59 protein-coding genes (2 of these 59 only partly in view) are annotated in these 55,841 nt (G+C 59.6%); 37 read left to right on the top strand and 22 right to left on the bottom strand.

What is annotated here, in order from left to right; translation table 11 throughout:
- Window positions 1–484 carry the 3' portion of a chromate efflux transporter gene (chrA, locus tag BW974_RS18870; RefSeq protein WP_076431846.1) on the top strand. The gene continues 878 nt to the left of window position 1, outside the view, so the window shows 484 of its 1,362 coding nt (coding positions 879–1,362); its start codon lies beyond the left edge, outside the window; its stop codon occupies window positions 482–484.
- 262 nt (window positions 485–746) lie between these two features.
- On the top strand, window positions 747–1,739 hold the full coding sequence (locus BW974_RS18865) for a glutathione S-transferase family protein (protein WP_076431844.1): 993 nt from the start codon (window positions 747–749) through the stop codon (window positions 1,737–1,739).
- A gap of 39 nt (window positions 1,740–1,778) precedes the next feature.
- Here BW974_RS18865 and BW974_RS18860 read toward each other — a convergent pair whose 3' ends face one another.
- Window positions 1,779–3,560, bottom strand: a complete 1,782-nt coding sequence (locus BW974_RS18860; RefSeq protein ID WP_076431842.1) for an acetate--CoA ligase — start codon at window positions 3,558–3,560, stop codon at window positions 1,779–1,781.
- Between the two features lie 98 nt (window positions 3,561–3,658).
- On the opposite strand from BW974_RS18860, the gene BW974_RS18855 reads away from it, so the two are divergent.
- From BW974_RS18855 to BW974_RS18845, 3 genes are all read left to right on the top strand, one after another.
- Complete coding sequence (locus tag BW974_RS18855; RefSeq protein ID WP_076431840.1) at window positions 3,659–4,111, top strand: DUF4112 domain-containing protein; 453 nt, start codon at window positions 3,659–3,661, stop codon at window positions 4,109–4,111.
- A gap of 79 nt (window positions 4,112–4,190) precedes the next feature.
- A complete protein-coding gene (locus BW974_RS18850; RefSeq protein WP_076432259.1) occupies window positions 4,191–4,793 on the top strand; it encodes a thioredoxin family protein in 603 nt (200 codons plus the stop codon).
- Between the two features lie 106 nt (window positions 4,794–4,899).
- The gene (locus tag BW974_RS18845; RefSeq protein WP_076431838.1) at window positions 4,900–5,313 is read left to right on the top strand and encodes a DoxX family protein; all 414 of its coding nucleotides are present in this window, start codon (window positions 4,900–4,902) and stop codon (window positions 5,311–5,313) included.
- Window positions 5,314–5,376: 63 nt separating this feature from the next.
- Here the strand turns inward: BW974_RS18845 and BW974_RS18840 are convergent, their stop codons facing one another.
- Window positions 5,377–5,607 (bottom strand): hypothetical protein, encoded by a 231-nt coding sequence (locus BW974_RS18840; protein WP_076431836.1) that lies wholly within the window; start codon window positions 5,605–5,607, stop codon window positions 5,377–5,379.
- Window positions 5,608–5,700: 93 nt separating this feature from the next.
- Here BW974_RS18840 and BW974_RS18835 point away from each other — a divergent pair, with 93 nt between their 5' ends.
- From BW974_RS18835 to ptsP, 7 genes are all read left to right on the top strand, one after another.
- The gene (locus tag BW974_RS18835; protein ID WP_245800195.1) at window positions 5,701–6,687 is read left to right on the top strand and encodes a lamin tail domain-containing protein; all 987 of its coding nucleotides are present in this window, start codon (window positions 5,701–5,703) and stop codon (window positions 6,685–6,687) included.
- A gap of 86 nt (window positions 6,688–6,773) precedes the next feature.
- Complete coding sequence (locus BW974_RS18830) at window positions 6,774–7,739, top strand: aldo/keto reductase (RefSeq protein WP_076431832.1); 966 nt, start codon at window positions 6,774–6,776, stop codon at window positions 7,737–7,739.
- 98 nt (window positions 7,740–7,837) lie between these two features.
- Window positions 7,838–9,376 (top strand): glycerol kinase GlpK, encoded by a 1,539-nt coding sequence (gene glpK, locus BW974_RS18825; protein WP_076432256.1) that lies wholly within the window; start codon window positions 7,838–7,840, stop codon window positions 9,374–9,376.
- A 1-nt stretch (window position 9,377) separates the two neighbouring features.
- On the top strand, window positions 9,378–10,292 hold the full coding sequence (locus tag BW974_RS18820) for an MIP/aquaporin family protein (protein WP_245800194.1): 915 nt from the start codon (window positions 9,378–9,380) through the stop codon (window positions 10,290–10,292).
- Complete coding sequence (locus BW974_RS18815) at window positions 10,293–10,547, top strand: hypothetical protein (protein WP_245800193.1); 255 nt, start codon at window positions 10,293–10,295, stop codon at window positions 10,545–10,547.
- A 66-nt stretch (window positions 10,548–10,613) separates the two neighbouring features.
- Complete coding sequence (locus BW974_RS18810) at window positions 10,614–10,880, top strand: HPr family phosphocarrier protein (RefSeq protein ID WP_076431828.1); 267 nt, start codon at window positions 10,614–10,616, stop codon at window positions 10,878–10,880.
- Window positions 10,877–12,583, top strand: a complete 1,707-nt coding sequence (gene ptsP / locus BW974_RS18805; protein ID WP_076431826.1) for a phosphoenolpyruvate--protein phosphotransferase — start codon at window positions 10,877–10,879, stop codon at window positions 12,581–12,583. The genes BW974_RS18810 and ptsP overlap by 4 nt, the downstream gene beginning before the upstream one ends.
- Window positions 12,584–12,594: 11 nt before the next feature.
- Here ptsP and BW974_RS18800 read toward each other — a convergent pair whose 3' ends face one another.
- The 6 genes from BW974_RS18800 to dhaK form a co-directional block, all read right to left on the bottom strand.
- Window positions 12,595–13,386 (bottom strand): alpha/beta fold hydrolase, encoded by a 792-nt coding sequence (locus tag BW974_RS18800; protein ID WP_076431824.1) that lies wholly within the window; start codon window positions 13,384–13,386, stop codon window positions 12,595–12,597.
- Window positions 13,387–13,446: 60 nt separating this feature from the next.
- Window positions 13,447–13,824 (bottom strand): dihydroxyacetone kinase phosphoryl donor subunit DhaM, encoded by a 378-nt coding sequence (gene dhaM / locus BW974_RS18795; RefSeq protein WP_076431822.1) that lies wholly within the window; start codon window positions 13,822–13,824, stop codon window positions 13,447–13,449.
- Window positions 13,825–14,586: a dihydroxyacetone kinase subunit DhaL gene (gene dhaL / locus BW974_RS18790; RefSeq protein ID WP_076431820.1), complete on the bottom strand. Its 762-nt coding sequence runs from the start codon at window positions 14,584–14,586 to the stop codon at window positions 13,825–13,827.
- A gap of 100 nt (window positions 14,587–14,686) precedes the next feature.
- Window positions 14,687–15,874: an MFS transporter gene (locus tag BW974_RS18785; protein ID WP_076431818.1), complete on the bottom strand. Its 1,188-nt coding sequence runs from the start codon at window positions 15,872–15,874 to the stop codon at window positions 14,687–14,689.
- Window positions 15,875–16,005: 131 nt separating this feature from the next.
- Window positions 16,006–16,362 carry a hypothetical protein gene (locus tag BW974_RS18780; RefSeq protein WP_076432252.1) on the bottom strand — a complete coding sequence of 119 codons (357 nt, stop codon included), beginning with the start codon at window positions 16,360–16,362 and terminating at the stop codon, window positions 16,006–16,008.
- Between the two features lie 107 nt (window positions 16,363–16,469).
- Entirely contained in the window at window positions 16,470–17,474 is a 1,005-nt protein-coding gene (gene dhaK, locus BW974_RS18775; protein ID WP_076431817.1) for a dihydroxyacetone kinase subunit DhaK, read from the bottom strand.
- 50 nt (window positions 17,475–17,524) lie between these two features.
- Here dhaK and BW974_RS18770 point away from each other — a divergent pair, with 50 nt between their 5' ends.
- On the top strand, window positions 17,525–17,770 hold the full coding sequence (locus BW974_RS18770) for a hypothetical protein (protein WP_245800192.1): 246 nt from the start codon (window positions 17,525–17,527) through the stop codon (window positions 17,768–17,770).
- Window positions 17,771–17,819: 49 nt separating this feature from the next.
- Here BW974_RS18770 and BW974_RS18765 read toward each other — a convergent pair whose 3' ends face one another.
- Both BW974_RS18765 and BW974_RS18760 read right to left on the bottom strand, forming a co-directional pair.
- Window positions 17,820–18,110 carry a hypothetical protein gene (locus BW974_RS18765; protein WP_076431815.1) on the bottom strand — a complete coding sequence of 97 codons (291 nt, stop codon included), beginning with the start codon at window positions 18,108–18,110 and terminating at the stop codon, window positions 17,820–17,822.
- Window positions 18,111–18,470: 360 nt separating this feature from the next.
- Window positions 18,471–18,764 carry a hypothetical protein gene (locus BW974_RS18760; protein ID WP_076431814.1) on the bottom strand — a complete coding sequence of 98 codons (294 nt, stop codon included), beginning with the start codon at window positions 18,762–18,764 and terminating at the stop codon, window positions 18,471–18,473.
- 202 nt (window positions 18,765–18,966) lie between these two features.
- Between BW974_RS18760 and BW974_RS18755 the strand changes: the two genes are divergently transcribed.
- The gene (locus tag BW974_RS18755; RefSeq protein WP_076431812.1) at window positions 18,967–19,533 is read left to right on the top strand and encodes a HalX domain-containing protein; all 567 of its coding nucleotides are present in this window, start codon (window positions 18,967–18,969) and stop codon (window positions 19,531–19,533) included.
- A 70-nt stretch (window positions 19,534–19,603) separates the two neighbouring features.
- Window positions 19,604–19,972, top strand: coding sequence for a hypothetical protein (locus BW974_RS18750; RefSeq protein WP_076431811.1), 369 nt, complete (start codon window positions 19,604–19,606; stop codon window positions 19,970–19,972).
- Between the two features lie 135 nt (window positions 19,973–20,107).
- Here the strand turns inward: BW974_RS18750 and BW974_RS18745 are convergent, their stop codons facing one another.
- The 3 genes from BW974_RS18745 to BW974_RS18735 form a co-directional block, all read right to left on the bottom strand.
- Window positions 20,108–20,593, bottom strand: coding sequence for a GNAT family N-acetyltransferase (locus BW974_RS18745; protein WP_076431809.1), 486 nt, complete (start codon window positions 20,591–20,593; stop codon window positions 20,108–20,110).
- Between the two features lie 105 nt (window positions 20,594–20,698).
- Complete coding sequence (locus BW974_RS18740) at window positions 20,699–21,262, bottom strand: DUF192 domain-containing protein (RefSeq protein WP_076431808.1); 564 nt, start codon at window positions 21,260–21,262, stop codon at window positions 20,699–20,701.
- A gap of 54 nt (window positions 21,263–21,316) precedes the next feature.
- Window positions 21,317–21,796 carry a DUF456 domain-containing protein gene (locus tag BW974_RS18735; protein ID WP_076431806.1) on the bottom strand — a complete coding sequence of 160 codons (480 nt, stop codon included), beginning with the start codon at window positions 21,794–21,796 and terminating at the stop codon, window positions 21,317–21,319.
- 79 nt (window positions 21,797–21,875) lie between these two features.
- Here BW974_RS18735 and BW974_RS18730 point away from each other — a divergent pair, with 79 nt between their 5' ends.
- The 4 genes from BW974_RS18730 to BW974_RS18715 are packed head-to-tail and all read left to right on the top strand — an operon-like array spanning window position 21,876 to window position 24,616.
- Window positions 21,876–22,754 carry an NAD(P)H-binding protein gene (locus BW974_RS18730; protein ID WP_076431805.1) on the top strand — a complete coding sequence of 293 codons (879 nt, stop codon included), beginning with the start codon at window positions 21,876–21,878 and terminating at the stop codon, window positions 22,752–22,754.
- Between the two features lie 41 nt (window positions 22,755–22,795).
- Window positions 22,796–23,494, top strand: coding sequence for a DUF7530 family protein (locus tag BW974_RS18725; protein ID WP_076432250.1), 699 nt, complete (start codon window positions 22,796–22,798; stop codon window positions 23,492–23,494).
- A 33-nt stretch (window positions 23,495–23,527) separates the two neighbouring features.
- A complete protein-coding gene (locus BW974_RS18720; RefSeq protein WP_076432247.1) occupies window positions 23,528–23,917 on the top strand; it encodes a hypothetical protein in 390 nt (129 codons plus the stop codon).
- 51 nt (window positions 23,918–23,968) lie between these two features.
- On the top strand, window positions 23,969–24,616 hold the full coding sequence (locus BW974_RS18715; RefSeq protein WP_245800191.1) for a hypothetical protein: 648 nt from the start codon (window positions 23,969–23,971) through the stop codon (window positions 24,614–24,616).
- Here the strand turns inward: BW974_RS18715 and BW974_RS18710 are convergent.
- Window positions 24,613–24,912, bottom strand: coding sequence for a PadR family transcriptional regulator (locus tag BW974_RS18710; protein ID WP_049972199.1), 300 nt, complete (start codon window positions 24,910–24,912; stop codon window positions 24,613–24,615). The two genes, BW974_RS18715 and BW974_RS18710, sit on opposite strands and share 4 nt — an antisense overlap.
- 371 nt (window positions 24,913–25,283) lie before the next feature.
- On the opposite strand from BW974_RS18710, the gene BW974_RS18705 reads away from it, so the two are divergent.
- The 6 genes from BW974_RS18705 to BW974_RS18680 all read left to right on the top strand — a co-directional run bounded on the left by BW974_RS18705 (window position 25,284) and on the right by BW974_RS18680 (window position 33,468).
- Window positions 25,284–28,250, top strand: a complete 2,967-nt coding sequence (locus tag BW974_RS18705) for an FAD-binding and (Fe-S)-binding domain-containing protein (protein WP_076431803.1) — start codon at window positions 25,284–25,286, stop codon at window positions 28,248–28,250.
- Between the two features lie 48 nt (window positions 28,251–28,298).
- Window positions 28,299–28,814 carry an LUD domain-containing protein gene (locus BW974_RS18700; protein WP_076431801.1) on the top strand — a complete coding sequence of 172 codons (516 nt, stop codon included), beginning with the start codon at window positions 28,299–28,301 and terminating at the stop codon, window positions 28,812–28,814.
- Window positions 28,811–31,003 carry an LUD domain-containing protein gene (locus BW974_RS18695; protein WP_076431799.1) on the top strand — a complete coding sequence of 731 codons (2,193 nt, stop codon included), beginning with the start codon at window positions 28,811–28,813 and terminating at the stop codon, window positions 31,001–31,003. Before BW974_RS18700 ends, BW974_RS18695 begins: the two co-directional genes overlap by 4 nt.
- Before the next feature lie 54 nt (window positions 31,004–31,057).
- Window positions 31,058–31,339 (top strand): DUF7521 family protein, encoded by a 282-nt coding sequence (locus BW974_RS18690; RefSeq protein WP_076431798.1) that lies wholly within the window; start codon window positions 31,058–31,060, stop codon window positions 31,337–31,339.
- A 63-nt stretch (window positions 31,340–31,402) separates the two neighbouring features.
- Complete coding sequence (locus BW974_RS18685) at window positions 31,403–32,164, top strand: HpcH/HpaI aldolase family protein (RefSeq protein WP_076431796.1); 762 nt, start codon at window positions 31,403–31,405, stop codon at window positions 32,162–32,164.
- Complete coding sequence (locus BW974_RS18680) at window positions 32,161–33,468, top strand: threonine synthase (RefSeq protein ID WP_084186386.1); 1,308 nt, start codon at window positions 32,161–32,163, stop codon at window positions 33,466–33,468. Before BW974_RS18685 ends, BW974_RS18680 begins: the two co-directional genes overlap by 4 nt.
- A 414-nt stretch (window positions 33,469–33,882) precedes the next feature.
- Here BW974_RS18680 and BW974_RS18675 read toward each other — a convergent pair whose 3' ends face one another.
- From BW974_RS18675 to BW974_RS18665, 3 genes are read right to left on the bottom strand one after another with little or no spacing between them, the layout of a single operon-like run.
- Entirely contained in the window at window positions 33,883–34,164 is a 282-nt protein-coding gene (locus BW974_RS18675) for a CDGSH iron-sulfur domain-containing protein (protein WP_076431795.1), read from the bottom strand.
- A 57-nt stretch (window positions 34,165–34,221) separates the two neighbouring features.
- A complete protein-coding gene (locus tag BW974_RS18670) occupies window positions 34,222–36,057 on the bottom strand; it encodes a DEAD/DEAH box helicase (RefSeq protein WP_076431793.1) in 1,836 nt (611 codons plus the stop codon).
- 45 nt (window positions 36,058–36,102) lie between these two features.
- Entirely contained in the window at window positions 36,103–37,494 is a 1,392-nt protein-coding gene (locus BW974_RS18665) for an oxidoreductase (RefSeq protein ID WP_076432240.1), read from the bottom strand.
- Between the two features lie 148 nt (window positions 37,495–37,642).
- On the opposite strand from BW974_RS18665, the gene BW974_RS18660 reads away from it, so the two are divergent.
- On the top strand, window positions 37,643–38,104 hold the full coding sequence (locus BW974_RS18660) for an SHOCT domain-containing protein (protein ID WP_076431792.1): 462 nt from the start codon (window positions 37,643–37,645) through the stop codon (window positions 38,102–38,104).
- 19 nt (window positions 38,105–38,123) lie between these two features.
- Here the strand turns inward: BW974_RS18660 and BW974_RS18655 are convergent, their stop codons facing one another.
- Complete coding sequence (locus BW974_RS18655) at window positions 38,124–39,854, bottom strand: MutS-related protein (RefSeq protein ID WP_076431790.1); 1,731 nt, start codon at window positions 39,852–39,854, stop codon at window positions 38,124–38,126.
- 79 nt (window positions 39,855–39,933) lie between these two features.
- Here BW974_RS18655 and BW974_RS18650 point away from each other — a divergent pair, with 79 nt between their 5' ends.
- Together BW974_RS18650 and BW974_RS18645 are read left to right on the top strand one after the other, a co-directional pair.
- Window positions 39,934–42,720: a PAS domain S-box protein gene (locus BW974_RS18650; RefSeq protein ID WP_076431789.1), complete on the top strand. Its 2,787-nt coding sequence runs from the start codon at window positions 39,934–39,936 to the stop codon at window positions 42,718–42,720.
- Between the two features lie 30 nt (window positions 42,721–42,750).
- On the top strand, window positions 42,751–44,028 hold the full coding sequence (locus tag BW974_RS18645; RefSeq protein ID WP_076431787.1) for a TIGR00341 family protein: 1,278 nt from the start codon (window positions 42,751–42,753) through the stop codon (window positions 44,026–44,028).
- Here the strand turns inward: BW974_RS18645 and BW974_RS18640 are convergent.
- Window positions 43,994–45,139: a hypothetical protein gene (locus BW974_RS18640; RefSeq protein WP_076432238.1), complete on the bottom strand. Its 1,146-nt coding sequence runs from the start codon at window positions 45,137–45,139 to the stop codon at window positions 43,994–43,996. The genes BW974_RS18645 and BW974_RS18640 overlap by 35 nt on opposite strands.
- A 165-nt stretch (window positions 45,140–45,304) precedes the next feature.
- Between BW974_RS18640 and BW974_RS18635 the strand changes: the two genes are divergently transcribed.
- The 6 genes from BW974_RS18635 to BW974_RS18605 all read left to right on the top strand — a co-directional run bounded on the left by BW974_RS18635 (window position 45,305) and on the right by BW974_RS18605 (window position 51,364).
- Window positions 45,305–46,498: an ABC transporter substrate-binding protein gene (locus tag BW974_RS18635; RefSeq protein WP_076431785.1), complete on the top strand. Its 1,194-nt coding sequence runs from the start codon at window positions 45,305–45,307 to the stop codon at window positions 46,496–46,498.
- 382 nt (window positions 46,499–46,880) lie between these two features.
- Complete coding sequence (locus tag BW974_RS18630) at window positions 46,881–47,972, top strand: FecCD family ABC transporter permease (RefSeq protein WP_076431783.1); 1,092 nt, start codon at window positions 46,881–46,883, stop codon at window positions 47,970–47,972.
- A complete protein-coding gene (locus tag BW974_RS18625) occupies window positions 47,972–48,787 on the top strand; it encodes an NAD(P)/FAD-dependent oxidoreductase (protein WP_076431781.1) in 816 nt (271 codons plus the stop codon). The genes BW974_RS18630 and BW974_RS18625 overlap by 1 nt, the downstream gene beginning before the upstream one ends.
- Window positions 48,784–49,665: an ABC transporter ATP-binding protein gene (locus BW974_RS18620; RefSeq protein WP_076431779.1), complete on the top strand. Its 882-nt coding sequence runs from the start codon at window positions 48,784–48,786 to the stop codon at window positions 49,663–49,665. The genes BW974_RS18625 and BW974_RS18620 overlap by 4 nt, the downstream gene beginning before the upstream one ends.
- Before the next feature lie 262 nt (window positions 49,666–49,927).
- A complete protein-coding gene (locus BW974_RS24355; protein ID WP_084186384.1) occupies window positions 49,928–50,515 on the top strand; it encodes a lamin tail domain-containing protein in 588 nt (195 codons plus the stop codon).
- Between the two features lie 180 nt (window positions 50,516–50,695).
- Entirely contained in the window at window positions 50,696–51,364 is a 669-nt protein-coding gene (locus tag BW974_RS18605) for a lamin tail domain-containing protein (protein ID WP_076431777.1), read from the top strand.
- A 68-nt stretch (window positions 51,365–51,432) separates the two neighbouring features.
- Here BW974_RS18605 and BW974_RS18600 read toward each other — a convergent pair whose 3' ends face one another.
- Window positions 51,433–52,542: a M24 family metallopeptidase gene (locus BW974_RS18600; protein WP_076432236.1), complete on the bottom strand. Its 1,110-nt coding sequence runs from the start codon at window positions 52,540–52,542 to the stop codon at window positions 51,433–51,435.
- Window positions 52,543–52,665: 123 nt separating this feature from the next.
- Here BW974_RS18600 and BW974_RS18595 point away from each other — a divergent pair, with 123 nt between their 5' ends.
- The gene (locus BW974_RS18595; RefSeq protein ID WP_076431775.1) at window positions 52,666–53,907 is read left to right on the top strand and encodes an AI-2E family transporter; all 1,242 of its coding nucleotides are present in this window, start codon (window positions 52,666–52,668) and stop codon (window positions 53,905–53,907) included.
- Between the two features lie 129 nt (window positions 53,908–54,036).
- Entirely contained in the window at window positions 54,037–54,717 is a 681-nt protein-coding gene (locus BW974_RS18590; RefSeq protein WP_076431773.1) for a DUF7504 family protein, read from the top strand.
- 12 nt (window positions 54,718–54,729) lie between these two features.
- Here the strand turns inward: BW974_RS18590 and BW974_RS18585 are convergent, their stop codons facing one another.
- The gene (locus BW974_RS18585) at window positions 54,730–55,008 is read right to left on the bottom strand and encodes a hypothetical protein (RefSeq protein WP_076431771.1); all 279 of its coding nucleotides are present in this window, start codon (window positions 55,006–55,008) and stop codon (window positions 54,730–54,732) included.
- Between the two features lie 29 nt (window positions 55,009–55,037).
- On the opposite strand from BW974_RS18585, the gene BW974_RS18580 reads away from it, so the two are divergent.
- Window positions 55,038–55,319: a WNWW family protein gene (locus BW974_RS18580; protein ID WP_076431769.1), complete on the top strand. Its 282-nt coding sequence runs from the start codon at window positions 55,038–55,040 to the stop codon at window positions 55,317–55,319.
- Window positions 55,320–55,336: 17 nt separating this feature from the next.
- Here the strand turns inward: BW974_RS18580 and BW974_RS18575 are convergent, their stop codons facing one another.
- A protein-coding gene (locus BW974_RS18575; RefSeq protein WP_084186383.1) for a CPBP family intramembrane glutamic endopeptidase crosses the window boundary here: on the bottom strand, window positions 55,337–55,841 show its 3' portion. 236 nt of this gene lie beyond the right edge of the window; 505 of the gene's 741 nt are visible here — the last part of the coding sequence; its start codon lies off the right edge, out of view; the stop codon is at window positions 55,337–55,339.

The following is a 55,841-nucleotide window of genomic DNA, read 5'->3' as shown; positions in this document are numbered from 1 at the left end:
CGGGCTGGTGCTCATTCCCTTCATCGAGAAGTACGTCGTCACGGAGTTCGGGTGGATGACCACCGCGACGTTCGTGGACGGCATTGCGCTCGGCCAACTGACGCCCGGCCCGGTTGTGATGACGACTGCGTTCGTCGGCTACGAACTACTCCTTCCACAGGGCGTTCCGATGGCGGTTCTCGGCGCGTTCGTCGCCGCACTTGCGGCGTTCGCACCCTCATTCGTCTTCATCGTGGCGATGTTTCCTTACGTGGCGAGAGTGCGCGACAATCCACAGGTCAGAACCGCACTCGTCGGTATCAACGCCGCAGTCGTCGGGGCGATTTTGGGTGCAACCGTCTCGCTGGCACAGGAAGCGATTATCGACCCCCTCACCGCCGCACTCGCAGTCGTGACGTTCGCGCTGTTCGTCCGCGGAGTACAAGCAGTGACGCTCATTCTCGGTGGCGGAGTCGTGGGTATTGCAGCATTCTATCTGCTCTGAAATTCAAGAGACAGTGAACGCCGGGGTCGGACGAAATCGGTGCAGTCTTTTGGATTTCTAGAGATATATACAGAAAGGTAACCAAGAACAAATATAGAAAGCTATCCAGATATATAAAAAATATCCAGACGGGAATACATCGAGAGTACCATTCCGATAGCTACTCTGAAGCCGGTTCTAGCTCCTCACAGTTCAACCAGCAAACCCGGAAGGAACGTGGGGGAACCGCAGGGCTAAGTCGAAAACGACCCTATCTCGTACCATGAGAATGCTCGTGGACGGCGAGTGGCAGACGGATGCCTACGAGACGACGAACGAGGAAGGCGAGTTCGAGCGCCAAACAACGACGTTTCGGGACTGGGTCGAAGCGGACGAAGACGCCGAATTTCCGGCGGAGTCGGGACGCTATCACCTCTACGTCTCCTCCGCTTGTCCGTGGGCGCATCGGACACTGGTCACGAGGGCGCTGAAAGGACTAGAAGACGCGATTTCGGTGTCGGTCGTTGACCCCTACAGACAGGACGATGGCTGGGAGTTCTCGCCCGACAGGTTGGGCTGCACCGCCGATACAGTGAACCGAGCGGAATATCTGCGCGACGTGTACACCGAAGCAGACCCGGAATTTACCGGGCGCGTGACGGTGCCGGTGCTGTGGGACAAAAAGAAAGGGACCATCGTCAACAACGAATCGGAGGAAATCATGCGGATGCTCGACACCGCGTTCGACGACGTTGCAGAACGAGACGTGACGTTCTATCCCGACGAGTACCGCGACGAGGTTGACGAAACCATCGACGCAATTTACGAACCAATCAACAACGGCGTCTATCGGTCGGGATTCGCCGACACCCAATCCGCATACGAGAAGGCGGTAACCGAGTTGTTCGGCGCGTTAGACCACTGGGAGGACGTGCTCGCCGACCAGCGGTATCTGGTCGGCGACGAACTGACGGAGGCCGACTTCGCCATGTTCACGACGCTCGTGCGATTCGATGCGGTGTACGCGACGCATTTCAAATGCAACATCCGGCGAATCGTGGACTACCCGAACCTGTGGAACTACCTGAAGGAGTTGTATCAACTGCCGGGAGTTTCGAAGACGGTGCGGATGGACCACATCAAAGAACACTACTACCGAAGTCACACAGACATCAATCCGAAAGGAATCGTTCCGAAGGGGCCGGAACTCGACTTCGAAGAGTCACACGACAGAGAACGGTTGGCTGGCGGGCCGCCGGAAGCACTTCGACAGTAGCGTCTCCGAAACGTGGTTTTCTGACGTGAAGTCTACACACTACTCGTCGGACTCCCGGAGTTTGCGCCGCTGAATCTTGCCGGTCGTCGTTTGCGGGAGTTCGGCGACGAACTCGATTTTTCGGGGATACTCGTATTTGGCCAGTTTGTCGCGCACTAGCGTTCGGATTTCCTCCCGGAAGGCGTCGTCCCCGTCTCGGGTCGAAGCGGGTTGCACGAACGCTGCGACGATTTCGCCGCGGGTGTCGTCCGGAACGCCGACGACGCCGACCTGTTCCACGTCCGGATGTTCCAGAATTGCGCTTTCGACTTCGCCCGGCCCGACTCGGTACCCGCTCGTGATGATTACGTCGTCGTCACGTGATTTGAACCAGAAGTAGCCGTCCGAATCGCGGGAGCCGAGGTCGCCGGTGAGATGCCAGCCATCGAGGGTCACCGCCCCCGTTTTTTCGGCTTGATTCCAGTACTCCTCGAAAACGATTGGGTCGTCTTCGCGCTTGACAGCAATCATCCCCACGTCGCCGATGGCCTTCTCCTCGCCGGAAATCGGGTCGATGATGGCGATTTCGTGGCCCGGAACGGGCTTTCCCATGCTTCCGGCGCGAACCGGGAACCAATCACCACAGTTGGCGACGAGGAGGTTCGCCTCGGTTTGGCCGTACAGTTCGTTGACCGAGACGCCGTCTAGTTCCGTTGCGGCCCAGTCGATGATTTCGGGAGTGAGCGGTTCGCCGCCCGAACAGATGTTTCGGAGCGACAACTCGTACGTTTCCGTGGGATTCTCGACGCCCATCATCATTCGAATCGCAGTGGGCGGGAGGAACGTGTCGGTGACCGAAAACTGCTCCAGCAGTTCGTAGGCGGTTTCGGCGTCGAAGCCGCCCATCGGACAGCCGACGACGGTTTCGCCGTAGTGCCACGCCGGAAACAGCACATCGCCCAGCGCCCCAATCCACGCCCAATCCGCGGGCGTCCAGTACACCGAATCGGCGGGCGAACCCGACGATTCAGCCAATTCTGCCGATTCCGCCGATTCAACAGAGTCGCCAGATTCCACGGTTTTACCAGTTCGCTCGAAGTACATATGAAACGCCGGACAGTGGCCAAGCCAGAGGTCGTGAGTGTGCAGGACGCCTTTCGGCGGGCCGGTCGAACCGCTGGTGTAGATGATGATGGCGGGCGTGTCGGGGGTCGTTTCCGCGATGCCGAACGATTCTGACCGGTCTGTGCAAAACTCATCGAAATCGTAGCTGTCGTTGCTATCGTTGTTGTGGTTGCTATCGTTGCTGTGGTTTTCATCCCCGCCCTCGGGAGCGATTCCGTCGGCAACGGAATCGCTCCTATCGACTTCGATGACGTGTTCCAAGTCCGGGCAGTCCTCCCGAACCGTATCGAGCGTTGCTCGGACGGACGAATCCACGACGACGACTTTAGCCCCGCTGTCGTTCAGTCGATAGCGTAGGGAATCCTCGCCGAACAGAATCGAAAGCGGGAGCGAAATTGCACCGAGTTTCCAGCAGGCGAGATGGGTCAGGGGATTCGCCGGTTTCTGTGGAACCACGACGGCAACTCTGTCGCCTCGTCCCACGCCGAGGTCGGACAGACCGTTGGCCAGTCGATTCGAGCGAACGTCCAAATCGCGAAAGGAGTAGGTTTCGTGCCGACCGTCGAGATAATACTGTTCCAGCGCGGTGGCGTCCAAATCGTCGTGTTTCCGAAGCAAGTCGTAAGCGATGTTGTAGTCGTCGGGGATAGTGTCCCACGAGAACTCGTTTTTGGCGTCCTCGTAGGAGAGAAAATCGGGTGCGAGATGCCAAGTCATGCCACTATGTTTCGGAGCATCTCGTATAAGTTCGTGTGTCGTGAGATTCGAAACGTATCCGCCACCGGATTTATTGTATCTCGGAAACAGTAACCAGCATGAACACCGACAGAGACGATTTAGCGGACGAGTTCGACTTCGACGGCGAACTGCCGGAGACGGTCAACCGGGCCGCAATCGAGCGGATGCGAACCGTCGCGAGAGTGTTCGACGACCTCGTTCGCGTCCCCGGAACCGACTTCCGCGTCGGAATCGACCCGATTCTCGGCGCGCTTCCGGGGGTCGGCGACGTCATCAGCGCCGGACTCTCGCTGTACATCGTCGTCGAAGCGGCGTGGTTGGGCGTCTCGTTCACCACGTTGCTACGAATGATTGCGAACATCGCAATCGACGTGGTCGGCGGGACGATTCCGATAGTTGGCGGCATCGTGGACGCGGTGTGGAAGGCGAACAAGCGCAACCTCGAACTGGTGCTTTCCGACCTCGCCGAGGAACCGTGGGGCGACGGGTTCGAAAACAGGGACGACGTCGTCGAAATCGAAGTCGAATAATCGCGTTCGAAGTCGGTGAAAAAGGCCGAACCGGGGAAAACGTATTTTTAGGCTCGGTGAGCAATCCCTTGACATGGTGATGAAAGAGTCCGAGGCCGAAATCGAGCGCGACGACCCGGTGCCGAACTTCGAACTTCGCGGCACCGACGAGGAAACCTACACCCTCGGCGATTTTGCGGAGTACGAGGCAGTCCTGCTGGTGTTCACCTGCAATCACTGTCCCTACGCGCAGGCAAAGTTCGACCTGCTGAACGACATCGCGGCGGAGTACGGCGATGTGGCCGTCGTCGGCGTGAATTCGAACGACGCCGAGGAGTATCCGGACGACTCCTTCGAAGCCATGCAGGAGTGGGTCGAGGACGGTGAAATTCAGTACGACGCCTACCTTCACGACGAGACGCAGGAAGTGGCCAAGGCCTACGGCGCGGTCTGTACGCCCGACCCGTTCCTCCTTCGTAACGAAGGGCACGAGGCGCAACGCGCCTCGGAACGGTCGAGCGGTGACGAGCCGCGAGACGACGAGTTCACCCTCGCCTATCACGGACGATTGGACGACGCACTCAATCCGGACGACGAACCCACCGAGTTCCACATCCACGACGCAATCGAGTCCGTGCTGGCGGGCGAGGACGTGGCGTTGGAGTTCCTGCCCTCGCGCGGCTGTTCCATCAAGTGGAAGTAATCTCTCACGGGGAAAATCGCGGTAACACCTGTGTCTGCAAGGGACACGAGCGTAACCGAATCATGCAGCCATCGTTTATAACTGGGTTTGTGTACTCCGTGTGAGTATGTGCGAAGCAACTGACGACACATCCGAGAATGACGTTTCAAAATCGACCGCGTTCAGGGTCGCCAGACTGCTGTACGGCGGCGTTATCGTGTTCACTGCAATCTCCGGGCTTCGGAATATCGAAGCCCAAACTGCGTACGCCGAATCGAAGGGAATCCCGATGCCGGAAGAGTCGGTCGTCTCCTCGCACGGACTGCTACTTCTCGGCGGGGTCGGTATCAGCATCTGGCGCTTCCCCGCCCTCGCGGCCAGTTCTATCGTCGCGTTCTTCGCGGGCGTCACCCCGACGATACACGACTTCTGGAGCCACGACGGCCAAGAGCGCCAGAACGAGAAAAATCACTTCCTGAAAAACGTCGCGCTCGCGGGTGCGGCACTCGCGTTCCTCGGTATCGGCGAGAAAAAGAACTGAATTTTCGACTCTCAGAGCCTCTAACGGCGTCTTTCAGCAACCTTGCCCACCGAGTTCGGCGGTCTACCGCCGAACTCGTTCGACGCGCTGTTGCCCTCGTTCTTTGGCGATTTCGAATTTGGCGCGTGCGACCGGACGTTTCTCCCCGATTACTGCGCCGACGAACGCGCCGATGGCACCGCCGGTGCTCGCCGCTCTGCTGTTGATTAGTCCGCCGAGTCCACCACCGATTGCCCCGCCGATTGCGGCGTGACGAGCGCGACTGATGGCGCGCTCGATGCGAATGGAACGCATAGAAGCAGTAACGCCGTGCAATCAGATAAATGATTCTCGGGGAAAAACGCACGAAGACATAGATTTAATCGGGAACAGCACCGTTTCAACATCGTGTCTGTCAAGTCGTCGCTTCTGGTCTTGGTAGTCGTCTCGGCAGTCGTCCTCGCAGGCTGTTCGTCTGTACCGTCTCCGACGACGCAGACGAACACTCCCGCAGACGAAACGGACGAAGCGGGCGCCGGAGAAACGATTGCCGGAGAAACAACAGGCGAAGCGTGGACTGTCACAATCACGAGAATCGTAGACGGCGACACGGTGGAGTTCGAATACCGAAACGGAACACAGGAGACGGCCCGACTGCTCGGCGTGGACACGCCCGAGGTGCACACCGCAAACGACCCCGAAGAGTTCGAAGGCGTCTCGAACGACGAATCCGGAGCGACATGCCTGCGCGATTGGGGCCACAAAGCGAGTGAGTTCGCTCGAAGCGAACTCGCGGACGAACAGGTGACGATTTCTTTCGACCCGAACGAAGGCCCGCGTGATAGGTACGACCGACTGCTGGTGTACATCCACGACGACGGGAAGTCGTTCAACTATCAGTTGGTAAAGCAGGGCTACGCCCGCGTCTACGACAGCGAGTTCGAACAGCGCGAGCGATTCTACTCTGCTGAATCGGAGGCTCAGCAGGGAAACGTCGGGTTGTGGGAGTGCCGAGATGGTTCTGGTAGTTCTCGAACTACGGAAAACACGGGTGGCAAAACCGACTTCACCATCGCCCAGATTCACGCCGATGCCGAGGGGAACGACCACGAGAATCTGAACGACGAGTACATCGTCCTGCGAAACGGCGGAACCGACGCACTCGACATTTCCGGGTGGTCGATTTCGGACGACTCCGGCCACACCTACCGCGTTCCGTCCGGCATTTCGCTGGAATCGGGCGCGACCGTCACGCTCTACACCGGGAGTGGGTCGGATTCGGCGGCGGAACTGTACTGGGGGTCTGATAGTGCGGTTTGGAACAACGGCGGGGATACGATTATCGTCCGGAATGAGAGTGGTGACGTGGTGCTTCGGGAGGAATATTCAGGGTAAACGCGACAGTCAAAAAGCCGGAGAACGCAGACTCCGCATCTCACCGCTTTCCCGACTTTTACCTCCCTTCCCGACGACTCCCGTGCATGGAGTACAGAACACTCGGTGCAACCGGTACGAAAGTCTCGGAACTCTGTTTCGGTACGTGGCGATTCGCCAAGGAATCCAACGGCACGGTCGAAACCGACCGCAAGACAGCCCACGATTTGCTCGATACGGCGTGGGAGAACGGCATTAATTTCATCGACACGGCAAATGTCTACGGCGACCCGAACGGAACCAGCGAGGAGTGGATAGGCGATTGGCTCGCGGACTACGACCGCGAGGACTTCGTCATCGCCTCGAAAGTCTACTTCTCGTTCGACAGCGACAACCCGAACGGACGCGGCCTCTCGCGCAAACACATTCGAAAGCAGATTCAAGAAACGCTCGACCGACTCGGAACCGACTATCTCGATTTGTACTACATCCACCGCTGGGACGAGGAAACGCCAATCGAGGAGACGCTTTCGACCCTGAACGGCCTCGTGGAGGACGGAAAGGTGAACTATTTGGGCGCCAGTTCGATGGCGGCGTGGCAGTTGACCAAGGCGCTCTGGGAGAGCGACGTGAACGATGTGGCGCGGTTCGACGTTACCCAACCGATGTACCACGCCGCAGCGGGTGGTGACGTACAGGACTATCTCGATGTCTGTGCCGACCAAGACATCGCGGTCTGCCCGTATTCTCCACTGGCGGGCGGGTTCCTGACCGGAAAATACGAGCGCGACGGCGAGGTTCCGGAAGGCTCTCGTGGCGACCTAACCGACCGATTCGAGGATTATTACATGTCGGAAGACGGCTGGCAGGTGTTGGACGAAATTCAATCCATCGCGGACGACCTCGATGCGACACCCGCACAGGTTTCACTTCGATGGCTCATTCAACAGCGCGACTTTTCCTGCATTCCAATCGTCGGGGCACGAACGACGGAGCAGTTGGAAGAAAACGTCGGTGCCGCCGATATTGAGCTTTCGGCGGAACAGTACGACCGAATCGCCGACGCGAGCTAATCCGGCGAAATCGGTGGGAAAACTAATTATTCTTCGTGCCGTGTGTTTGACGAGGTGTGCGGGGTGGGGGAGAAACCGGCACACTGAATGGGGGAACAATGACGGACACATACGTCGGCGCGATAGACCAAGGAACGACCGGCACGCGGTTCATGCTGTTCGACCACGACGGTCGGGTCGTCGCCAGCGCCTACGAGAAGCACGAACAGAACTATCCGGAACCGGGATGGGTCGAACACGACCCGCTCGAAATCTGGGAGAACACACAAAATGTAGTCACGACTGCGCTTTCCGACGCCACCGTTTCCGCTGACCAGTTGGAGGCAATCGGCATCACGAACCAGCGTGAGACGACGCTGTTGTGGGACAAAGATTCGGGGAGACCGGTACACAATGCCATCGTTTGGCAAGACCGCCGAACCACGGACCGAGTGGAGCAAATCGAGGACGAGGACAAAGTCGAGATGGTTCGGTCGAAAACCGGCCTCGAACCGGACGCCTACTTCTCGGCGACGAAAGCCGAGTGGTTGCTGGACAACGCCGACCCGATAAAACTCCAGCGCGCCCGGCCGCAGGACATCCGTGAACGGGCGGAGGAGGGCGAAATCCTGTTCGGCACCATCGACTCGTGGCTGATTTACAACCTGACGGGCGAACACATCACGGACGTGACGAACGCCTCGCGGACGATGCTGTTCGACATCCACGAGATGGACTGGGACGCCGAACTCTGCGAGGAGTTCGACGTTCCGAGAGAGATGCTTCCGGAGGTTCGGCCATCCAGCGACGACGAGACGTATGGTTCGACCGATTCGGAGGGATTCCTCGGTGCGGAAGTGCCCGTCGCGGGTGCCTTCGGCGACCAGCAGGCCGCCCTGTTCGGGCAGACCTGCTTCGATGAAGGGGACGCGAAAAACACCTACGGGACGGGCAGTTTCTTCCTGCTCAACACGGGCGAGGAAGCAGTCGAGAGCGAGCACGGCTTGCTCACGACGGTCGGCTTCCAGCGTTCCGGACAACCGGTACAGTACGCGCTCGAAGGCTCGATTTTCGTCACGGGCGCGGCAATCGAATGGCTGGTCGATGTCGGATTCATCGACGACGCGGCGGAAACCGAGTCGATGGCTAGAAGCGTCGATTCGACGGATGGGGTGTACATGGTGCCCGCATTCACTGGACTGGGCGCACCACACTGGAACCAGCGCGCTCGCGGAATCGTCGTCGGGATGACTCGCGGAACCCGGAAAGAACACATCGTTCGGGCCACGCTCGAAAGCATCGCGTACCAGACGCGCGACGTGGCCGACGCGATGGAGGCCGACAGCGGTATCGAAGTCGAATCGCTGAAAGTCGATGGCGGCGCGGTGAAGAACAACTTCCTCTGTCAACTCCAAGCCGACATTTTGGGGGCGGACATCGTTCGCCCGGTCGTAGACGAGACGACGGCGCTCGGGTCGGCCTACGCCGCCGGACTCGCGGTTGGCTACTGGGATTCGGTGGACGACCTTCGGGACAACTGGCAGGTTGACCGCGAGTTCGAAGCCTCGATGGCGAGCGAGGAAGCGGACAGGAAACACGAGCGCTGGGTCGATGCCGTGGAGCGTTCTCTCGACTGGGCGCAGGAAGGAGGTGGATGAGATGGCAGAAGAGTACTGGCGAGCGAAATACATCAACGAACTCGTCGGAACCTTCATTCTCATTCTGCTCGGCGACGGTGCAGTCGTCGTCTCAGTACTGACGGGCGGGTTCGACCTGTTCGGCGTCGCCGTGCTGTGGGGATTCGCGGTGATGTTCGCGGTCTACTGGGTCGGCGGCGTTTCGGAGGGTCACATCAACCCGGCGGTGACGATTGCGAACGCCGTCTGGCGCGACTTTCCGTGGAAACACGTTCCGGGCTACGTCGCCTCGCAAATCGTCGGGGCGTTTTTAGCCGCAGCGACGTTGTTCGTGACGTGGTCTGGCTACTACCAGCAGTTCAGTCAGGCGAACAACGTGGTTCGTGGCGAACCGGGCAGTTCCATCACGGGCATGACGCTTTGGACGTTCTTCCCGAACCCGGCATTTGCGGGCGTGAAAATCGGCGATTTCCAGACGCTTGAGGAAGCGGCGTTTCTCGTCTCATTCCCGCAAGCGTTCTTCAGCGAAGTGGTCATCACGGCTATTCTGGTTGGCGTTATCTTCGCGCTCGTGGACGACTGGAACCCGATGGGAACGCGAGCGACACCCGGTATCGCGGCGGCCCTCATCGGATTGCTCGTCGCAGCGCTGGTGCAGTACGAAGCGCCAGTCAGCATGGCCGCGTTGAATCCCGCCCGCGACCTCGGCCCGCGAATTTTCGGCTATCTCGCCGGATGGGGTGAAATCGCCTTCCCCGGCCCGCGCGGCGGGTGGTGGCTCCCGGCCACGTCTACGACCGTCGGCGGCATCATCGGCGGTGGTCTGTACGACCTGCTGACACGGCGGTACGTCAAGCAACTCGAAGAACAGGACATCGAGCCCGAAGAACCGGCAGTTCACGACGAAGAACAAGAACGACCGGCGGGAGGGAGTTAGGTGTCAACCGTGTCCGATTCCGACAAGTCGAAAGGGTCTACCGGCGACTACCTTCGACTGGTGTTTTTCGACCCGATAACGCTTACCGGACTTATCGTCCTCATAACCGGAATGGTGCTGGTTGCCATCTCCGACCCGAGTGCGCCGGTTCAAAGCCCGATGCTGGGCGGGTCGCTCATGCTGGTCGGAACGGTGCTGTTCGCGCTCGGCTACACGCGAGCACAGTGGGGACTGAAACGCTGGAAAGGTGAGTAGTCGAAGCCGGAATATCGAACCGGCGATAACCTGAAGCGGGTTCCCGTTCAACCCACAGCAGACCACATGGAGCGAACAGTAACCATCGTCCCAGAAGACGGACTCCACGCTCGACCCGCGGCGAAGTTCGTCACCACCGCGAACGAGTTCGACGCCGAGATTACGGTCGCCACCGAGGAAAACGGCCCGGTAAACGCAGGGAGCATGATTTCCGTCACGACCCTCGACGCTCGGCAGGGCGACGAGGTGAACCTCGTCGCCGAGGGAGAGGACGCGGAATCGGCTCTCGACGCACTGGAAGACGTTCTCACGACGCCGGAGGGCGAGTCGTGAGCGCCGAGTCCGTCGAACTATCGGGGGTCGGCGTGACGCCCCGAACCGGATTCGGACACGTGATTTGGTATCGCGGAAAGGTGGATTTGTCCGACCTCCCAGACCCGAAAACCGTCGATACTGACGCCGAACTGGAACGGTTCGAATCGGCGTGCGAACGCGCCCACGAGGAACTAGACGCCGAGCGCGAGCGAGCGCGCGAGCGCGTCGGCGACGACGAAGCAGAAATTTTCGACGCGCACAAGGCGTTTCTCGACGACCCCGCGATTAGCGGAGGCGTCGAAACCGCCATCGAAAACGGGATTCCGGCACCCCACGCTGTTCGACAGGCGTTCGAAGACCCTATCGCGAAATTTGAAGGGTTGGAGGGTCGAACAGCCGAACGAGCGGACGACCTTCGAGACGTTCGCGACCGACTCTTGCGGATTCTAACCGACCGAGACCGCACCGACCTCAGCGACCTGCCCGACGACACAATCCTCCTCGCGGAACGACTCGGGCCGAGCGATACGGCGCAACTCGACCCCGAAACAGTCGCCGGATTCGCTACGGTTTTCGGCGGACGAACCTCGCACGCCGCGATTTTCGCCCGGTCGCTCGGGATTCCCGCCGTGGTCGGCGTCGGCGACGAACTGGCACAGGTCGCCGAGGGGCGACCTGTGCTGGTCGATGGAACGGACGGCCTCGTCGTCATCGACCCGGACGACTCCGCCCGAGAGCGCGCGACCGAGGAAGAGTCCGAAATCATCACAGACCACGTAACGACCCAAGACGGGAGCGAAATCGAAGTCGCGTCGAACGTCGGAACCCTCGCCGAACTCGACCCGGCGGACGAAGCGGGCGCAGACGGCATCGGTCTCTTTCGAACCGAATTTCTGTTCCTCGACCGCGAATCACCTCCGGACGAAGACGAACAGTACGAGGCCTACGTCGAGGCATTGTCCACCTTCCCGGACGAACGGGTCATCGTCCGAACCCTCGACATCGGGGGCGACAAACCGATTCCGTACCTCGACACGCCAAACGAGGACAACCCGTTTTTGGGCGAGCGGGGGATTCGGCGCTCGCTCGGAACCGACGCCGACCTGTTCGAAACGCAACTCCGTGCCCTGCTCCGCGCCGGGACAGAGGGAAACCTCGCCGTGATGTTCCCGCTCGTCTCCCACGTCGAAGAACTCGATTCAGCGCTCGCCCGCGTCGAGCAGGTCGCAGAAGCGTTGGACGAGGATGGAATCGATTACGAAATTCCGGAACTCGGCGTGATGATAGAGACGCCGGGGTCGGTGTTCATGGCAGCGTCGCTCGCCGAGAGGGTCGATTTCCTCAGCATCGGAACCAACGACCTCACACAGTACGTGATGGCAGTGTCCCGCGAAAACGAACAGGTCGCAGACCTGCACGACCCGCTTCATCCGCCGGTTTTGCGGGCGATTCGCCGGACTGTTTCCGCGGGGCACGACGGCGGCGCGTGGGTCGGTATGTGCGGCGAGATGGCTGGTGATCCGGATTTGACGGAACTGCTCGTCGGCCTTGGATTGGACGAGTTGAGTATGAGCGCCGTGACGATTCCGGAGGTGAAATCGAACGTTGAGAAAACCGACAGCGAGGACGCGCGAGAACGTTCGGAGCGCGTTCTCGAAGCTGAAACGAGAACCGAAATCCGTCGCCTGCTATCGGGAGACACGAACGAATCGGGAGAATAGTCCGAATAACGCTATATTCGCTGAAGAAACGTGCGTAATTCTCTGTATGCGGCATCGTACCGGTCACGAAAGACACAGTGACCGGCACCAGCAACGTGAACGAGTCGGCCATCGGCCAACTCGTCGGCAGTGTCGAGATCCGCCACCCGTTTTTCGGGGTCTACATCACCTCTCAACACCAGCGTCGGACACCCGATTTTCTCGAATGCCGCCGTCGAACGTGGATACCCTTCGCGAGGAATTTTAGCTATCTGCGGACTACATTCGTTCCGTGCGACTGCGATACGTCGTGCCAACTTCGGTCGTTCGTCAGCGTACTCGTCCGTCAACTCGGCCACAGACTTGTTGCCCCATCTTTCGAGGTTGTCGTGGACGACGGTTTCCCACTCGTCGGGCGTTCGGTCGGGAATTTCGAGCATTCCGACGGGGTCTTCGAGGACGATAGCACGGGGGAAGTCAGGGTGGGTTGCGGCCGTCCACGCTACGGTCGAACCTCCCATTGAATGTCCCAACAGCAGTGGATTTTCGAGCGAGAGTCCTTCCACGACGCCCACGAGGTCAGCGACGCGGTCTTCGATGGCATAGCCCGATTCAGGAGCGTCCGACCGACCGTGACCGCGGGCATCGTACATCACCAGTTCGTAGTCATTCGACAGGTCTTCTGCGAGCGGTTCCCAGCATCGTCCGTTGTCGTAAAACCCGTGTGCCATGACCAGCGGCGGGCCGTCGCCGGTTCGGTAGTACTGCAACTCGACTCCATTCGCACGAACGGTGTCCGCCGTCCAGTCCTCCGGAATATTCATACGGACTCAATTATACTACGTGAAATAAAACATAGAGGATGTCAGTTCGGCGTCGGATGGTTACACCTTCGAAATCTCCCCCGCTTCCTCCGCAGATTCCAACACCGAATCGAGCGTCGCTTTCGGACTGGTCGCGGAAACGGCGGCGTTTACCGCGCCCTCCAAAACCGGCGCATCCGCGATTTTCGCGTCGCTGTCCGACATCTCGATGGCGAGTTCGGCGTTCATCACTGCGCTTCCGAGGTCGACCAGCACGACTGCTTCCCCGTCCGAAACCGAGTCGAGGGCGTCCTGAATGTCCGTCGCGCTGGTTCCGATTCCGCCGTCTCCGTCGCCACCGACTGCTTCGATTTGTGTGTCGCCAGCCATTTCAGCGGCGATTTCTCGGATTCCCTCGGCGGCGCGCTCGCTGTGTGAAACGACGACGAGTCCGACCATCTATGAGTCCTCCTGTGTTTCGTTTTTCTCCTCCGCTCCTCTCGCTTCCTCATCGTCCTTCGCTTCCGCGGGCGCTTCGTCCGGCACGGTCGGCGAGGTGGCGTCCGGTTCGAGGTCGCCGTCGCCCAGATACTCGACCGCAGTTTCCCGAATCGCCTCGACGATGAACAGAGTGCTCGTCGCCCCGGGGTCTTGGTGACCGACGGAGCGCCAACCCAAATAGGAAGCTCTCCCTTTCGTCGCCCGAATCGGCGTCGTGAAGTTCACACCGCGTTCGCAGGCGTCAACCGCTTTCATCAGCGCTTCCACCGGTTCGAGGTCGTCTTCCTCGATAGATTTCTTGTAGGTGTGAACCGCGGGCGTAATTGCATCGACCATCGTTTTCGCGCCGACCGGAGCGTCACCTCGGTCTTTCACTTTCTCCAGAAACGCCTCGGCGAACGCCACGCTCGATTCAGCCGTGACTCCGTCTTCGAGTTCCGCACTGGCAGTCATGAACGACCCGCCGTACAGCGGCCCCGCGGCCCCGCCGACTTCGGAGACGAGCGTTATCCCGACCGTCTTGACGAGTTCGGCCGGCGGCGCGTCGTTCATCCCCTCGACTTTTTCGTGAACCGCCCGAAAGCCGCGGTTCATGTTCGCTCCGTGGTCTGCGTCGCCGATGGCCGAATCGAGGTCGGTCAGGTACTCCTTTTCATCGGCCATCCGGTCTGCGACGCGTTCGACTGCCGCGCGGACTGCTTCTTGCTCGGTGGTTCCCATCTATGATGTGGTAGCACGCGGCGGGAGGGGTAAAGATTTCTCCCCCATTCCGTCAGCGACTTCCCGACGGCTGACTGATACTGACGGTGTCGTCGCGGACTCACGTCTGCCGTCGAACTTCCACGAACAACACGGTCGCCACGAGCGTCATGCCGACGAGCAACCCCCAGCCGAAGCCGTAGCCACTCGTCTCGACCAGTAGGCCGAACAGTGGCGGCGCGACCAGTCCACCGATATTGATTGCCGTCTGCCCGCCAGCAGTCGCGCCGCCGATGTCGTCGGCATCGACGAGTTCCGAAAGACACGAGTAAAACACGCCAGTCGACCCGTGAATCGAGATGCCCAGACCAATGAAGAGGAGAATGGTGACTGGGAGCGACCAGTCACCGACAGCGAGAACCGCGAAGAGAACGACTGCAAGTAGTATCTGCCCGAGAGCGACGGTGGCCGCACCCTTCGCGCCGCCCAGACGGTCTGCAATATTTCCCGCACCGACTCGGCCGACGCTCCCCGCCACTTGCGTCACTGCGAGCACGATACCGCCAGCGGCGGCACTCGCACCGACGGCATCTTGCACATAGAGGACGGTGTAGCCTAACATCGAAAAAATCGACGCACCGACGAAGAGACCAGCCACGACGAGAACTTTATAAGCCCGGTTTCTACGGAGCCGAGAGAGATTTGGCAACGAGAACTCACCACTCCCCTGCGACCCATCGTACAGGGCGACGAAGACGAGCACATACCCTCCCGCCAGAGCCGCGACAACCCAGAATCCGACCTGCCACGCGGCGATGGTAGCGACGCCCGTAACGACGAGCGACGCTGCCCCGCTACCCGCAGTGACCCCGACCTGTTTCAACCCCATCGCGAGACCTCGTCGTCCGTCGGGTGAACTGGCGACGATGGCGCGATTTGAGGCCGGCATCGCCGTCGAATAGGCGACACCCAGTATTCCGCCAGCGCCCAGGAGGAGACCATAGGACGGTGCGAGCGAGACGCCAACGGCTGCGATAGCGAGGGCGAGGAGTCCGACTACCATCGTGTATTTTTCGCCGAACCCGTCGACGGCGGCGCCGCTCGGAAACAGCATGAGCGTATATCCGAGCAACGCCGCTGTGAGGAAGACGCCGACGAGTGTTTCCGAGAGCGAAAACGCATCGCGGAGAAAGCCGGTCGCGGCGAAAATGGTGTAGTAACAGAAACTCGCGGCTGTCTGCCACCCCACGACTGTCGCGACCGATTGCCAACTTTTCGAGGCACGTACCGACTGTGACTCGGTTCCCATCGTTTAAACGTCGGTAACTGCACGTGGTAAGAATACCGAGTCCGGTTGGTTGTTCCGGTATCGGTTCTCCGATTTGAGCACTACGAGCGTACTCTGGTTCGGGCGGCCGACCAGTTCATTCGCCGTATGGGTCACCGACGGAATACGCGACGAAGGCGTTCTAGCAGGTTCTCGTTTATTCGAAGTTCACGGGCGATTTCATCGAGTTCTGCGTCGGAGAAATGCGAGTCGTGACGGGCCTCCTGCAACCACTGTCGCCACTCACTGCTCGTCAGGGTGCCTCGCGAGTCGGCTTCCCACTGGTCAACGAGGGCTTCTCGGTCGGTGAATGGGATGTCCATCCCACCGTTTCCCCAGTACAGCGGCGACAGTTCGAACTCGTACTCGTCCCCGTCCACGAATTTGACGCGGTATGGGTATCCGTTGTAAAGGATGATGTCGCCCTCGGCGACATCGTCCCCGTTCGGAAGCGTTAGCGTCCGTGTCATCTCGTTCGACTCGACTACGTGCAGTGCGCTTGTCAGGGTTTGCCTCGAATGAGCGGGAATTGACATCTGGTGACTGGAGAACCGATACTGAAAAATCGCGTCGGAAGCTACTGCTGAACCGTCAACGCTGGCGTTTCCGCCGGATGTGACAACAGTTCCTTCAGTTCGTCATCCAACACCAGCACGGTCACGGAACAGCCCTGCATATCGAGGGAGGTCATGTAGTCGCCGACCCACGCATCCCACGTCGTCAGGTCGTGGTCGTCCATCAGCGACTGTAGTTTGCGGTTCACGATGTACAGTTCCGAAAGCGGCGTGCCGCCCATTCCGTTGACGATGGTGAGGACTTCCGCTCCGGAATCGGGGGATAGGTCGTCCAACACCTGTTCGGTCAGTCGTTCCGTAATCTCGTCCGCGGACATCATTTCGACGCGCTCGACGCCGGGTTCGCCGTGGATGCCGATGCCCAGTTCGATTTCGTTCTCCCCGAGGTCGAAGGTCGGTTCACCTTTTTCGGGCGTGATACAGGAAGTCAGGGCAGTTCCCATCGTCGCCACGTTGTCGATTACTTTCTCCGCGACGCGCCGTACCTCGTCCAAATCCTCGCCGCTGTCGGCCATCGCGCCCGCGACTTTGTGAACCAGAATCGTGCCGCAGACGCCGCGCCGTCCCGAGGTGTACAGCGAATCTTCGACCGCCACGTCGTCGTTGACGACGACTTCGGCGACCTCCACGTCGGATTCCATCTCGGCCAACTCGCCCGCGGTTTCGAAGTTCATCACGTCGCCTTCGTAGTTTTTCACGACGTTCAGGACGCCTTTCCCGGAATCGCAGGCCTGAATCATCTCGCTGATTTCGTCGGCGGTCGGCGAGGTGAACATCTCGCCTGCCGCCGCCCCGTCCAGCATTCCCGGCCCGAGGTATCCGGCGTGGGTCGGTTCGTGGCCGCTTCCGCCGCCGCTGACCACCGCGACCTTGTCCGAAACGGGAGCATCCTTTCGGACGAGGACGTTCGTGTCCGGCAGTCGCCGAAGTTCGTCCGGGTGCGCGGAAAGCATTCCGTCCAGCATCTCGTCAACCACGGCGGATGGATCGTTGATGAGTTTTTTCATGTCTCATGCTAGCAACCACCTGTTGGCGCATAACGGTTTCCTCAAATTTGATGAGAAGTCCGCCGTTCGAGTCAGTAGTTCGAAAAATTTCGGGCGATACGTTCCGCAGACATCTGCTTCCGGTGCTCGTCTGCTCCGGGCTGCTCGGCCTCACGGATTTGGGCGTTCTTCTCGGAGTGGAGTCGTTCGTGATTCGGAGCATCGAAAGCGTCTTCGTCGTGATGATCGGTGCATTCTTGCTGACGGCGACGATTCGACTCCAACAGAACGTCAGCGGTCTTTCTGGGACGCGATAGGAATCCCTCTGTTGCGCGGCGAACTCCCACCGTCGGCGGGAGTTCACGCTTATACTTGATGAAGCGTTCCGTGCTCACAGTACGGACAGAGTGCTCTCGGTCCCGGGCGGGTGCTGACGCGCCCGCACATCGAACACGCCCTGACGAGTCGTTCTCGACGTTCACACTCCGCTTCGAGCGATGCCAATCTGGCCTCCGTTTCGGCGAGACGCTGTCGAAGCGTTTCCAGTTCAGCCTGCAGTTGAGCGCACTGGCTCGACTGGTCGTGTTCCGTCCGATGGGCCGATGGGTCGATGCGCGGTCGTCGCTTTCGCAACCACGGTTGTTCGTCCGACGGCATTGTGCTAGTCACAGTACACGCGACGACTGATTATGAAGCGGTCGGCGGAACCGATGCTCGTCATAGATAAATCACTTGCACAGTAAAGCCGAATGACGAATAGTGGTAGTTGTGTACACTTTTCGGTGGGTGGCGGTTGGCGCGAGTCACCGAGGCCCAGTCAGGTTGCGCACCGACACGGTGCGTTTTCGTTTCTCGCGCGAAGTCGACGTGGAACGGCAGTTGTTACGATACTGTTTCCGGTCGCTGTTTTGTGCGATTACAGGAAATATGAACAGTCACCGTTCGAGAACGCTGAACCGCACGACAAGCGAGGTGTAACACTCTGCTTGAGCGGTTTGCTTCGAACGAAGCAAATCGCTACTCAGTCGCGTCGTCAGGCCGAGTCGTCGGAAGTGGCGCGTAGAGGCGTTTTCGCGCGTCGGGAACGTACAGTCGTTCCGCGACGAGTTCCTGTTGTTTGAGTTTCGTCAGTGCATCCCGCGTCGTCCGGGCGGGCAGGAGTGCCTCTTCGCGCACCTGTCGCTGGGTCTGGGGTGCGTTCTCCTGGAGAACCCGGTAGACGAGTTTCGCACTCGGTGGCAGTTCGAGAAGTCGTTCGAATCGTTCTTCGGGGGTTGTGTTACTGCCGGAACATCCGGCAAAAACGACCACTGGTTTTCGACATTCCGTCCCCCACTTCGAACCCGAACTAGTTATTTATTTCGATGAGGTGTATTCGTATAGAATATACACAAGCGACAAAATATATTTAGCTATTCTCGGATTCCGTAACCACAAGATATAAAGATGCTATGGCGAATGATTCATTAACAAACTGCTCCCGCTGGAAAAACTTGGACACCCGAGATCAACTATGGCTGCTGATGAACCAACGATTCTCGTCGTTGATGACGAGAAAGACGTAACGGACCTCTATGCGACGTGGCTAGAGGATTCCTTCGATGTTCGACGGGCTTACGAAGGCCACGAGGCGCTAAACCTACTCGACAACGAGGTGAACGTCGTTCTCCTCGACCGCAGAATGCCCGGTCTGTCCGGCGACGAAGTGCTCGCAGAACTCCGCAACCGCGATTTGCGTTCCCGCGTCGTGATGGTCACCGCGGTCAAACCGGATTTCGACATCATCGAGATGGGATTCGACGACTATCTCGTCAAACCGGTTTCCAAAGACGACCTCTACACGACCGTCGAGGGCATGCTCACGCGCGTCGAATACGACGACCAAATGCAGAAATACTTTTCTTTGGTTTCGAAGAAGGCAGTGCTCGAAACCGAGAAAAGCGAAGAGGAACTCGCCGACAACGACGAATATCGAAGACTCGAATCGAAGGTCGAAACGCTCCGTAACTCCGTCGATGACGCACGAGAAACGCTCTCCAACCACGACGATTTCGTCGGTGCGTTCCAAGACCTCACGTAGTCCTTTTTGCTGACCGATTGGGAGCCATCCACCCAAAATAATAAAGGAAGTGACCTCACAGTTTTCGAACATGGGTGTGGATGACACGGACGACATTCTGACCGCGCTGGGGATGGGCGACGATGAACTACCGAAATCTCCGGCGTCGCGATTCGAACGCCGTCTGCTCTCCGCGATGGTAGACGCTCGGCGTGACGGAATGGAGTACTGGCAGTTGTTCGAACTGGTCGAGCGGTATCAACGCGCCGCGATTCGTGCCGCGTTCACCGAGGAAGAGTTCGGTTCCGACCACGCGGAGGTTAGTGAAGCGACGATACAGTACTCGCAAATCGTTCACGCGACGGCACAGGCGCTCGACGACGGAGCAAAAAAGCGTGGTCTGTTGTTCAATCTCGCGAGCGCGTACCAACTGTTCGAAGACGACTGGTCGGAACAGTAGTTGTCAGTCGGGCAAGAGCAGAGCAGTCGCTGGCCGTGTAGTCCGAAAGAAAACCTCGTGTACCCCTACCCGAGGTATCAGCGATTTGTCGGTGATGATGTATATGCTTTGTGTTCTCGATTCGTCGTGCGTCGCTTAGAATGCGTAGGTGTAGACGTTCTCGGCGTACTCCCTGCCGCCGAGTTTGACCGACGCCTCGTCGGTTTTTTCGAATCCCATTCGTTGGTAGAACTCGTTGCCGATGTCGTTGTCCGCGAGCACCATCGCGTTCATCCGTTTCGTGTTGAAATCGTGGAAATTTTCGCGGAGTCGTTCGTGTAACGCGGTTCCGACGCCGTTCCCCCAGTCGTCCGGGTCCACGTAGAGTCTGAGTACGTCGCCTTCGTCCTCGTAGAACACGGCGTGACAGAACCCGACGAGTTCGTCGTCCGTGACTGCAACCAGAAACGCCGTTCCGGGCTTATCGAGCGCGTCTGAAAGCGATTCGTTCGAGTACCACGACGAAACGGTTTCCGTGATGGTGTCTTCGTCCAGAATGTCGTCGTAGGCTTCGTCCCATGCTCGGTGTGCGATTCGCCGAATCGCGCCGAAATCCCCCTCGTTCGCGGGTCGAATCTCCATTCCATTCATCTCCGCCTTCTGTACGCCATGCGCCGGGGTAACAGTTCTGAATCACCAGCTAGGTTGAAGAAAGTAAATCCTGCTTTCAGCAGACAGTTCGATAGCTCAGTTTTCGGTCGTCGGACGCTCCCCATCGAAGACGAACTTCGTTCCCGATTCGATACCCTTCCGATTTGCGAATCCTTGGCGCATTTCGACCACGTATTTTGCGGGTTCGTCGCTCGAATACTGTTTGAGTTCCAAATCGCTCGCATTCGGTTGCGGGTCGGCCTGTTCGACGTTGATGACGGTGCCATCCGCTGAAATGAAGATGATGTCGAGCGGGAGAAGCGTATTTTTCATCCAGAACGTCTGTGGTTGTGCTTCATCGAAGACGAACACCATGCCGTGATTTTCCGGCAGAGACTCACGATGCATCAATCCCTGCGAGCGCTCGTCCGGCGAATTTGCCACTTCCAGCGTCACGTTCGTTCGCTCGCCGTTCGTGACGAACGCCGCGGAGACGTTCTCCTCCACGTTGGTCGTTTCCTGCGTCGCTGTCCCTGCCGTCGCCGACTGGTCACCGGATTGGTCGGGAGACTGCACCGACCCATCCGAGTTTATTCCGAGGCCCATACAACCGGAGCAGACGACGAGGAAGGCGACCAGCAGGGCGGGAGTTACGCGCATATCCACAGAAACGTGACCAATCGACAAAAACGTGGTCAATCACTAAAATCGGCCTCAAACCAACACTGCGACGACGAATCCGACGAGCAACGACCCCGTGACGAGCAGCTGGAACACCGCCGACGCGAGCAGTCCCGCCACCGCGTAGGTTGCGGTTTTCGCGCCTTTTTTCGCGTCCTTCGTCCGGTAAAACTCGACTGCGAACGTGGCGAGCGCGACGCCGAGTATCATCCCAACTGGACCGGTAGTCAGGAGTGCGGCCACTCCCACGACACCTGCGGCGAGCGCGCTCCAGAGCGACCCGCCACTCGCTTTGGCCGAAACGGCGCTCGCGGTATGCTCTCCGACGAAGGCGATGACACCGACAATCGTCGCTCCGACGACGAACAGGAGGCCGGGCTCGGAAAAACCCGTTCCCCACCAGTAAACGTAGATTCCGGCGAGCGACAGCGGAACCGCCGGGAGAAGCGGCAGGACGCTTCCGAGGACGCCAGCGAGGAGGAGCGCAACGGCGACGACGAAGAGCCAATCCATACGAAAATATTACACTCCCAAGTCATAACCTCACGGGTTGCCCGATAGCTTTTGAACGATAGCGAACCCACTATGAACAATGACGGTACTCGTCGCGGGAGCGACCGGATTCGTCGGCCGCCACCTCGTGCCCGAACTCCTCGCAGCGGGAAACGACGTGACTGCATTGGTTCGTGACGCCTCGTCCTACGACCCGCCGGAGGGGGTTTCGGTGGTGGAGGGGGATTTGAACGACCGAGACAGTCTCGACGGAATTTTCGAAGGAATCGACGCCGCGTACTACCTCGTCCATTCGATGGGCGAAAGTGGCGATTTCATGCAGCAAGACCGCAACGCGGCGAGAAACTTCGCGAACGCGGCGCGCGGAACGGACGTTTCGCGCGTCGTCTACCTCAGCGGCCTCGGTGGCGAGCGAGCGACGCTCTCCGACCATCTCAAATCACGGCGCGAAGTCGAGCACATCCTCGCAAACGGTGACTACGACCTCACCGTCCTTCGGGCGGCCATCATCATCGGGGACGATAGCGTGAGTTTTCGAATCGTCCAGCAGTTGGCGGAGCGTCTCCCGCTGATGATTACGCCACAGTGGGTCAGAACCGAGTGTCAACCAATCGCCATCGACGATGTCGTCGCGTACCTCGTCGGCGTGCTCGCCAATCCCGAAACGGCCGGTGAAACGTTCGAAATCGGCGGCCCAGACGTGCTGACTTACGGCGAGATGGTGCTGACGACGGGCGAAATCATCGACAAGAAAGCGACGATGGTTCCGGTACCCGTCCTGACACCGAAGCTGTCCGCCTACTGGGTTGACCTCGTGACGGACGTGCCGAAGGATGTTGCCCATCCGCTCATCCTCGGCCTGAAAACGCGCACCGTGGTCGAAGACAACCGGATTCGCTCTGCGATTCCGGTCGAACTAACGCCGTTTGAGGACGCAGTCCGGCAGGCAGTCGAATGAGCCGGACGAATCGGATGGAGCAGACGAACCCGGCGGACGGGATGAGTCAAGCGGAGCGCGGGCCGTACCAGTGGACGTACGAGAGCATCGTGGACGCGATTCCGGGCGTGACGCTTCCAGATTGGCTCGCGTTGACCGTTCAGTTCGTCCTGTTCGAAGGACTACTCTTACTCCTCGCGTGGCGCTACGACCTCTGGGGTGGCTTCCTCGCTGGGACTGCGGCAGTCGTCGTGGCCACCGCCGGAAGCGCGCTGATGCTCGCGATTGCGCGGCGGATTCGAACGCTGACGACGCCGAGAGTCTACCGGAAACTGCTGTTCGGGTCGAGCATCGAGGTCGTTCTCGGCCTGCTGTCCTACGTCGGACTGGTCACCTACCTGTTCGTCTACAATCCGCGGCAGGGTGGGACCTCACTGCTCGAATCGGTGCTCGGAACCGAACCACCGATTCCGGCAGTGTTTCTCACCCTGCTCGTCCTTTGGGACGTCTGCTACCGAATCGGAACCGCGTGGTGGACCAGCGTCACTGGGTTCTGGGTCGCAGTTCGACATCCGACTGACAGCGAAACTCGCGCCCGACTTCGAGAAGTCGATGCGCTCGTTATCGGATTCTCCCTGCTCCAACTCGTTCTCGTTCCGTTCGTGTGGGGCTACGACCTGCTCGTCTTCGCCCTCGTCGGACACGTCGTTGCGGTGCTGTTCGTCTCCGGTGGTGCGGTTTTCGTTCGCACCCGTGGCTGAACTATTTAACTGATGACGGCATATTTCGTGAAGATGGTAGACGATAGCGACCCATCGTTTTCGATTCCGCACCGCCCGCAACGGACGTATCCGCGCGGCGGTGGCGTCCGCTACGAGGGGGAGACTATCTTTCGCCTGTCGCCGGGGTCGGAGTGCTCTGAGGAACGTCTGACCGCATTCGTACAGGACGTGTTAGAGGAAGACCCGTACACCTACGGCGACTGGTTCGACCTGCCGGTACCGATGTATCTCGTCCGTGATCACGACCGAGATACGACGTTTCGCGTCGTCGTGAGGTACGAATCGGTCGAACTGCACGTGCTTCCCGACACGCGCTCGTCCGGCCTGCTGGCTATGTACCACCGGCTTTCCGACTGTTCAGGGCTTTCGTGGACGGTTTCGTGCGAATCGACACCGACCTGACGCAGGTGCAGGAGTACAACATTAAATACCTTTACGTACAGATGAAAACCAATGGCGCTTCACGCAGACGCCCACGATTGGACTCTCCGCACTGCCCACAACCGAGACGAGATGTGGGAACTCGCAGACGAAGACGGCATTCGAGAGGCACGACTCGCGTATCCTTCCGGATGGCTCTTTTTGACCCGCGACAGTGCCACCCGCGAACTGGTTCGCCTCGCCGCCGCGACTGGGGGCGAGTGGGAGGCAGAGGAACTCGCGCACGAACTCGACCAGAGCGAGGAAACCGTCGAACAGAGCTTGGACGACCTCGTCGCGCTCGGCGTATTTCGGGAAGAGGACGACGCCTACCGCCCAAACGCGGAAAGCGTCGTCGCGCAGACTGCCGAGCGTCTGCGCGTCACCGCGGACGAACACGGTGCGGAAGACGGATTCCGCGACATCGCGAGTCCGGAGGCGGTTCGCCTGATGTTGGACGCACTGCTCTCCATGGATATGGACGAAAAAATTACACAGGACGACCTCCACGAACTCATTGGGTTGTCCAGAAAATCGGTGTGGATGCACGTCGAACGACTCGCGAATCTCGGCATACTCGAAGCGTCCGGCGATAGCTACGTGCTCGACGAGGCAAATCCGGTGTTCGGCAACGTGAGAGCGCTAAACGCCGCCGTTCTCGGCACCGCGCTGTCCCCTTAAACGGTCTGCGTTTGGGACACGTCTTCGCCGACGTACTGTTCTTCCCACTCCCGGCGCGCTTCGATTTCTCGCGCGCCACGGCGGGTGAGCGTGTAGTAGTTCGTTCGGCGGTCGCGCTGGCCTTTCTCCACCAGTCCTTTATCGACGAGCGAGTCGAGATTCGGGTACAGTCGCCCGTGATGAATCTCTTTCTCGTAGTAGGCTTCGAGTTCTTCTTTGATGGCGAGTCCGTGAGGTTCGTCTAGTCCAGCGATGACGTACAGCAAGTCTCGCTGGAAACCAGTCAGGTCGTGCATGGTTCTCCCTAATACTACAGATTCATGCAATAGACAAAAGAGTGATGGCCAAACAAAGTGCACCAGACCGCTTGCTTGCGATTTATACGCCCGATTCTCCCGTCTTCTCTGGCGGCCAAAATTGTTGTCCAAACGATGTTTTCCCGCTCTATCCAAACTGCGAAGATAGTTTCCCGACCGTCACATCTCGCGTGGAAACCACGCGAAATTTGGATTGCGTCGTCCGGTGACACCACGACTACGACTGTCCGACACCGACAGAACGGGCGAACCGGTAAAAACCACTCCGGGAACAGTCAAGTATACTTTCTTATACTTTTGTCCTCGGAATCTGCATCGGATTTATGTTGCCATGTATGGTTTTGTCTACCATGGCAACACGGGACGAAAATCCCGACTTCGAAACGCACAGAGAGTCGCTCGGCCACGACCCCGCAGACGCCCGCCCCGAACTCGCGTCAGACCTCCGCTCTGCTGTCGATGGCGACGTTCGCTTCGACGAGTACACGCAGATACTCTACGCCACCGACGGGAGTATCTACCAAGCCCGACCCGTCGGCGTCGTTTTTCCGACCTGCATCGAGGACGTACAGGCGGCGGTTCGAATCGCCGCGGAGTTCGACACGCCGATTCTTCCGCGCGGTGCCGGTTCGTCGCTTGCAGGGCAGTCGGTCGGGCCGGGGTGTGTCGTTCTCGACTTTTCGCGCGAGATGAGCGAAATTCTCGACGTTGACCCGGATTCGAAACGCGCAACCGTCGAACCTGGCGTCGTGCAGGACGATTTGGACGACCACCTCCAACGGTGGGGGCTGAAGTTCGCGCCCGACCCCGCTTCCTCGAACCGGGCGACAATCGGCGGCGGCATCGGCAACAACTCGACCGGCGCGCATTCCGTTCGATACGGCATCACCGACGCCTACACCGCGGAACTGGAGGTGGTACTGGCCGACGGGTCGCTCATCCGCACTCGCGAAATCAGGGTAGATAGCGAGGAGTGGGACGAAATCATCGAAAGCGGCGGGAAGGAAGCCGAACTGTATCGAATCGTCCGAAAACTGGTTTCGGAAAACGAAGACGAAATCGAATCGCGCTATCCCACCCTGCAACGCTCGGTCAGCGGCTACAATCTCCACAAAGTCGTGTACGAGCGCGACGGCGAGACGTACATCAACCTCTCGAAACTGTTCGTTGGAGCGGAAGGAACCTTGGGCGTCGTCGTCCGCGCGACGCTGGATTTGGTGACCCGGCCCGAGGAAACCGCGCTCGCACTCTACTGCTACGACGATTTGGTTTCGGCGCTGTCGGCGGTTCCCGACGCCCTCGATTTCGATGTCAGTGCGGTCGAGTTGATGGACGACGAGGTGTTTCGGCTGGCCCGCGAATCGACCGAATTTGCGGAGTACGCCGAACCAATTCCGGAGAACGCAGAAGCCGCGCTGATGCTTGAGTTCGACTCCGAACTGCACTCGGATTTCGAGGAGGCCATCGCAGAGACGAACGCTCATTTCGTCCACGCAGGAGACGCCTTCGACGTGCTGGAAGCCTACTCGGACGGCGACCAAGCGCGCCTCTGGAAGCTCCGCAAAGCCGCGATTCCGCTCCTGATGAGCATGGACGGCGACCCGAAACCCTACCCCTTCATCGAAGACGCCTCGGTGCCGCCCGAAGAGTTGGCGGAGTACGTCCGCGAGTTCATGGCGATTCTGGACGACCACGATACCACGGCGGCGTACTTCGCCCACGCCGGAAGCGGGACGCTCCACATTCGACCGATTCTAAACCTGAAGGACGAGGACGGCATCGAAACGATGCACTCCATCGCGGAGGACGTTACGTCGCTCGTCCTCACCCACCACGGAGCCTTTTCGGGCGAACACGGCGACGGCCTCGCCCGAACCGAGTTCAATCCGAAACTGTACGGGCCGCAACTGTGGAACGCGTTCAAGCGACTCAAAACCGCGTTCGACTCCGATTGGCGGCTGAATCCGGGGAAGGTCGTCTTTCAGGATGACGAGGCAGACATGCGCCAAAATCTCCGATACGGCCCAGAATACGCCTCCATCGAACCGCGAACGGTTCAAGACTTCTCGGAGGAAGGTGGCTTCTCGCATCTCGTCGAACTGTGCAATGGCTGTGGCACCTGCCGACAAACCGGAAGCGAGACGATGTGCCCCTCTTACCGCGGGATGAAGGACGAGATGACGACCACGCGCGGGCGGGCGAACCTCCTCCGGGCCGCCATCAGCGGCGAGATTCCGACCGAAGAGTTGTACACCGACAGATTTCAGGAGGAAGTGTTAGACCTCTGTTTGGGTTGTAAGGGCTGTGCCCGAGATTGTCCGACCGGGGTAGACCTCGCAAAACTGAAAGCCGAGGTGAAACACGCCAGCCACCGAAAACAGGGGGCGAGTTTCCGCGACAAGTTCTTCGCCGAGGCGGAGCGCGCGTCCGCTCTTGGAAGCGCGCTCGCGCCGGTTTCGAACTGGGCGACGAAACTGCCGGGTGCCGGATTGCTCGCCGAAAAGACCCTTGGAATCGCCGCGGAGCGCGATTTGCCGCGATTCACCCGCGAGACGTTCACCGATTGGTTCGAATCGCGGGGGCCGCGAATCTCGCCCGAAATCGCCACCGAGCGAGTGTTGTTCGTCCCCGACACGTTCACCAACTACAGCTATCCGGAACCCGGAAAAGCCGCGGTTCGCGTGCTCGAAGCGGCGGGGGTTCACGTCCAAGTCCCGGACAATCTCGCGCCGAGTGGTCGCGCCGCCTATTCGGAAGGCTTCCTCGACAGAGCGCTCGACCGGGCCGAAACGAACGTTTCGGCCCTCGAAAACCGGGTCGAAGACGGCTGGTCTGTCGTCTTCGTGGAACCCTCCGACGCAGTGATGTTTCAGGACGAATACCGCGATTTACTCTCTGATTCGGCGGTCGAAACAGTCGCGGAGAACACCTTCGGCGTCTGTGAATTCATCGACAAAAAACGGCTGGACGACGGAATCCGGTTTCGAGAGGTTGACGAATCGCTCGCCTACCACGGCCACTGCAACCAGAAAGCGATTCGAAGCGACCATCACGCCGTCGGCGTCCTCCGCAGAGCAGGATACGAGGTTGACCCCCTCGATTCGGGATGCTGTGGCATGGCGGGGAGTTTCGGCTATCGCGCGGAGCAGTACGACCTCTCGCAGGCAATCGGGAGAATCCTGTTCGAACAGGTGGAAGCGAGCGACGCCGAAACCGTCGTCGCGCCCGGCGCGTCCTGTCGAACACAACTCGAAGGCCGTGGTGAGCGTCCGCCGCACCCAATCGAAAAAGTCGCGGCGGCACTGCATCGACCATGACTCGTTAGCGCCCGTAACTATTTATTCGAGAACGCGCCACGTTGGGTCATGTCAGCCGACACCGTCTCGGTTTTTCGAGACTCCTTGCGGGAACTCGATGTCGGATTCACCCGGACGACGACCGTCGAGTTCGACCGGGCGCTCTCGGATGCTATCGTCGAACCCGTATTGGGGACAGAACTGCCGTTCGACGGCGTTTCGCTCCCCGATTCGATTCCTCGATTCGAAGGACGTGATTCGACCGTTGACGCGCTCGAAAACGCGAAAACCGGCGTCACGCACGCCAGCCTCGCAATCGCGGACTACGGAACTGTGGTGATTGGGCCGACCGGAGCGGGCGAAGAACGAGTTAGTCTCCATCCAGACCGCCACGTGGCCGTCGTCGCCGAGCGCGACGTAGTTCCCGGAATGACGGGCGCGTTCGGCCGACTAGAAGCGATTGCACGGTCCGGCGGGAGCGCCATCTTCGCAACTGGGGCGAGCGCGACGGCAGACATGGGGTCGCTCGTTCACGGTGTCCACGGGCCGAAGAACGTCCACGTCATTCTCATTTCCGACCGATGACGGGGAAAGCCGACAACATCCGGAATCTACTGGCGACCGAGGGACGAAACGTCGAAACCAACACGCGAACGTTCAACAACGGACGATACGAATCCACCGCGGAACTCGAACAGTACGAGGAACTGAAATCCAAAGCCCGAACGATCAAGGAAGACGCAATCGAGCGTCTGCCGGAACTGGTCGAAACCGTGCGGAAATCGGTCGAAGCCAACGGCGGAACGGTGTATCTCGCGGACGACGCGGAAGACGCGAATCGGTACGTCGCGGAAGTCGCAAACGACGCTGACGCCGAACTGCTCGTCAAGAGCAAGACGATGACCGGGGAGGAAATCGAGGTCAACGACCATCTCGCGGAGTCGGGAATCGACGTGTACGAAACCGACCTCGGGGAGTTCGTCCTGCAGGTTGCCGACGAAGCACCGTCACATCTCGTCGCACCCGCGATTCATCGTTCCCGTGAGGACATCGCGCGACTGTTCAACGGTCATTTCGACCCGGACGAACCGCTCAAAACCGCAGAAGACCTCACGGCGTTCGCCAGCGACTACCTCGGCGAGCGGATTCGAAACGCAGACGTTGGCCTCACTGGTGCAAATTTCGTCGCCGCAGAAACCGGAACGCTCGCGCTCGTCACCAGCGAAGGGAACGCCAGAAAGACAGCGAGCGCGCCGGATACCCACATCGCAGTCGCAGGCGTCGAAAAATTGGTTCCGACAATCGGCGACTTACAACCCTTCGTGGAACTCATTGGACGCTCCGCGACCGGACAGGACATCACCTCCTACGTGTCGTTTCTGACGCCCCCGGTCGAAACGATGACCGATTCCGACGAAAATCGGGAGTTCCACCTCGTCCTGCTGGACAACGGACGGATGGCCATGCGTGACGACGACGTCCTCCGCGAGACGCTGTACTGCGTGCGCTGTGGTGCCTGCGCGAACTCCTGTGCGAACTTCCAGCACGTCGGCGGCCACGCCTTCGGCGGCGAAACCTACACCGGCGGAATCGCAACCGGATGGGAGGCCGGCGTTCACGGCCTCGACAGCGCGAGCGAGTTCAACGACCTCTGTACCGGTTGTTCTCGCTGTGTAAACGCGTGTCCAGTCGAAATAGACATTCCGTGGATAAACACCGCTATCCGCGACCGAGTCAACCGCGAGGGCGGTGGCAATCTCGATTCGGTGTACCACGGCCTCCTGCCGGACGACGAACCCGCCTCTCTCAACAGAGGAAAGCGACTGTTCGGTAACTTTTCGACGCTCGCCAAACTCGGAAGTCGTTTCGCTCCCGTTTCGAACTGGGTCGCCGGTTCGACGGCGACTCGGCAATTTCTGTCGTGGGCGTTCGGTATCGACCCGCGACGGGAACTGCCGGAGTTTCAACGCGAGACGCTGGTGGAGTGGTTCGCGGCCCGCGAACCACTCCATACGAATGAAGAATCAACTTCGAAATTAGCAGAACGCGAAGCGATTCTGTATCCCGACCCATATACGAACTACATTCTCGTCGAGCGGGGCAAAGCCGCCGTGCGAGTCCTCGAATCGTTGGGAGTTTCTGTGCGGATTCCAACTTTGCCACCGACCGGACGTGCGCCGCTCTCGCAGGGGATGGTCGAAACGGCGCGAAGCAACGCTCGGGCGCTTTCGGACGAACTTGCGCCACACCTCGATTCGAATCGGGACGTGGTCGTCATCGAACCGAGCGACCTCGCCATGTTCCGGCGAGATTACGAGAAATTGCTGCCCGCGCCCGATTTCGACCGTCTCGACGAGAACAGCTACGAACTGTTCGAGTATATTTACGGCCTGCTGGAAAACGGTGCCAATCCGGACGCGCTCTCGCCCTCGGCATCGGAGTCCGATGCCGAGGGTGAGGCCGAAGAACAAGTTACCTACCATCCCCACTGCCAAGCGCGAACGCTCGGCCTCGAACCGTACACCGTCGCCGTCCTCTCCCGATTCGGCTACGAAATCGAGACGACCGACGTGGAGTGTTGTGGCATGGCCGGAAGTTTTGGTTACAAATCCGACTACTACGACCTCAGCATCGCAGTCGGTGAATCTGCTGTCGAAAATACGACAACAGAATGTGTCGTCGCAAGTGGCGCATCGTGCGTCGAACAGTTCGGTGCGCTATCGAAACTGTCGCCAAACCATCCAGTCCAGTTACTGACTTGCGGTATTGAATAAATTTAAATCTACTGCCTGAATTGTAGGTGACGAACACCGAGGGCGACTCACCAGATGCAAGTTATCGAAATCACTTATATCGTACTCAGTGCCGTTCTCGCGGCGACCGGTCTTACCATGGTGGGACTGGCGATGCGGGCATATTTACAGACCAATCGTCGGTCGATGCTCGTCCTCTGCATCGGCTTTTCGATTCTCGTCGCGGCCGCAATCGCAACAACCTTCAGCGCGTTTCTGTACGATTTTCAAAACAGTCGCGTGCTGCTGACTGTGAACTACGGCGTTTCGACGATTGGGTACCTGTTCGTCATCTACAGCGTGACGGGTGCCGACTAAGCAGAAAACCAGCCACACCGCCGACCGACTAGCTATTTTTGTCCGCCAAGCGTTTGCAGAATCATGAGTAAACTCAGGCAGGCAGTGCGCGCGAGCGACCCCGTCGTCGGAACGTGGGTGACAATCGGCCATCCGGCAGTTGCGGAAATGAGCGCCGAACTCGGATTCGATTTCGTCGTCATCGACGCGGAACACTCGTCTATGTCGCTCGAAACCGTCGAAAACCTCGTTCGAGCGGTGGACGCGGCGAGCGGCGAAACGCAACCCGTCGTCCGCCTGCCGGACGACGACCCGACCCGAATCAAGCGCGTCCTCGACACCGGCGTTTCCGGTGTTATCGTTCCGATGGTCGAAACGGCGGAGCAGGCCCGCACAGTGGTCAAAGCGACGCGCTATCCGCCGGAAGGGGTTCGGGGCGTCGCCGGGTCACGGGCCGCGAAGTACGGACTCGAAATGGGTGACTACTTCGAACGCGCGAACGACGACCTCCTCGTGATGGTGCAGATAGAATCCGCAAAGGGCGTCGGACACGCCGGTTCGATTGCGGCGGTGGACGGCATCGACGCGCTGTTCGTCGGCCCGGCAGACCTCTCGGCATCCCTCGGTCGGTTCGGCGAAACCGACTCCCTCGACACCGAGATTTCCGCTGTTTTGGACGCCGTCGGCGAATCCGACACCGCGGTCGGAACCATCGCCCTCGACCCCGCCGACGTCGAGCGCTGGGCCGAAACCGGGTTCGACTTTCAGGTCGTCGGTATCGACGCCGACTATCTGCTGGATGGAGCAACGCGCGCGAAACGGGAATACGAGGAACTGATTCGATGACTCTCGTCTGCTATCACTGCGGCAACGAGACGGAAACCGGTGCGCGCTGTGCGTGTGGGGAACCGCTCTGGCTGAAAACCGACGCGAGCGAATTTTCGTGGCCAACTGTCGCTCGGTCGAAAGCCGGACTGTGGCGCTACGGCGATTTGCTCCCGACGGAACCGCTGCCGGGAGTCGGTCTGACGGCGGGGGGAACGCCGCTGATTCGAACTGAGAGAGTGGACGACTACGCCGGATGTCGGTTGTGGGTCAAAGACGAGAGCGCCAACCCGACGGGAACGTTCAAAGACCGCGGAAGCGCGGTGGGCGTCGCCCGCGCGCTGGAGACAACGGAAGACGAGGGCGACTGGGTCGGCACCGTCTCGCACGGAAACATGGCGATGAGCATGTCCGCGATGTCGGCCAGCGCAGGCGTGAATTGCCTCGTTCTCGTGCCCGACGACATTCCGGCGGAGCGCCTCGGACACATCACACAGTACGACCCGAAACTCGTGCAGGTCGGGGGAGAGTACGGAAAACTATACTACGACAGTTTGGAACTACCGGACGTTCGGTTCGTCAACTCCGACACGCCGTATCGCGTGGCGGGGCAAAAGACCACGGCGCTGGAAATCTGCGAGGCGTTTGCGACCGCTCACGGCGACCCTGCGGGGTCGCCGTTCGCTGGTTTCGAAGCCGAAAGTTCGGATTCTGTTTCAACGTCGGAATCGGTCGAATCCCGGGATTCGACCGATTCCCCCACTGCTCCCGACGCAATCGTCGCGCCGGTCAGCAGCGGTGGTCACGCGAGCGCCATCTGGAAAGCCCTTCGGGAACTCCGCGAGGCGAACCTGCTCGACTCGGTTCCGCGACTGTACTTCGTGCAGGCGTCCGCCTGCGACCCGATTGCACAGGCGTTTCGCGCCGATGCCGACGAGGTTCGTCCTGTCCAAGGTGAAGAGACGGTAGCCTACTCAATCGCCAATTCCGACCCACCGAGCGGTAACCGCGTCCTCGCCGCGGTTCGTGACATCGGTGGTGCGGTGCTGTCGGTGTCCGACGACGAGATTCTCGACGCGAAACAGCAGTTCGCCCGCCGTGCAGGGCTTTGCGTCGAACCCGCCTCCGCGACCACATTGGCGGGAATACGCCAGCTTTCGAAATCGGGTGAGATTTCGCCGGACGATTACGTCGTTGCAATTGCGACCGGAACCGGGTTCCGCGAGCAGGGGGCGATGCCAACCGCGCCACAATCGATTCCCCTTGCTGACCTCGCAGAGCGAGTCCGTTCGCTGGTGTCGGGCGTACAGCGCGCCAATATGTAGTCGGTCGCAATGATTCCTCCGTTGACTATCACCTCAACGCTCGTGAACAGGATGTCTGGCCCGTAGGGTTCCGTCACGGTTCCGTTCATCGGCCCGAGCAGTGCCTTCCCCTCGTCGCCTGTCACGGTATCACGGTAGTAAACCACGATACTGTAGTTGACCCATTTCGGTTTCACCGAGACAGTGACGTTGTCGCAAGTGTATTCGATGTCGGCAGTCGGCGTGACGAACTGATCGGTCGCTCGCTCGCCCGATTCGGTCGGATGTCCGGTCGCTGGCACCGCAACCCCGTGACCGAATCCGACCGCGATAATCAGTATCGAAACCGCCCCCTTGGTCAGTGTGTGTCCCCCAAAACCCATGCCACCATCACGCCGTCCGTCAGGTTAGGCGTTGTTGCCACCGGTTCTGTAGCTATTTGTCACACTCTATTGAATTGTCAGATTCACCGGTTTTTTCGGCTTTGCGGGATTCGTCGGCGAAAACCAGTTCCTCGATTTCACGGCGGTCGCCGTTCTCGTAGCGATACACCGTGTCGGATTCCTCGTCGCGGGTTGCTCGGTGCGACCCGTCGCAGAACGGATATTCCGGGGAGAGTCCGCAGAGGCAGATTGCAATGTCACCCTTCTTCTCGTCGATGTCGTCTGCGTCGATTATCCGCGGACTGGTTGCGGTATGTCTGACTTCGCGGACCATGTGCGGAGTTGTCGTTCCCGACACTTCAATTTCGGCGTGAAATCGGCGTTTCGGGGATTACTCTTCGCTGACCACTCCTTCCTCCAGAATCGTCTCCTCTGCAACCGATTCCTGAATCCGGATTCCCTTCGACGCGAGATGGCGCAACTGCTGGCGCGCGAACTCCTCTTCGCGCGTTCCGCGGGTCGCCAGTACGTACATTCGGGCGCGTCCGGCGGGGCGCATGGTTCGCCCGGCACGCTGGGCACCCTGCCGCCGCGACCCGCCGAGTCCCGACGCGACGATTGCGAGTTCGGCATCCGGCAGGTCGATTCCCTCGTCGCCGACGCGGGAGATGACGAGAGTGTCGAGTCGCCCGTCGCGGAACGCTTGCAGGTGTCGCTCGCGCTCCGGATGTGGCATTTGGCCGCTGATGAACGGAACACCCAGCGCGTCGGAAATTTCGTCACCCTGCTCCAGATACTCCACGAACACCAGTGCTTTCGCGGTCGGATGTTCGGCAAGCAGGAACCGGATTTCGTCCACCTTCGCGGGATTCGACGCGGCAATCTGACGTTTGCCGCGCTGGCCCGCGTTGGCATACTCGCCGTGATAGGTTTCGTCGTCCCAACCGACGTACCGGATTTCCACCTCGGGTTCGGCGACGAATCCCGCTTCGAACAGCGCGTCCCAGTCGGTGCCGATTGGCGGCCCGATGAGCGTGAAAATATCTTTTTCTTTGTCATCTTCACGGACAGGTGTGGCAGACAATCCCATGCGGTGTTTGCTCTGGAGGTTCGCACTTCGTCGGAAAACCTTGCTTGGAATATGCTGGCATTCATCGTACACGATGAGTCCCCAGCGTCGCTGGTCGAACAGTTGCCGGTGCCTGTCCATTCCGGCGGTTTGGTAGGTCGCAATCGTCACGGGACGGACGTTCTTCTCGCCGCCGTGATATTCGCCGACCTGTTCAGGGGAGAGCGTCGTGTGGGCCAGCAGTTCGTCGCGCCACTGTCCGGCGAGTTCCCTGCTCGGAACCAGAATCAGGGTTTCACCCGAAACGGCTTCCAGCACGCCCATCGCGGCGACCGTCTTCCCGCTTCCCGGCGGGCCGACGAGGACACCGGATTTGAGGTCGATAAACTGCTCGACCCATTCGCGCTGGTAATCGCGCAGGGAGAGCGAACAGTCGATAGCCAGTTCGTCGCCCGTCTCCAAATCTCGCTCGTCCTGCACCGGGTAGCCTGCTTCGTACAGGATTCGTTTGACTTCGGCGACTTTCTCCTCGGCGACCCAACTTTCGTTGTCGGAAACCGGCGCGCGAAGGTGACTGTCGTCCAATTTCTGCCGCGCCACGTTCCCCATCAGGTCGTCGCTCGCGGCTTCGAGAACCACGTAGTCGTCTTCGTGCGTGTAGAGTCGGAACTGTTTCGCGCGTTTCCACTGCTGTTCGACGAACTGCTCGATATCGGGCGACTGCTCCGGAAGCACCTGCCGAACCGTCCGCATCAGATTGTCGAGGGAGTCGTACGGCGCAGACCAGATGTCCTCTTGCCGAATCCGATAGCTGTAGCCGCCCTCGCGGGTCGTCTCCGTCAGGTGCGCGAACTGCGAGAGTTGCGCCCGGGTGAACTGCCGCGGTTGGTCGGCGACGATTTCCCGGCGTTTCGGAAAGACGACGATTCGCTCCCGGTCGGCCAGTCGCTCCCATTCGGTCGGGAACCAGACGACAGGGTCGCGTTCCACGTCGAGGCGGGACACCTCGCGCTCGTCAGCCAATCGTTCCAGCACGCGGTTTGCCTCCTCGTGCGAGCAGTCGAGCACCCGAGCGACTTCGTCGGCAGTGAGCACCGGACGACCGATGTCCTCGACGGCGTCGTACACGTCCGAAATCCCGTAATCCTCGTCGGTCACTGCCCTACGGTTGGTTCTCCCGCGGAATACCCGTTACGACTCGGGTTACCGATTCGGGCGACCGCCCGAATCGTCCACGTCGTAGACACCTGCCTTCCGCAGTTCGCCGCGCTTTTCGAGAACGGTCGGCGTTCGACAGACCCCACGGGCACCGGTCGCCTGCGGGACGGTGCAGTTGTTGCAGTTTTCACAGACGACGGCGGTTCCCGTTTTTTCGTCTCCTTCGCTTCCCTTGTTGCCCTCGCCTCCTTTGTTCCTCTCGCTCCCGTTCCCGAGAATCCGGGCCGGAAGTCGCGGTTCGGCGTAAAACGGTCGGCCCATTCCGACAGCATCGCAGTCACCTTCATCGAGCAGTCGGTCGATTCCGTTCCGGGTTCGGATACCACCTTCTGCGAGCACCGGAACCGAAACTCGGTCCGTCACCCGGCGGGTAAACGGGCGGTTCCACGCTGGGTCGAAATCGTACTTTTTCGACTGAAGCCAGTTCAGCAGGGCGACCATACTCGCCCGCCATTTACTTCCGAATGCGTCGGCGTAGCCCTCGCGAAATCGCTCGTCGCGCCACGCGCGGGCCGGGAACGCGCCGCGAACGATGCTCGCGTCCCAGAACACGGAGGCCTGTACCGGAACGAGCGCGTCGAATCCGACATCGGAGAGTCGGTCGCAGATTCGAACCCCGTCCGCGAGCGAGAGATGTTTTCTGACGAACGGCGGCGCGGTCGTCTCGGCGGGCACTTTCGTCACAATCGGCACGTCCGGGCCGACTCGTTTCCGAATCTCGTCGTGAACGAGTTCGAGAAAGTTCGTTCGTTCGGCCAGCGACCCGCCGAACTCGTCGGTTCGGCGGTTGTAAAACGGCGAGAGGAACTGCTGGACGATACCCATGTTCGCCCCGGCGATGTGGATTCCGTCGTATCCGGCGTCGATGGCGTGCTTCGCGCTTTCACCGAAATCCTCGGCGAGGTCGTACACCTCGGCCGTGTCGAGGACGTGCGCGTCGTAGGAGAGAAATCCAACGCGGTCGAGCGCCCGCAGGACGGCGGGCGGGCGCGAAACCGCGAGTTGCCGGAGGTCGGGATGTTCGGCGCGATAGCCCGCGTGCCACGTCTCCATGCTCCTGAGCCCGCCGTGTTCCAACTGGACGAAAATCCGGCTGTCGTGGTCGTGAATCGCGTCGGTTAGCCGTTCCAGTTTCGCGACGAATTTCGGGTCGTGCACCCGCGTCATCCCCGGTGCAGCACAGCCACCCTTCCCACGAACGATGGTTGCACCCTGACAGACGAGGCCGACTCCCGACTCCGCCGCGGGTTCGAGTTCCCGAATCAAGGCGTCTACCGCGTCCGGGCCGTTTCCGGCGCATTCGAGGAGCGGGGCGCGATAGAGGCGGTTCGGCAGTTCGACGCCCGCGATTTCGAGAGGGTCTTCCAGTTCGGGCACGTTGGGTTTGGATTCGTCGGGTTTCAGCGTAAAGGTTTGTGGCGAGATGGTGGCGGGCAGGCCGCTGGCCTGCCCGCTCTGTAGTTCGAAGTATTTCGACAACATAGCAAAGGTGATACTTTATAACTAGTAGCGAAAATCCACACCTATGGGCGATACACCTCGTGAACGACTCTACGAAAACGCGACGGGAATCACGTCGATGGTAGTCACGGGTATCTGGCTCGTGGCCCTCCTTAGCGGGCAAGGCTGGTGGCTCTACGCCCTGCTCCTCGGCTACATGGTCGTCATTCCAATCGTCTCCATGCTGTTCGACCAAGAAGACCAAGTCGAAAACTGGTGGAACGATTCGTGGAACGAACCCGACTGGTGGAACGGATTCGGCGGACTCGGGGAAGCGAAATCGGACAAAGCTGAAAAGCCGGAGGAACCGACCGAATCGAACAACAAAAACGCCCTCGACACCCTCAGGAACCGGTACGCCAACGGCGAACTCACGGACGAGCAGTTCGAGCGAAAGCTGGAGCGACTCATGGAAACCGAGACGATAGAGGACGTAGAAGACCGATTTCGTGCAGACGAGCGTGAGCGACTTCGGGAACGAGAATAGTTCGACAACTGATTTTCGATTACTTCTCCTGCTCTTCGGCCCACGAACTCAGTGTCTGCTGAACCGCCGCCTCACCCACCGCCCGCCCGAGAACGTCGTATCCGGCGCGTTCGCCGCGGTCGTTCGCGGAGGCGATGAGGCGCGAAACGATGAACTCGGGGGTCGATTTGCCGACGGTATCGAATCTGGGCTGGTAGTCCACGAGCAGTTCTAAGTTGTCGTCCAGTCCTTCCGCGAAGATACCGTCCTTCCGCGCTTGGTCGGGAAGCGGGTTCAAATCCTCCGCGAGGTGGGTGACGAAGACGCCGAGCGCGCCGCGGTCTACTGACAGGCCGACGAGGCCGTGCAGGAGGTTAGCCGCACTTCCGGGTTCCGTAATCGCCTCGAACTCGTCCACGAGCATGAGGGTGCGCCCGTCGTCCGTGAGCGGCGGGACGATGTTTCGAAGCGTGGATTCCAGCACCCCGGCGTTGAAACTGGCGTGTCTACGGTGGAAGACGATGGTGTCCGACATCGAAACCTGTGCGCGTTCTGCTGGAACCGGAAGTCCCATCTGGGCCAGCAGGGCGACCTGACAGAGCGTTTCGAGCAGGGTGGTTTTCCCCCCGCTGTTCGCCCCGGTCAGGACGGTCACTCTGTCGCCTTTCGGCGGCCCGGCGACGCCGTGCTCGCCGATTCCGTAAGTTATCGGCTGAACGTCGTTTCCGGTGGCGAGAAAGAGGTTTCGCGCGTCTTCGACGGCGAAGCCTTCGTCCACGAACTCGGGGCGTGTGAGCGAAAATTCGTCGGCGAATCGAGCCAACGAGAGCGAGACGGCGAGGTCGTTGACAGCGGAAACGGCGGCGTCGATTGCGTCTCTCGCGTCCTCGATTTTCGCTTCGAGTTCCGCCGCAACCGTCGATTCGCGCTCCTCGACCGTCTCGCGCTGTTCGGCGACGAGTTCGCGGAGCGATCCGCCGACAAAATCCGTGGCGTCGGTGGCTTCGCCGACGGTTGCATCACGGATTCGCTGTGGTTCGATGTCGGTTTCACGGGCCACGTACTCGACGTAGCTCTCGCGGAACTCGTCCGGGTTTCGCACGTTTCCGGACTGAACCGCTTCGATAACGTCCAACGCGCCACTTTCAAGTTGTTCGACCGCCGTCAACTGTTCGCGGCGGCGGTCGAGTTCGTCGTCCGCTCCCTCGGCGACTCGACTGCCGTCGAGTTTGCCGAGGGCACCGACCGCGGCGTCGAGGGCCGACTGGTCGATTTCCGCGACGGGGGCGAACGCGCCCTCGGTCGTTTCGGTCGCTTGCAGTGAGAGGGCCGTCTCGACGGCCGTTCGTTCGCTTCCGTCGTATTCCTCGAACGCGGCGAGCACCGATTCGCGCTCGGCGTCGGACAGGTCGTCCCACGATGTGACGGCGTCCATCACTGAATCGAGTCGATCGGTCGCTTCTTCGGGGGAGCGAACTGGCGTCATGACGCGAATCCGGTCGCCAGCGTCGGGCGTCACGGCGTAGTCGCTGGCGAGGTCGAGAAGCGATTTGTAGACGGAGCGCGTGTCCCGCGTCGCCAGTACCGCCATTCCCTCGCCGCCGTTAGCCTGCCGAAGAATCCGAGTCGCCCGGCCCCTCGACAAGCCTGCGTTCGAGAGGACGCGGACGTTGCTCGATTCGATGGCCTGAATCGCTCGTTCGACGCCAAGTTCGGTTTCGAGCAGGTCGCTCGTTTTCGGTCCCACGCCCCAGTAGTCCTCCAACCTCATACCTGTCGGCTGACACGCACCGGTATTAACGATTCCCGTTCGACCGAAATGTAAAGACAGTTGGTGCTGTACTAATATTATGCTCTCTAAGTCAGAATCTAAATCGGAATCGAGAATTCTTCATCTTGGTGACAGCCACGTCGAGATAGGGAAATCGGGGCATATCGAGCGAGTGAGAGGAGAGCGAGAAATTATAGAGAGCTTAGAAACGGCCGATTGTGTTCTCTGTGAACACGCACCCCCCGACCACGATGCGCTGTCGTCTCTCGAAACGATTCGTAAACGCGATTCGGCCCTCCCGGTTCTCGTTCTGACTGCCGACGAAACCGTCGTCCCCGACGTTCTTTCGGCGGGTGCGACCGACTGCGTTCGACCCGGCAGTCCGGAACTGTTAGCACATCGAATCGAGCGTGCAATCGACCAGTATCGGACACAACACAGGCAATCACAGACCGAAGCGCTGCTTTCAGGAATGCCGGACGCCATCATCACGATAGGCGAAGACGGCAGTATCAAATGTACCAACGATGGTGTCGAACGGGTTTTCGGCTACGAGTCGGACGAACTCGTCGGGTCGCCGTTGACGGAACTGATACCGGAACGCCTCCAATCGACACATCGGAAATCGCTCGCTCGCTACGTCAAAACCGGCGAGCAGCGGGTCAATTGGGGATACGTTGAGACGACCGCACAGCACAGGAACGGAGCCGAAATCCCGGTCGGGCTGTCGTTCCGCGAAGGAAGGTACGACGGCGAGCGAACGATTACCGGAATCGTCCGCGACATCTCCAAACGCAAACGGGTCGAAGCGGAACTCGAACAGTCGCGCGAACGGTATCGAAAAGTAATCGAGACGAGTCCGGAGGCGATTCTCGTCGCCGACACGGAAACGGGTTCCATCATCGAAGCGAATCCGGCCGCCGAGACCCTCCTCGGACGCCCGCAAAACGAAATAATCGGGATGCACCACTCGGAAATCCATCCCGTCGGGCGTCGGGCGTTCTATCGACATATTTTCGACCAGCACGCAGAACGCGGCGGCGTCACGAAGGACGCGACAGGTATCAACATCACCCGACCCTCCGGAACTGAAATTCCGGTGGAAGTCAGTTCGAACGTGACAGAGCTCGGCGACCAGCAGGTACTTCACGCGATTTTCAAGGACGTATCGGAGCGAAACGCGCGCGAGCGAAGCCTATCGAGGCTTCGCTCTGCGACGCGCGACCTGATGCGGGCGGAAACGAAAGACGAAATCTGCGAGGTAGCGGTGTCGGCGGCGAGCGAGATACTCGACCTGTCGCTCTGTGGTATCTATCTCGTGGATGCCGAGGAGTGTGTCCTTCGACCCGCCGCAGTGACGGGACGAGCAGAAAAGATACTGGACGAAATACCAAAGTCCGAGGCCGAAAACACACTTGCGTGGTCGGTGTTCGAATCCGGCGAAGCGACTGTTTTCGATGACCTGAGCGACAAACAGCGGGCGTGCAATTCGGAAACGCCGGTCGAAACGGAACTCATCCTCCCGCTGGCCGACCACGGCGTGTTCGTGGTCGGGTCGGTGTTCGAAACCGAACTCGACGAACACGTCCACGATTTCGCGGAGATTCTGGCGGCCAACGTGCAATCCGCGCTCGACCGAGCAGAGCGAGAAGAGACGCTGTCGAAGCACCGCGAGGAGTTAGAGGAACTGAACCGTATCAACGCGGTCATCCGCGACGTTGACCGAACGCTGGTGCAGGCGACGAGCCGCGAGGAGATAGAATCCGCGGTCGCAGAGCGGTTGGTGACGGTGGAACCGTATCAGTTCACGTGGATCGGCGAGTACGACGCCAGCGCAAAAAGCGTCTACCCGGTCGCACACGCCGGAGACGAGGGCGGCAAAGCGTATCTCGAATCGGCCATCAGGCCGAACGACGAGTTCCGGGGGCCAGCGACGAAAGCGTTGGAAACGGAGAACGTGGTCGTCATCGCGGACATCGCCACCGACCCGACGTTCGAACCGTGGCGCGAGGAGTCACTCGACAGGGGATTTCGTTCGCTCGCCGCTATCCCGATTCGGTACGACGAGACGTGTTACGGCGTCCTCGTCGTTCATGCGAATCAAACCGGCGCATTCGACGAGCGCGAACGGGCGGTGCTCGCCGAACTCGGCGAAACCATCGGTCTCGCGATTGCCGGAATCGAGAGTCGAAAGGCGCTCGTTTCCGACTGTGTGGTCGAGGTGGAAATCGAATCGAAAGAGGCGAACAACGTCTTCGTCCAGCTACCGCAGGAGTTGGGATGCGAACTCGACCTGCTCGGAAACACGCTCGCGTCGGATGGGGCGCTCCTCTGTTTCGTAACCGTGTCGGGCGCAGAATCTTCGGACGTTATCGACTGGGTATCCGGATTCGACAGGATAACCGATAGTCGCATCCTCCACGAAACCGAGACGGAGTGCGTCCTCGAACTACGGTACGAAAAAGCGCCGTTCGTCACGGCGCTGGCGGATAGGGGTGCGACGGTCGCGAGCGCGGAAGCGGACGAAGACGGCGCACGAGCGGTCATCGAACTCCCGACGACCGCGAACGTTCGGGGGATGGTCGAAGCGATTCGGGACATGTATCCGGATATGTACGTCGTTGCACAGCGCGAACGGGACACGCCCGAACCGACCGTGACAGAGTTTCGGACGACGTTGGGCGAATCGCTGACCGACAGGCAGTGGACGGCGTTGGAGACGGCCTATCTCGCTGGCTTTTTCGAGTGGCCGCGAAACAGCACGGGCGAGGACGTAGCGGCGTCACTCGGCGTGTCACCGCCGACGTTTCACCAACATCTGCGACGTGCGCAGTTGAAGCTACTCGGAACATTCTTCGACCGGTGAGGTTTTTATCATCCGCTCGGTTGTTCCGGCATGCGTCTCATTCAGGTCCTCGTTCCGGACGACTGCCGGGACGCCGTTCTCGCCGTGTTGAACGACGAGCGTATTGATTACGTTCTCACGCGCGAGGAAAGTAACGGCGACAACTCGGCAATCGTTCAGTTTCCACTCCCGGCGCAGGCCGTGGATAGGGTTCTTTCCGACCTTCGAGAGGCAGGTCTATCCGACGATTACACCGTCATCGGGAGCGTAGAAACGGCACGGACGCCGAACATAGAGGAATTGGAGGACAAGTTCGTCAAGGGTGGCGACGAGGACGACAGCATCGCTACCGACGAAATCCGCACGAAAGCGCTCGGGATGAATCCGAGTCCCGTGACCTACTACGCGATGACCGTGCTATCGGCAATCGTCGCAACCGCCGGACTCCTGCTCGATTCGCCCGCCATCGTGGTCGGGTCGATGGTTATCGCGCCACAAGTCGGATCGGCGATGACGGCGAGCGTCGGCCTCGTACTGAACGACCGGCACATGATTATCGACGGGTTACGCTCCCAAATTCTCGGGTTGGGCGTCGCCATCGTCAGTGCGACGATTTTCGGCTGGGCGCTCAAATCGGCACAGTTCATTCCGCCGTCGCTCAACGTGGTGACGGTGAATCAGATAAGCCAGCGCATTTCACCCGGCTTTCTCTCGGTAGCCGTTGGTCTGTGTGCAGGAGCGGCGGGGGCGTTAGGGCTTGCAACCGCCTTACCGGTTTCGCTCGTCGGTGTCATGATTGCCGCGGCGCTCATTCCCGCGGCGGCGGCGGTCGGAATCGGACTCGCGTGGGGGCCGCCGGTTATCGCACTCGGCGCGTTCGTCCTGTTGGTCGTGAACGCCGTTTCCATCAACGCCGCAGGCGGCGGCGTCCTGTGGCTACTCGGCTATCGACCGGTCGAAGGAACAACGATCCGAAAGGCGGCCCCGACGCTCATCGCTGTTGCCGTCCTGCTCGTCGCGTTCGCTGGGTCGGGGCTGGTGATGAGCAAACAGATGCAGACGGAAAACGCCGTCAACGAGGAAGTGCAGTCGGTACTCGAACAAGAGCGGTACCAGCAGCTCGAACTCGTGAAGATACAGGTCGAGTTCGACGACATGGGAACCCTCGACGACAGTCAACAGATTACCGTCGTCGTGCGTCGTCCGACGAACGAACCGTATCCGCAGTTGTCGGAGCGACTTGCGAGCAAAATCTCCGGGCGACTCGACGGAAAAACGATAGTCGAAGTGGAGTTCACCGAGAGCCAGCGGTCAACGGTGAAAACGTAAAGCCGTAATTGGTCGTGATGTGGTAGGCCGACGTTCCCCAGATGTAATCCTCGCCGGGCCACCACGTTCGGGCGTTGTTGAATCCACCGACGAGAACGCCGTCGTCCGGTTTTTCCGGGTCGGGATGGTAGTTGACGCTGCCGCTGTCGCCGTCGGCGAAATCCGACTGCGACCCCCATTTGAGTTGCCCGCGTTTGCACACTTTTCCGTAGGCGCAGGTCAGTCCGTCGATGGCGTGGAGGGTTCCAGTAGAGTGGCCAGACCGATACGCGACTTTTTCCAGTTTTCCGCCACGCGCTTTGAGTTCGGCAAGCCCTTCGCGCGTGAACTGCCCGACGACGGTGGCCGGTGAGACGCCGTGAATCTCGCTCGCCGGGCGAAACCCGTTCACGGGGTCGATACGGACGAAATCGTCGAGTTGGTAGCCTCTGCGAACTTCACCGATTTTCCGCGGGCCGTCGTCGCCGAAGGCGAAGAACGATTCTCCGTGATGTTGTTCCGCATCGCCCCCGAAAACGTGGTTCGAGGTGGCGAAAAACGGGGACGTTCCATCGTACATCGCGGGCGCGAGCGTTCCGCTGGACTCTCGGGTGCCGCATCTGATACCCCCCGGAACCAGTTTCCCGCCGAGCGAATCGGAACTGTGGTTCCGATTCGCGTTCGTCGAATTCGATTCGACGCGGCTCAGTTCGACTGGCACGTCGCCGACGCGTTCCGGAACTGCGCCACTCACTTCACTTCCGGTCACGTCGACCGAGAGCGCGGCGTTTCGGCCGCCGAACTCCCCCGGAACGACGGCGCTTCCGACCACACCCGGAATCGAAGCCGGGGCGAGTCGGCGGTGAGCGTCGAAAGCGGAGCGGAGGTTTTCGAACCAGTCCGCGGAAACCGTCGTCGTTCGGGGTTCGAAGTCGCTCCCGCGCGCGTACGCGAGTGGAACTTCGTTTCGCCCCGCCGCTTCCATATCGTCCGGTGTGAGTAACGCCGCCATCGAACCGAATCCGGCCCCGAGAAGCGTCGAAACGAAGCGCCGTCTGCCCATGGTTCCGAAACGTCTGTCGAGTGTCGAACGCGCCGCTGGCCGTCGCTCTCCGTCGTTTTTGTGTCCCATCGTGTCGTCTCCCCATTCTCGATACCCGGTACGATGGGCAAGTATTTGAATTTCGGCCGTCAGGTTCAGCAATCGACACGAAAAATTATCTGAGACGCGCCGGGAGGAGATTTTAGGCCTGCCGAAAAATGGGAAGTTTTACGTATCTTTAGGCGAGCCTAAAACATGAGTATGGTAGCAGACGAGTCGAAACCCGTCACCCGCCGACGATTCATCACGGGAAGCGGTGTCGCTAGCGCGGCGCTGCTTGCCGGGTGTACCAGTGGCAACGACGATAGTGATGAGACACAGACAAGTACCGGCGGAACCGGCGACGGTGACGGCGGAACAGGCAGTGACGGCACGACTACCCAGTCAGGGCCGTACTCGGTGTCGATGGAACCGGTCGGCGAAGTGGAGTTCGAATCAGTGCCGGAAACGTGGCTGACATACGAAGCCGGATACGCCGACATGGGTGTCGCGCTCGGCATGGGTGATAGCTTGCAGGCTATCGGCCTCCCGAGTCGATTCCATACGCAGTACTACGACGAACTGTCGGGCGTTTCGATGGACAAATCCTCGCTAACCACCCTGTACAGCGAAGGGGTAGACCGCGAGATATTCTTCCAACTCGACTCCGACGTTCACCTCATCGACCCGAACTGGCTGGTCAACAACTCCGCGTTCGGACTGGAGCAGCAAGACGTAGACCAAATCGGGTCACAGGTCGCTCCCTTCTTCGGTAACACCATCTTCCGCCGAACGGACTCGTGGCACGACTACCAGTACTACACGATGTACGAAGCGTTCGGGAAGATTGCGAAGGTGTTCAAGCAGGAAGAGCGATACCAGCAGTTCAAATCCTTCCACGACGACTACATCTCCGGCTTGCAGTCGGAACTGCCTGCGGAGAGCGACCGTCCGAGCGCCATGCTCCTCTGGCAGGCGGAGAACGAACCCATGGAGTTCTCCCCCTATCGCCTGAGCGACAAAGGGACGAACAAAAAGCAGTGGCACGACCTCGGCGTGAAAGACGCCCTCGACGGCACCGGAATCGAGGGCCTCAGCACGACCGAACGTGGAACGGTCGATTACGAGACACTGCTGGAGGTTGACCCCGAAGTCATCCTCCTGCGCGGACACGAGACGAAGAGCAAAGAGGAGTTCCAGAACACCGTCGTCTCGTTCATGAAAAACCACAACGTGGCGAGCGACCTGCAAGCCGTGAAAAACGACCGCGTCTTCCGCGGCGGCCCGATCTATCAGGGACCGATTATCAACCTCTTCACGACCGAGAGCGCTGCAACGTCGCTCTATCCGGACACTTTCAGCGGAAAACTGTTCGACCGTGAGAAGGTGGCCGATATCATCACCGGCTAAGGAGAAATCAGCAGTAACCACGAAACCAGCGGAACGTCAGTGTATCGTCAACCGAACGACGCGAGCACGGTGGGCATCGCGCTCGTGTTCAATCCCATATCACAAATTACCCTCATTTTTTACACAGCAGAGAACGAGAGAACACTCCCCGAAAGTCAACCAACCGATGAGCGCGAAGTGGCCTATATAATTTCAGACAAACAAATCTGAACTGAGATGAATATCACGTCGGAAGGCGGAAAATAAAGCAGATTTCGGTGCAGTACGGAAAACCAAAGCTCTTATCGGCGTTTAGGGAGACCTAAAGTCAAGAACGAGGACTCGAAATCGGCAAAGTGCAAGCAGCGGCACTCGATTCGACCGAGTCACACAGAGAGGATATATGAGCGAGAATTTCGAGAACGAGGTAACGAAGACGTTCGACGGGGCGCTGGCGGCAGTCGCAGTCGTCAGCACAGCCATCGTCGTGATTGGCGGACTAGTGCAGGTGAGTTTCGGGGCGTTTACGATGTCGCTCGAACAGGCGTGGGGGGCGGTGTTCGACCCGAAGGTGATAACGAATCCCGACGTGCTGATGGCGCTGCTCCTCGGGAACGAAATTCCGGTGGAGTTGAGCAGTGAAACCACCGTCGTCTGGAGCCTTCGACTCCCGCGCGTCCTCATCGGGATTCTGGTCGGTGCCAACCTCGCCATCTCGGGAGCCATCTTTCAGGCCGTCACGCGCAACGAACTGGCCAGTCCGTACATCCTCGGCGTGAGCCACGGCGCTGGTTTCGCCGTCCTGCTCACGCTCATCGTCTTCAGCGGTCTGTCGATGTTCCTCCCAATATTCGCCACACTGGGTGGCATCGTCGCGTTCATCATCGTCTACGCTATCGCGTGGAAAGGCGGGACGAGTCCCGTCCGCCTCGTGCTAGCCGGGTTCATCGTCGGAACGATTTTCTACTCGTTCCAGCGCGGCCTGTTCTTTTTCGCACAGGACATCGGCGTGGTGCAGACCGCCCTCGCGTGGACGACCGGATCGCTCACGGGAACCGGGTGGGAGCAAGTTAGAACCGCTCTGATTCCGACGCTGTTCATCGTCCCGATTTCCCTCGTCGTGTCGCGGCAGTTGAACCTCCTCCTACTTGGCGAACGAACCGCCCGGTCGCTCGGAATGTCGGTCGAACGCGTCCGATTTATGCTCTCCACATTGGCGATTCTCGCCGCGAGCACCGCCATTTCGGTGGCCGGAATCGTCAGTTTCGTCGGCCTCATCGTCCCGCACATCGTCCGAAACGTCGTCGGAACCGACTATCGAAAACTGGTTATCGGCTGTCTGTTCGCGGGGCCTGCACTGGTCGTCGGTGCAGACGTGGGCGCGCGCCTCGCGCTCAACCCCGTTCAGGTTCCAGTCGGCATCGTCACCGGACTGGTCGGCGGGCCGTACTTCCTCTATCTCATGCGAAAGCGACAACAACTGGGTGAACTCTGATGGTGGAAAAAGAAGGGACGGAGGGCGAAAGAACGGCTTCGAACCGGGATGTCGTCATCGTCGGCGGCGGTGCGTCGGGCCTCTCCGCCGCGGTGTTTCTTGCCCGGTATAGACTCGATACGCTCGTACTCGATGGCGGAACCGCCGCGATTCGTCAGTGCGTGCATCTGGAGAACTATCTCGGCTTTCCCGGCGGCATTCCGCCGGAGACGTTCCTTGCGATGAGCAGGGAGCAAGCCGAACTCGCAGGGGCGGAGATTACGGACGGGATGGTCGTCGCCGCCGAGAAAACCGACGACGGGTTTCGCGTGACGACACAGGACGGGCGGGAAGTCGAAACGAATCGGCTGGTCGCCGCGTCGGTCTACGATGCCGAATATCTGTCCGATTTCGAAGCAGAGTTGGAATCCGTCGAACACGACGGGAAAACGCCGGTTCCTGGGTTGTACGTCACTGGGTGGCTCGGGGAAGCGGAACACCAAGCCATCGTCAGCGCGGGCGACGGTGCGCGGACTGCGCTGGCGCTCGTCCGCGACGTTCGGCGAGAGGACGAGGAACTCTGGGATGAGGCCGCCGAGCACTACTACGATTGGACTGTCGAAGAGGGACGCTACAGCGGAACGAACTGGGAGTGGTTGGACGATTTAATCGCCGAGCACGCGCCGGAGAGTGCGACTCCCGAGAATAGAGAGCGAATGAAAGAGCGACTCAAGCACGAATACACCTCACTGGAGATGGACGACGAGGAGCGAGTGAAACGAGCGGAGCGCGGACGGAATCTCGTCCGAAAACACGTGGAGGAAATCGAACCATGAGCGAACGAACACCAGCGGACAAAAAACGAGAAACAGACGGTGGAATGGTGGCAGAACGCGAAAAAGGGAAAGCTGGCGAAGAGCAGAAGCCCGAAAACGCGAGCGAACTACGCGGAGTCGATTTGGAAATCGGCTATCCCAACTCGGGAATCATCGTCGAATGCGAATCCATCGTTGTTCCAGCGGGCGAAATCACGGCCCTCGTCGGGCCGAACGGAAGCGGAAAAAGTACGCTTCTCAAGGCGATGTCGCGGGAACTTCATCCCGAATCGGGAGTCGTACAGCTCGATGGCGAGGACGTACACTCACTCGGAACCAAAACGCTGGCCCGAAAACTCGGCTTGCTCTCACAGGAGAACGAATCCCCCGGAAACCTGACCGTCGAAAACCTCGCGTATCACGGGCGTTACCCGCATCGCGGCTTTTTCGAGTCGAAGACGGAAGAAGACCACGAGGCCGTAGAAAAAGCCCTCGAACTCGCGGGGGTCACCCATCTCCGAGACGAGGAGATGGGCAGTCTCAGTGGCGGCCAACGGCAACTCGCGTGGATTGCGATGGTGTTGGCCCAAGATACGGACGTTCTCCTGCTGGACGAACCGACCACCTACCTCGACCTGCGCCACCAACTTCGCGTGCTGGAAGTCGTCCGTACCCTCGCACAGGAAGAAGACCTGACGATCGGCATCGTCCTCCACGACATTTCACAGGCGGCCCGCTACGCTAACAACCTCGTCGCCCTACGTGACGGCGAACCATACGACTGGGGACCACCGAGCGAAGTCGTGACGGAGGAACTGTTGGCCGACGTGTTCGGCGTCGAAGCGACAGTCGGAATCGGCCCGGAAGGGCCAGTTGTCACCCCCCGGCGGCCGCTGTAATTCCGGCTGCGTCGTTCTAAATTCATCTCCATGAGACAATCATTACAGCAGAGTATTTACCGCACTATTATCATATTTCAGATCTGAATAACTTGTTATTCTGCCAATATTATATAAGTACAAATAACAACATGATTATCATACGAACGAGCCGGAATTACCGCGAGACAGCGAATAATTACAGTGCATCGAAATGAAATTTCCGGCACGTTCACACATAATAGAGTAAATCATTAAATCGAAAGGACGTGGTGCAGTAATCGTGGTGGTACTCGCGTTGCTAACGTCCGCAGCCGGGTTCCACCTCGTAAGCGCCCAAGACGCCGCACTCGACCTCGACGTCGCGGAAATCAACGACGAAGAGGAGTACGTCGTTATCGAGAACGAAGGCGACCAATCCTATGACCTATCGGGACTGACGGTTTCGTTCGGCGATAACTACGAGCGGTTTGCGTTCCCGGACGGGACGAGTATCGACCCGGGAGAGTCGATAACGGTCGGAACAGGGAGTGAAACAGCAACCGATACGGACTACAACGCCGGATGCGACGGATACGTTCTCTACAACGGAGAGCCGGATGTCGTTGAACTACAAGATGGAGATACGCTCATCACGGCGAGCCTGAGTGACGGCGACGACAGAGAAGGTGGAGAAACCGCACCCGGAGACGACGAATCGGATGATGGCGACGATTCGGATGACTCGGACGACGGTAACGACTCCGATGATTCCGATGACTCGAATGACGGAGACGACAGCGACGATTCGGGTGAATCGGATGACAACAACGATAGTGAAGACGACGACTCCGACGACTCGGATGACGAAGAGTCGGATGCGGACTGCTAGGAAATTCCGATAGCGCCGCTATTTTTTTGCGACAATCACGCTCAAAAACCAGTTCAATTGATAGATATATCCACCGTGTGAAAATATGTTGGAAAGCCAATATTATATAAGTGCTAATAGTTTCATGGATACTCTTATCAACCAGTTAAAAAGTCTATCTGGTTCATACGAACACAAATCATGGAACGAAACGGACGCGGAACGACGATTGGCGTTGTACTGGTACTGCTCGTGTCGGTTATGGGGTTCGGCCTCGTGAATGCGCAGGAGACGGACGACGGACTAAACATCAAGGTGAACGCAGAAGACGAATATGTCACCATCGAAAACACGGGAGAGACCTCGTATGACCTCTCGGGACTGACGCTGTCGTTTGATGACGGCCAGACGGCCTTTGCGTTCTCCGACAACGAAACAGTAGCAGGCGGTGATAGTATCACGGTCGGAACCGGAACCGAAACGGAAGGAGAGACGGATTACACCGCCGAGTACGAAACTCACATGCTCAACGACGACGACCCGGACACCGTCAGACTCCTCGACGGTGACACGGTAATCGCGTCGAGCGCGGACGAAACCGACTCCGACACCGGTGATTCGGACGACAGTGAGGACTCGAATGACGGCGATGATTCAGATAGCGTAGATGATGGCGAGGATTCCGACGAAAGCAACGACGACACGGACGACAGTGATGATTCCGACGAGAGCGAAAACGACACGGACGAATTGGAGGACACTGACGACACCGAGTCGGACGAGACGACAGACGATTCCGAAGACGACACTGGCGACGAGACGGACGACGGCGATTCGAGTGACGAAACCGACGAAGAGGCCGACTGCTAACTGATTCGAACGACACCACGATTTTTTCGAACTGCTCGATGTGGGAGTGCGAGCCGAAAACCGCTATTCTACAACCCCTGCCACGTCCGGGGAGAGTCGTTCAGACGTTCACAGCCGTCTTCCGTGACGACGACCAAATCCTCGATTCGGACGCCGAACTCGCCGGGGATGTAGACGCCGGGTTCGATGCTGAACACCATTCCGGACTGGAGTTGCAGGTCGTTTCCAGAAACGATGTACGGGCCTTCGTGTACGTCCAATCCGACGCCGTGACCGGTTCGGTGGATGAACTGCTCGCCGTAGCCGGAGGATTCGATAACCTCCCGAGTCGCCTCGTCCACGGATTCGGCAGTGACGCCGGGTTCGACAGCCTCGACGCCTGCCTGTTGGGCCTCGCGGACGACGCGATGAACCCGGTCGAACTCCTCCGGCGGCGTCCCAGCGAAGACAACGGTTCTGGTCTGGTCGCCCGGATAGCCGTCCACGAACGCGCCGAAATCGAGAACGACGGGGTCACCATACCCGATTTGACGCTCGCCGTGGCCGTGGTGCGGTTTCGCCCCGTTCGGACCGGAACCGACGATGGTGCCGAACGCGGGTTCGTCGCCGCCCGCATCGCTCAATCGGGACTCGATTTCCTGCGCCAGTTCGCGCTCGGTCATCCCGATTGCATCCTCGCCGAGTTCGCGGATTTCGACGCAGACCTCGTCTGCGACCTCGCCAGCGCGTCGGAGCGCCTCGATTTCCGTTTCGTCTTTTCGCATTCGGAGAGGTTCGAGAACCTCGCTGGCGAGGCCGAAAGTTGCCTCCGGGAGTGCGCTCCGGAGGTCTTGGGTGAACAGCGCCCACATCGTGTCGTCCACGAGGAGATTCCCTCTGTGAAGGTCGAACTCGTCGGCGACGTCGCCGACGAGTTCGAGGGGGTCGTCCCCGTCGCTCCACGTGCGGATGTCGGACACCCACGATTCGTCGGCGATTTGCTCGCCGTACATGTCCGGAACGACGAAAACGGGGTCACCGGAAACCGGAACGAACAGGAAGAGGTGTCGTTCTCCGGGATGTTCGTCGAATCCAGAGACGTAGAAGAGGTTCGTACTCGGGAACAGAACGGCGGCGTCGGCATCGACCGTTCTGAGTCGCTGTTGACACCGACGGGTTCGTTCCGCGAAAGCGTCCATCATGGGTGATGCTGTCGCGGGGTGTGCGTAAAAGTCTCACCTATTCGGCGGTTCGTGCGGGATTGGTTTTTCGTGCTCTACCGACCCGGAGCCATATACGCCTGAGAACCGTAGTTCTGTGACATGAGTCGAGAGGAGGGGCAACTGCGCGAGCGTGCCCGTCTGGCGTGGTGGGTCGTCGGTGTCGCTTTCGGAGTGGTGATGCTGTTTGTCTTCTACGCCTTCGCGGGGACGTTCGCACTCGGTCTGTTCATGTACTACGCCACCCGCCCTATTTACGACCGACTGGAAGCACGACTGGGCTATCCGGGCGTCACTGCAATCGCGTCGCTGTTTGCGATTTTGCTCCCAATTCTCCTGTTGGTCGCCTACGCCGTGGCGGTCAGCGCGCTGGAAGTCGTGAGAATCGCTGGGAATTCCATTGCTGGCTACGAGGGCGTGCTCCAACCGTATCTCGACCTGTCGTCGCAGACGGTTCGCCCACAGCGAATACTCGAACTCGCGCGCGAGAATCGAAGCCTGTTCACCCAACTCGGCGGGGCAGAACTGTTCGACGGTATCGCGAACATAGCGAGCGCGTTCGGACTCACGCTTTTGCAGTTGTTCGTCGCGTTGGCGTTCGCGTTCTACCTGCTCCGAGACGACGACAAACTCGTTCGCTGGTTCCGCCACCGAATCGGTGGCGAGCAAGAGACGGCCTACACCTACGGAAGGGCGGTCGATAGCAACCTCCAGACAGTGTACTTCGGAAGCATCCTCCATGCCTTCGTCGTCGCACTCGTCGCCGGAATTGCGTACAACCTCGCCAACGTCGTTGCCCCGGCGGGCGTGTCGATTCCGCTCCCAACCCTGCTCGGACTGCTGACGGGAATCGCCAGCCTCGTGCCACACATCGGGACGAAACTCGTCTACGTTCCAATCACCCTGTTTCTCGTCGTTCGTGCGCTCGGCGATGGGATTACCGCCCTCTGGTTTCCCCTCGCGTTCGTATTGGGAGTCGCCCTCGTGTTGGATGTCGCAACGGAGGCACTCATCAGACGATACACAGGCGGAAGAACCGTACACGTCGGTTTAATGCTGTTCGCGTACATCTTCGGCCCATTGTTGTTCGGATGGTACGGGCTGTTTATCGGGCCGTTGCTGCTCGTACTACTCGTGCAGTTCAACCGTATCGTGCTTCCGGAACTGATGCAGGGGGAGTCGATTCCGGCGGCGTCTGCGGTCGCTGATTCCGTGTCCGGCGAACGAGCGGCGGTGGGCGAATCGGGAACTCGGGATGAACTGAAAGGGAGGGAGGTATCAGAAACGGAGGCGGGCGGAACAAAGCCGAACGGAACGGAGTCGAACGGGGGCGATGAGAGCTAACCGGGAAAACAATGGGAGGCGGAGGACCGTGCAATATTCCCAAGATGCGAAATATATCATTGGAAATACCCATCATTTTTCTTTGGATTAGTAAGAGCTTTATTATTATCCGTCGGAGTGTCAGTACAGATGCTATTCGTGCGGGAAGGAGGTCAGAGCGAGGATGACCGCGACTTCAACATCGCGCTAGAAGCCTTGAAACGACAGGGATGTACCTTGTTGGTGACGGGTGCGGTGCCGGAGTACGTCACCGCGCAAGCGACGCAGCGACTGCTCGGCGACCCGCACCGTGACCGCAAACGACTCCTCGTGTTTACCGATGCGTCTCCCGAACACGTAGAGCGCAGTCTCCCGCCAAACGTGCGACGAAACGACGAGAGCATCGAAATCATCGAATCGGTTGGAGACGACCGTTCGACACCACCAGAAAGCCAATCCATCGAAACAAGCGACTGCGAGGTCGGCCGTCTTCAAGACGAACTCACGCGAGCAATCAGCCACTTCGATACCGTTTCCGACGGACTCGGTGCCGCGGAACTCAGGGTCTGCATCGACTCACTCGAACCGATACTCGAAGCCAACGGCCGCCCCGAAACGGTCCGATTTCTTCGCGGGATTTCGGCACTGGTTCGCGGCGTTCGCGGCATCGAACACGTTCACCTCCCCGTATCGGATGAATCGCCGGTAGTGCAGGAACTGTCTCCGCTGTTCGACGCGCGTATCGAACTCCGAAAGCGTGACGCGCTGGTTGCGGAGCAACGGTGGCACGTTCCGGGACACGACATCACGACGACGTGGTCGCAGTTGTAGCGTAGCCGGGAATCAGTACTGTTCTCGTTCCAACTCCTCCAGATGGCGGCGGATGCGCTTGAACTTGGAGACATCTACGAAAGCGTACTCCGCGCCGCCGAAGAAAGAATCCGGAATTTCGGAGTCGGTCAACAGCAGTTCGGGGTCTGCATCGACGTGGTTCACCTTTTCGAAGGGGATGACGCGAGCGAGTGGTGGGTCATCGTTAAGACAGACCACGGCGTTTTCTTGCACGAGTACGGCGTCGTACTCCTGTGCCTCGTATTCGTCCACTGCGAAAACCGTCGGCATGGGTAGTTCGACGCGGAGTGGGATATTAAATGGACGCGACGGAACTCGACCGACGACTGCGCGAGGAGTTTGACCCGCCCGAGGGAGCGCGACGAGTGGTCGTTCGACAGGCGCGCGACCTCGTCGATTCGGGCGAGTATCGAACGGACGCTGGCGTCGAACTGACCGCCGAAGGAATCATCTCGAATCTGCGCGACGCTCCCGAAGAGCAGTCGCTTCCCGAAAAGTGGAACTGGTGGATGGGGTCGCTGGGAATCGCATACGGCGGCTACACGGAGTTTCTCATCGTCCGGTGGGAGCGAACGAACTGAAAAACGGAGGCGAGAAATTAGGAGGGAAGTTGGCCAGTCGTCATCAGATACGCCAGTCCGAACTGAAGTGCGTTGAACGCGCCGTGAATCAGGGACGGAACGACGAGGTTTCTCGTGTACTCGTAGGCCGCACCGAGAATCGGCGAGAGGACGAATAGGATGCCGAGATAGACGAGGACACCCGTCCCTTGGCCCTGCAGTGAGAAGACGTGAATGAACGCGAAGATGAGGCTAGCGAGCGCGATAGCGGGCCAACGACCGAACGATTCACGGAGTCGTTCTTGGACGACTCCGCGATAGAGCAGTTCCTCACCCGGGCCGATGAGCAGGAACGAGAGCGGAATCAGGAGGAGAAAAACCCGCGGGTCTTGCTCCCCGAGCGTGGCGATTTCGTTCTGTGCCGACTGGATGCCGAAGGTTGCGAGGACGATAGAGACAGCGATGAGGCCGCTGTAGAAGACGACGAACCCACCAACAGTCCAGCCGAAATCGCGGATGGTCGGAACTCGAACCTTGATGTAG

This window comes from Haladaptatus litoreus, assembly GCF_900156425.1.
In the GTDB taxonomy this organism is placed as follows: Archaea; Halobacteriota; Halobacteria; order Halobacteriales; family Haladaptataceae; genus Haladaptatus; species Haladaptatus litoreus.
This window is presented reverse-complemented; position numbering and strand designations above follow the sequence as displayed.

What these genes read in the sequence shown, in the direction of transcription:
- BW974_RS18865 (WP_076431844.1), top strand. Translation starts at nt 747, where the DNA reads ATGAGAATGCTCGTGGACGGCGAGTGGCAGACGGATGCCTACGAGACG.
- BW974_RS18860 (WP_076431842.1), bottom strand. Translation starts at nt 3,560, where the DNA reads ATGACTTGGCATCTCGCACCCGATTTTCTCTCCTACGAGGACGCCAAA.
- BW974_RS18855 (WP_076431840.1), top strand. Translation starts at nt 3,659, where the DNA reads ATGAACACCGACAGAGACGATTTAGCGGACGAGTTCGACTTCGACGGC.
- BW974_RS18850 (WP_076432259.1), top strand. Translation starts at nt 4,191, where the DNA reads ATGAAAGAGTCCGAGGCCGAAATCGAGCGCGACGACCCGGTGCCGAAC.
- BW974_RS18845 (WP_076431838.1), top strand. Translation starts at nt 4,900, where the DNA reads ATGTGCGAAGCAACTGACGACACATCCGAGAATGACGTTTCAAAATCG.
- BW974_RS18840 (WP_076431836.1), bottom strand. Translation starts at nt 5,607, where the DNA reads ATGCGTTCCATTCGCATCGAGCGCGCCATCAGTCGCGCTCGTCACGCC.
- BW974_RS18830 (WP_076431832.1), top strand. Translation starts at nt 6,774, where the DNA reads ATGGAGTACAGAACACTCGGTGCAACCGGTACGAAAGTCTCGGAACTC.
- glpK (WP_076432256.1), top strand. Translation starts at nt 7,838, where the DNA reads ATGACGGACACATACGTCGGCGCGATAGACCAAGGAACGACCGGCACG.
- BW974_RS18820 (WP_245800194.1), top strand. Translation starts at nt 9,378, where the DNA reads ATGGCAGAAGAGTACTGGCGAGCGAAATACATCAACGAACTCGTCGGA.
- BW974_RS18810 (WP_076431828.1), top strand. Translation starts at nt 10,614, where the DNA reads ATGGAGCGAACAGTAACCATCGTCCCAGAAGACGGACTCCACGCTCGA.
- BW974_RS18800 (WP_076431824.1), bottom strand. Translation starts at nt 13,386, where the DNA reads ATGAATATTCCGGAGGACTGGACGGCGGACACCGTTCGTGCGAATGGA.
- dhaM (WP_076431822.1), bottom strand. Translation starts at nt 13,824, where the DNA reads ATGGTCGGACTCGTCGTCGTTTCACACAGCGAGCGCGCCGCCGAGGGA.
- dhaL (WP_076431820.1), bottom strand. Translation starts at nt 14,586, where the DNA reads ATGGGAACCACCGAGCAAGAAGCAGTCCGCGCGGCAGTCGAACGCGTC.
- BW974_RS18785 (WP_076431818.1), bottom strand. Translation starts at nt 15,874, where the DNA reads ATGGGAACCGAGTCACAGTCGGTACGTGCCTCGAAAAGTTGGCAATCG.
- BW974_RS18780 (WP_076432252.1), bottom strand. Translation starts at nt 16,362, where the DNA reads ATGACACGGACGCTAACGCTTCCGAACGGGGACGATGTCGCCGAGGGC.
- dhaK (WP_076431817.1), bottom strand. Translation starts at nt 17,474, where the DNA reads ATGAAAAAACTCATCAACGATCCATCCGCCGTGGTTGACGAGATGCTG.
- BW974_RS18770 (WP_245800192.1), top strand. Translation starts at nt 17,525, where the DNA reads ATGAGAAGTCCGCCGTTCGAGTCAGTAGTTCGAAAAATTTCGGGCGAT.
- BW974_RS18765 (WP_076431815.1), bottom strand. Translation starts at nt 18,110, where the DNA reads ATGCCGTCGGACGAACAACCGTGGTTGCGAAAGCGACGACCGCGCATC.
- BW974_RS18755 (WP_076431812.1), top strand. Translation starts at nt 18,967, where the DNA reads ATGGCTGCTGATGAACCAACGATTCTCGTCGTTGATGACGAGAAAGAC.
- BW974_RS18750 (WP_076431811.1), top strand. Translation starts at nt 19,604, where the DNA reads ATGGGTGTGGATGACACGGACGACATTCTGACCGCGCTGGGGATGGGC.
- BW974_RS18745 (WP_076431809.1), bottom strand. Translation starts at nt 20,593, where the DNA reads ATGGAGATTCGACCCGCGAACGAGGGGGATTTCGGCGCGATTCGGCGA.
- BW974_RS18740 (WP_076431808.1), bottom strand. Translation starts at nt 21,262, where the DNA reads ATGCGCGTAACTCCCGCCCTGCTGGTCGCCTTCCTCGTCGTCTGCTCC.
- BW974_RS18735 (WP_076431806.1), bottom strand. Translation starts at nt 21,796, where the DNA reads ATGGATTGGCTCTTCGTCGTCGCCGTTGCGCTCCTCCTCGCTGGCGTC.
- BW974_RS18730 (WP_076431805.1), top strand. Translation starts at nt 21,876, where the DNA reads ATGACGGTACTCGTCGCGGGAGCGACCGGATTCGTCGGCCGCCACCTC.
- BW974_RS18725 (WP_076432250.1), top strand. Translation starts at nt 22,796, where the DNA reads ATGAGTCAAGCGGAGCGCGGGCCGTACCAGTGGACGTACGAGAGCATC.
- BW974_RS18720 (WP_076432247.1), top strand. Translation starts at nt 23,528, where the DNA reads ATGGTAGACGATAGCGACCCATCGTTTTCGATTCCGCACCGCCCGCAA.
- BW974_RS18715 (WP_245800191.1), top strand. Translation starts at nt 23,969, where the DNA reads ATGGCGCTTCACGCAGACGCCCACGATTGGACTCTCCGCACTGCCCAC.
- BW974_RS18710 (WP_049972199.1), bottom strand. Translation starts at nt 24,912, where the DNA reads ATGCACGACCTGACTGGTTTCCAGCGAGACTTGCTGTACGTCATCGCT.
- BW974_RS18705 (WP_076431803.1), top strand. Translation starts at nt 25,284, where the DNA reads ATGGCAACACGGGACGAAAATCCCGACTTCGAAACGCACAGAGAGTCG.
- BW974_RS18700 (WP_076431801.1), top strand. Translation starts at nt 28,299, where the DNA reads ATGTCAGCCGACACCGTCTCGGTTTTTCGAGACTCCTTGCGGGAACTC.
- BW974_RS18695 (WP_076431799.1), top strand. Translation starts at nt 28,811, where the DNA reads ATGACGGGGAAAGCCGACAACATCCGGAATCTACTGGCGACCGAGGGA.
- BW974_RS18690 (WP_076431798.1), top strand. Translation starts at nt 31,058, where the DNA reads ATGCAAGTTATCGAAATCACTTATATCGTACTCAGTGCCGTTCTCGCG.
- BW974_RS18685 (WP_076431796.1), top strand. Translation starts at nt 31,403, where the DNA reads ATGAGTAAACTCAGGCAGGCAGTGCGCGCGAGCGACCCCGTCGTCGGA.
- BW974_RS18680 (WP_084186386.1), top strand. Translation starts at nt 32,161, where the DNA reads ATGACTCTCGTCTGCTATCACTGCGGCAACGAGACGGAAACCGGTGCG.
- BW974_RS18675 (WP_076431795.1), bottom strand. Translation starts at nt 34,164, where the DNA reads ATGGTCCGCGAAGTCAGACATACCGCAACCAGTCCGCGGATAATCGAC.
- BW974_RS18660 (WP_076431792.1), top strand. Translation starts at nt 37,643, where the DNA reads ATGGGCGATACACCTCGTGAACGACTCTACGAAAACGCGACGGGAATC.
- BW974_RS18655 (WP_076431790.1), bottom strand. Translation starts at nt 39,854, where the DNA reads ATGAGGTTGGAGGACTACTGGGGCGTGGGACCGAAAACGAGCGACCTG.
- BW974_RS18650 (WP_076431789.1), top strand. Translation starts at nt 39,934, where the DNA reads ATGCTCTCTAAGTCAGAATCTAAATCGGAATCGAGAATTCTTCATCTT.
- BW974_RS18645 (WP_076431787.1), top strand. Translation starts at nt 42,751, where the DNA reads ATGCGTCTCATTCAGGTCCTCGTTCCGGACGACTGCCGGGACGCCGTT.
- BW974_RS18640 (WP_076432238.1), bottom strand. Translation starts at nt 45,139, where the DNA reads ATGGGACACAAAAACGACGGAGAGCGACGGCCAGCGGCGCGTTCGACA.
- BW974_RS18635 (WP_076431785.1), top strand. Translation starts at nt 45,305, where the DNA reads ATGAGTATGGTAGCAGACGAGTCGAAACCCGTCACCCGCCGACGATTC.
- BW974_RS18630 (WP_076431783.1), top strand. Translation starts at nt 46,881, where the DNA reads ATGAGCGAGAATTTCGAGAACGAGGTAACGAAGACGTTCGACGGGGCG.
- BW974_RS18625 (WP_076431781.1), top strand. Translation starts at nt 47,972, where the DNA reads ATGGTGGAAAAAGAAGGGACGGAGGGCGAAAGAACGGCTTCGAACCGG.
- BW974_RS18620 (WP_076431779.1), top strand. Translation starts at nt 48,784, where the DNA reads ATGAGCGAACGAACACCAGCGGACAAAAAACGAGAAACAGACGGTGGA.
- BW974_RS18605 (WP_076431777.1), top strand. Translation starts at nt 50,696, where the DNA reads ATGGAACGAAACGGACGCGGAACGACGATTGGCGTTGTACTGGTACTG.
- BW974_RS18600 (WP_076432236.1), bottom strand. Translation starts at nt 52,542, where the DNA reads ATGGACGCTTTCGCGGAACGAACCCGTCGGTGTCAACAGCGACTCAGA.
- BW974_RS18595 (WP_076431775.1), top strand. Translation starts at nt 52,666, where the DNA reads ATGAGTCGAGAGGAGGGGCAACTGCGCGAGCGTGCCCGTCTGGCGTGG.
- BW974_RS18590 (WP_076431773.1), top strand. Translation starts at nt 54,037, where the DNA reads ATGCTATTCGTGCGGGAAGGAGGTCAGAGCGAGGATGACCGCGACTTC.
- BW974_RS18585 (WP_076431771.1), bottom strand. Translation starts at nt 55,008, where the DNA reads ATGCCGACGGTTTTCGCAGTGGACGAATACGAGGCACAGGAGTACGAC.
- BW974_RS18580 (WP_076431769.1), top strand. Translation starts at nt 55,038, where the DNA reads ATGGACGCGACGGAACTCGACCGACGACTGCGCGAGGAGTTTGACCCG.